General features: G+C 59.4%; 47 protein-coding genes, 2 tRNA genes, 3 rRNA genes and 2 pseudogenes (2 of these 54 cut by a window edge). 24 read left to right on the top strand and 30 right to left on the bottom strand.

The genetic code is table 11. The annotated features are described in order from the left end of the window. From ggt to ATI14_RS10780, 4 genes are all read left to right on the top strand, one after another. A protein-coding gene (gene ggt, locus ATI14_RS10795) for a gamma-glutamyltransferase (protein WP_080519806.1) crosses the window boundary here: on the top strand, positions 1 to 600 show its 3' portion. The gene continues 1,230 nt to the left of window position 1, outside the view; the window shows 600 of its 1,830 coding nt (coding positions 1,231-1,830); its start codon lies off the left edge, out of view; the stop codon is at positions 598 to 600. Between the two features lie 25 nt (positions 601 to 625). Beyond that, positions 626 to 1,330 (top strand): peptidoglycan editing factor PgeF, encoded by a 705-nt coding sequence (pgeF, locus tag ATI14_RS10790; protein ID WP_016971254.1) that lies wholly within the window; start codon positions 626 to 628, stop codon positions 1,328 to 1,330. Positions 1,331 to 1,571: 241 nt separating this feature from the next. Continuing rightward, positions 1,572 to 1,814 carry a hypothetical protein gene (locus ATI14_RS10785; RefSeq protein ID WP_016971255.1) on the top strand — a complete coding sequence of 81 codons (243 nt, stop codon included), beginning with the start codon at positions 1,572 to 1,574 and terminating at the stop codon, positions 1,812 to 1,814. After that, positions 1,801 to 2,115: a helix-turn-helix domain-containing protein gene (locus tag ATI14_RS10780; RefSeq protein WP_016971256.1), complete on the top strand. Its 315-nt coding sequence runs from the start codon at positions 1,801 to 1,803 to the stop codon at positions 2,113 to 2,115. The genes ATI14_RS10785 and ATI14_RS10780 overlap by 14 nt, the downstream gene beginning before the upstream one ends. 26 nt (positions 2,116 to 2,141) lie before the next feature. On the opposite strand, the gene ddlA is transcribed toward ATI14_RS10780, so the two are convergent. From ddlA to ATI14_RS10760, 4 genes are read right to left on the bottom strand one after another with little or no spacing between them, the layout of a single operon-like run. Next, a complete protein-coding gene (gene ddlA, locus ATI14_RS10775) occupies positions 2,142 to 3,236 on the bottom strand; it encodes a D-alanine--D-alanine ligase (protein WP_017253757.1) in 1,095 nt (364 codons plus the stop codon). A gap of 44 nt (positions 3,237 to 3,280) precedes the next feature. Continuing rightward, positions 3,281 to 3,919 (bottom strand): LysE family translocator, encoded by a 639-nt coding sequence (locus ATI14_RS10770; protein WP_016971257.1) that lies wholly within the window; start codon positions 3,917 to 3,919, stop codon positions 3,281 to 3,283. A 32-nt stretch (positions 3,920 to 3,951) separates the two neighbouring features. Beyond that, complete coding sequence (locus ATI14_RS10765) at positions 3,952 to 4,173, bottom strand: helix-turn-helix domain-containing protein (RefSeq protein WP_017253759.1); 222 nt, start codon at positions 4,171 to 4,173, stop codon at positions 3,952 to 3,954. A 7-nt stretch (positions 4,174 to 4,180) separates the two neighbouring features. Further along, complete coding sequence (locus ATI14_RS10760) at positions 4,181 to 4,744, bottom strand: DUF2975 domain-containing protein (protein WP_016971259.1); 564 nt, start codon at positions 4,742 to 4,744, stop codon at positions 4,181 to 4,183. A 200-nt stretch (positions 4,745 to 4,944) separates the two neighbouring features. Here ATI14_RS10760 and ATI14_RS10755 point away from each other — a divergent pair, with 200 nt between their 5' ends. After that, entirely contained in the window at positions 4,945 to 5,766 is an 822-nt protein-coding gene (locus ATI14_RS10755) for an AraC family transcriptional regulator (protein WP_016971260.1), read from the top strand. Between the two features lie 3 nt (positions 5,767 to 5,769). On the opposite strand, the gene ATI14_RS10750 is transcribed toward ATI14_RS10755, so the two are convergent. The 4 genes and pseudogenes from ATI14_RS10750 to ATI14_RS10740 form a co-directional block, all read right to left on the bottom strand. After that, positions 5,770 to 6,345, bottom strand: coding sequence for a flavin reductase family protein (locus ATI14_RS10750; protein ID WP_016971261.1), 576 nt, complete (start codon positions 6,343 to 6,345; stop codon positions 5,770 to 5,772). 60 nt (positions 6,346 to 6,405) lie between these two features. Next, positions 6,406 to 6,837, bottom strand: a pseudogene (locus tag ATI14_RS31980) (methyl-accepting chemotaxis protein); the annotation flags it as partial. Positions 6,838 to 6,945: 108 nt separating this feature from the next. Then, positions 6,946 to 7,632: pseudogene (locus ATI14_RS31975) on the bottom strand (PAS domain-containing protein); the annotation flags it as partial. Positions 7,633 to 7,827: 195 nt separating this feature from the next. Continuing rightward, positions 7,828 to 8,160 (bottom strand): DUF2790 domain-containing protein, encoded by a 333-nt coding sequence (locus ATI14_RS10740; protein ID WP_016971263.1) that lies wholly within the window; start codon positions 8,158 to 8,160, stop codon positions 7,828 to 7,830. Between the two features lie 225 nt (positions 8,161 to 8,385). On the opposite strand from ATI14_RS10740, the gene ATI14_RS10735 reads away from it, so the two are divergent. The 3 genes from ATI14_RS10735 (at position 8,386) to ATI14_RS10725 (ending at position 12,111) form a co-directional block, all read left to right on the top strand. Next, positions 8,386 to 9,705, top strand: coding sequence for an OprD family porin (locus tag ATI14_RS10735; RefSeq protein ID WP_016971264.1), 1,320 nt, complete (start codon positions 8,386 to 8,388; stop codon positions 9,703 to 9,705). Between the two features lie 340 nt (positions 9,706 to 10,045). Then, the gene (locus ATI14_RS10730) at positions 10,046 to 10,720 is read left to right on the top strand and encodes a heavy metal response regulator transcription factor (protein ID WP_016971265.1); all 675 of its coding nucleotides are present in this window, start codon (positions 10,046 to 10,048) and stop codon (positions 10,718 to 10,720) included. Continuing rightward, a complete protein-coding gene (locus tag ATI14_RS10725) occupies positions 10,717 to 12,111 on the top strand; it encodes a heavy metal sensor histidine kinase (protein ID WP_016971266.1) in 1,395 nt (464 codons plus the stop codon). Before ATI14_RS10730 ends, ATI14_RS10725 begins: the two co-directional genes overlap by 4 nt. A gap of 150 nt (positions 12,112 to 12,261) precedes the next feature. On the opposite strand, the gene ATI14_RS10720 is transcribed toward ATI14_RS10725, so the two are convergent. From ATI14_RS10720 to ATI14_RS10705, 4 genes are all read right to left on the bottom strand, one after another. Then, positions 12,262 to 15,396, bottom strand: coding sequence for a CusA/CzcA family heavy metal efflux RND transporter (locus ATI14_RS10720; RefSeq protein ID WP_016971267.1), 3,135 nt, complete (start codon positions 15,394 to 15,396; stop codon positions 12,262 to 12,264). A gap of 18 nt (positions 15,397 to 15,414) precedes the next feature. Beyond that, positions 15,415 to 16,521, bottom strand: coding sequence for an efflux RND transporter periplasmic adaptor subunit (locus ATI14_RS10715; protein ID WP_016971268.1), 1,107 nt, complete (start codon positions 16,519 to 16,521; stop codon positions 15,415 to 15,417). An 18-nt stretch (positions 16,522 to 16,539) separates the two neighbouring features. Further along, positions 16,540 to 17,760: a TolC family protein gene (locus ATI14_RS10710; protein ID WP_031319801.1), complete on the bottom strand. Its 1,221-nt coding sequence runs from the start codon at positions 17,758 to 17,760 to the stop codon at positions 16,540 to 16,542. Between the two features lie 99 nt (positions 17,761 to 17,859). After that, positions 17,860 to 18,765 (bottom strand): cation diffusion facilitator family transporter, encoded by a 906-nt coding sequence (locus ATI14_RS10705; protein ID WP_031319802.1) that lies wholly within the window; start codon positions 18,763 to 18,765, stop codon positions 17,860 to 17,862. 216 nt (positions 18,766 to 18,981) lie between these two features. Here ATI14_RS10705 and ATI14_RS10700 point away from each other — a divergent pair, with 216 nt between their 5' ends. Beyond that, the gene (locus ATI14_RS10700; RefSeq protein ID WP_080519807.1) at positions 18,982 to 20,352 is read left to right on the top strand and encodes a GntT/GntP/DsdX family permease; all 1,371 of its coding nucleotides are present in this window, start codon (positions 18,982 to 18,984) and stop codon (positions 20,350 to 20,352) included. A 3-nt stretch (positions 20,353 to 20,355) separates the two neighbouring features. On the opposite strand, the gene ATI14_RS10695 is transcribed toward ATI14_RS10700, so the two are convergent. Continuing rightward, positions 20,356 to 21,645, bottom strand: coding sequence for an MFS transporter (locus tag ATI14_RS10695; protein WP_016971271.1), 1,290 nt, complete (start codon positions 21,643 to 21,645; stop codon positions 20,356 to 20,358). A gap of 185 nt (positions 21,646 to 21,830) precedes the next feature. On the opposite strand from ATI14_RS10695, the gene ATI14_RS10690 reads away from it, so the two are divergent. Continuing rightward, entirely contained in the window at positions 21,831 to 23,249 is a 1,419-nt protein-coding gene (locus tag ATI14_RS10690; protein ID WP_016971273.1) for a short-chain fatty acid transporter, read from the top strand. A gap of 10 nt (positions 23,250 to 23,259) precedes the next feature. On the opposite strand, the gene ATI14_RS10685 is transcribed toward ATI14_RS10690, so the two are convergent. Beyond that, complete coding sequence (locus tag ATI14_RS10685) at positions 23,260 to 23,604, bottom strand: HepT-like ribonuclease domain-containing protein (protein ID WP_016971274.1); 345 nt, start codon at positions 23,602 to 23,604, stop codon at positions 23,260 to 23,262. After that, positions 23,601 to 23,891: a nucleotidyltransferase family protein gene (locus ATI14_RS10680; RefSeq protein WP_080519808.1), complete on the bottom strand. Its 291-nt coding sequence runs from the start codon at positions 23,889 to 23,891 to the stop codon at positions 23,601 to 23,603. The genes ATI14_RS10685 and ATI14_RS10680 overlap by 4 nt, the downstream gene beginning before the upstream one ends. A gap of 158 nt (positions 23,892 to 24,049) precedes the next feature. Here ATI14_RS10680 and ATI14_RS10675 point away from each other — a divergent pair, with 158 nt between their 5' ends. The 3 genes from ATI14_RS10675 (at position 24,050) to ATI14_RS10665 (ending at position 27,714) form a co-directional block, all read left to right on the top strand. Beyond that, entirely contained in the window at positions 24,050 to 25,750 is a 1,701-nt protein-coding gene (locus ATI14_RS10675; RefSeq protein WP_017253767.1) for an acid phosphatase, read from the top strand. 122 nt (positions 25,751 to 25,872) lie between these two features. Beyond that, positions 25,873 to 27,042, top strand: a complete 1,170-nt coding sequence (locus tag ATI14_RS10670; protein ID WP_080519809.1) for a hypothetical protein — start codon at positions 25,873 to 25,875, stop codon at positions 27,040 to 27,042. Between the two features lie 147 nt (positions 27,043 to 27,189). Beyond that, a complete protein-coding gene (locus ATI14_RS10665; protein WP_016968847.1) occupies positions 27,190 to 27,714 on the top strand; it encodes an SET domain-containing protein in 525 nt (174 codons plus the stop codon). On the opposite strand, the gene can is transcribed toward ATI14_RS10665, so the two are convergent. Continuing rightward, the gene (gene can / locus ATI14_RS10660) at positions 27,711 to 28,355 is read right to left on the bottom strand and encodes a carbonate dehydratase (RefSeq protein ID WP_003188288.1); all 645 of its coding nucleotides are present in this window, start codon (positions 28,353 to 28,355) and stop codon (positions 27,711 to 27,713) included. The genes ATI14_RS10665 and can overlap by 4 nt on opposite strands. 138 nt (positions 28,356 to 28,493) lie before the next feature. On the opposite strand from can, the gene ATI14_RS10655 reads away from it, so the two are divergent. Next, positions 28,494 to 28,898: a hypothetical protein gene (locus ATI14_RS10655; RefSeq protein WP_016968846.1), complete on the top strand. Its 405-nt coding sequence runs from the start codon at positions 28,494 to 28,496 to the stop codon at positions 28,896 to 28,898. A gap of 113 nt (positions 28,899 to 29,011) precedes the next feature. Here ATI14_RS10655 and rimI read toward each other — a convergent pair whose 3' ends face one another. Both rimI and ATI14_RS10645 read right to left on the bottom strand, forming a co-directional pair. Beyond that, the gene (gene rimI / locus ATI14_RS10650) at positions 29,012 to 29,464 is read right to left on the bottom strand and encodes a ribosomal protein S18-alanine N-acetyltransferase (protein WP_016968845.1); all 453 of its coding nucleotides are present in this window, start codon (positions 29,462 to 29,464) and stop codon (positions 29,012 to 29,014) included. Beyond that, positions 29,457 to 30,203 carry a hypothetical protein gene (locus ATI14_RS10645; protein WP_050555162.1) on the bottom strand — a complete coding sequence of 249 codons (747 nt, stop codon included), beginning with the start codon at positions 30,201 to 30,203 and terminating at the stop codon, positions 29,457 to 29,459. Before ATI14_RS10645 ends, rimI begins: the two co-directional genes overlap by 8 nt. Positions 30,204 to 30,390: 187 nt before the next feature. Here ATI14_RS10645 and mksB point away from each other — a divergent pair, with 187 nt between their 5' ends. The 3 genes from mksB to mksF are packed head-to-tail and all read left to right on the top strand — an operon-like array spanning position 30,391 to position 35,202. Continuing rightward, a complete protein-coding gene (gene mksB, locus ATI14_RS10640) occupies positions 30,391 to 31,668 on the top strand; it encodes an Mks condensin complex protein MksB (protein ID WP_016968843.1) in 1,278 nt (425 codons plus the stop codon). Continuing rightward, complete coding sequence (gene mksE, locus ATI14_RS10635) at positions 31,658 to 32,365, top strand: Mks condensin complex protein MksE (protein ID WP_016968842.1); 708 nt, start codon at positions 31,658 to 31,660, stop codon at positions 32,363 to 32,365. The genes mksB and mksE overlap by 11 nt, the downstream gene beginning before the upstream one ends. Further along, entirely contained in the window at positions 32,362 to 35,202 is a 2,841-nt protein-coding gene (mksF, locus tag ATI14_RS10630; protein ID WP_016968841.1) for an Mks condensin complex protein MksF, read from the top strand. The genes mksE and mksF overlap by 4 nt, the downstream gene beginning before the upstream one ends. Before the next feature lie 144 nt (positions 35,203 to 35,346). Here mksF and ATI14_RS10625 read toward each other — a convergent pair whose 3' ends face one another. From ATI14_RS10625 to aptA, 10 genes are all read right to left on the bottom strand, one after another. Further along, entirely contained in the window at positions 35,347 to 37,650 is a 2,304-nt protein-coding gene (locus tag ATI14_RS10625; RefSeq protein WP_016968840.1) for a PqiB family protein, read from the bottom strand. After that, positions 37,643 to 38,266 carry a paraquat-inducible protein A gene (locus ATI14_RS10620; protein WP_016968839.1) on the bottom strand — a complete coding sequence of 208 codons (624 nt, stop codon included), beginning with the start codon at positions 38,264 to 38,266 and terminating at the stop codon, positions 37,643 to 37,645. Before ATI14_RS10620 ends, ATI14_RS10625 begins: the two co-directional genes overlap by 8 nt. Further along, on the bottom strand, positions 38,253 to 38,912 hold the full coding sequence (locus ATI14_RS10615; protein WP_016968838.1) for a paraquat-inducible protein A: 660 nt from the start codon (positions 38,910 to 38,912) through the stop codon (positions 38,253 to 38,255). Before ATI14_RS10615 ends, ATI14_RS10620 begins: the two co-directional genes overlap by 14 nt. A gap of 154 nt (positions 38,913 to 39,066) precedes the next feature. Then, positions 39,067 to 39,182, bottom strand: a 5S ribosomal RNA gene (gene rrf, locus ATI14_RS10610). Between the two features lie 155 nt (positions 39,183 to 39,337). Then, a 23S ribosomal RNA gene (locus tag ATI14_RS10605) occupies positions 39,338 to 42,229 on the bottom strand. A 247-nt stretch (positions 42,230 to 42,476) separates the two neighbouring features. After that, positions 42,477 to 42,552 (bottom strand) — tRNA-Ala (locus tag ATI14_RS10600). Positions 42,553 to 42,582: 30 nt separating this feature from the next. After that, positions 42,583 to 42,659 (bottom strand) — tRNA-Ile (locus tag ATI14_RS10595). 82 nt (positions 42,660 to 42,741) lie between these two features. Continuing rightward, positions 42,742 to 44,278, bottom strand: a 16S ribosomal RNA gene (locus tag ATI14_RS10590). The 16S, 23S and 5S rRNA genes sit together here with 2 tRNA genes alongside, the layout of an rRNA operon. 625 nt (positions 44,279 to 44,903) lie before the next feature. Further along, positions 44,904 to 46,397, bottom strand: coding sequence for a CoA-acylating methylmalonate-semialdehyde dehydrogenase (locus ATI14_RS10580; RefSeq protein ID WP_016969367.1), 1,494 nt, complete (start codon positions 46,395 to 46,397; stop codon positions 44,904 to 44,906). 39 nt (positions 46,398 to 46,436) lie between these two features. After that, positions 46,437 to 47,786: an omega-aminotransferase AptA gene (gene aptA / locus ATI14_RS10575; RefSeq protein ID WP_016969366.1), complete on the bottom strand. Its 1,350-nt coding sequence runs from the start codon at positions 47,784 to 47,786 to the stop codon at positions 46,437 to 46,439. Positions 47,787 to 47,911: 125 nt separating this feature from the next. On the opposite strand from aptA, the gene ATI14_RS10570 reads away from it, so the two are divergent. The 6 genes from ATI14_RS10570 to ATI14_RS10545 all read left to right on the top strand — a co-directional run bounded on the left by ATI14_RS10570 (position 47,912) and on the right by ATI14_RS10545 (position 53,984). Continuing rightward, on the top strand, positions 47,912 to 48,832 hold the full coding sequence (locus tag ATI14_RS10570; RefSeq protein ID WP_016969365.1) for a LysR family transcriptional regulator: 921 nt from the start codon (positions 47,912 to 47,914) through the stop codon (positions 48,830 to 48,832). Between the two features lie 87 nt (positions 48,833 to 48,919). Further along, a complete protein-coding gene (locus ATI14_RS10565; protein ID WP_026083297.1) occupies positions 48,920 to 50,314 on the top strand; it encodes a uracil-xanthine permease family protein in 1,395 nt (464 codons plus the stop codon). A gap of 87 nt (positions 50,315 to 50,401) precedes the next feature. Then, positions 50,402 to 51,061, top strand: coding sequence for a TetR/AcrR family transcriptional regulator (locus ATI14_RS10560; protein WP_016969363.1), 660 nt, complete (start codon positions 50,402 to 50,404; stop codon positions 51,059 to 51,061). A gap of 12 nt (positions 51,062 to 51,073) precedes the next feature. Further along, positions 51,074 to 51,655, top strand: coding sequence for an IMPACT family protein (locus ATI14_RS10555; RefSeq protein WP_016969362.1), 582 nt, complete (start codon positions 51,074 to 51,076; stop codon positions 51,653 to 51,655). A gap of 34 nt (positions 51,656 to 51,689) precedes the next feature. Continuing rightward, positions 51,690 to 52,376, top strand: coding sequence for an SDR family oxidoreductase (locus ATI14_RS10550; protein ID WP_016969361.1), 687 nt, complete (start codon positions 51,690 to 51,692; stop codon positions 52,374 to 52,376). A gap of 249 nt (positions 52,377 to 52,625) precedes the next feature. Beyond that, on the top strand, positions 52,626 to 53,984 hold the full coding sequence (locus tag ATI14_RS10545) for an 8-oxoguanine deaminase (RefSeq protein ID WP_016969360.1): 1,359 nt from the start codon (positions 52,626 to 52,628) through the stop codon (positions 53,982 to 53,984). Positions 53,985 to 54,123: 139 nt separating this feature from the next. Here the strand turns inward: ATI14_RS10545 and ATI14_RS10540 are convergent, their stop codons facing one another. After that, a complete protein-coding gene (locus ATI14_RS10540) occupies positions 54,124 to 55,215 on the bottom strand; it encodes a calcium:cation antiporter (protein ID WP_016969359.1) in 1,092 nt (363 codons plus the stop codon). Between the two features lie 193 nt (positions 55,216 to 55,408). Between ATI14_RS10540 and ATI14_RS10535 the strand changes: the two genes are divergently transcribed. Beyond that, positions 55,409 to 56,362 carry an adenosine deaminase gene (locus tag ATI14_RS10535; RefSeq protein WP_016969358.1) on the top strand — a complete coding sequence of 318 codons (954 nt, stop codon included), beginning with the start codon at positions 55,409 to 55,411 and terminating at the stop codon, positions 56,360 to 56,362. Between the two features lie 130 nt (positions 56,363 to 56,492). Here ATI14_RS10535 and ATI14_RS10530 read toward each other — a convergent pair whose 3' ends face one another. Beyond that, positions 56,493 to 57,671, bottom strand: partial view of an MFS transporter gene (locus ATI14_RS10530; RefSeq protein ID WP_016969357.1) — the 3' portion only. The gene runs 192 nt beyond the window's last position; 1,179 of the gene's 1,371 nt are visible here — the last part of the coding sequence; the start codon falls outside the window, past its right edge — the gene reads right to left on this strand; the stop codon is at positions 56,493 to 56,495.

Below are 57,671 nucleotides of genomic sequence, written 5' to 3'. Positions count from 1 at the left end.
GCCTATGCGCCGGACCGCTCGCCGTTGCGTATCTCCACCTCGCAAGTGGTCGCGGTGGATGACCTGGGTGGCGCCGTGTCGATGACCACCACGGTCGAGGCAGCGTTTGGCTCCCACCTCATGGTTCAGGGTTTTTTGCTGAACAACCAGATGACCGACTTTTCGTTCATCCCCGAAGAAAACGGCCAGCCTGTGGCCAATCGCGTTGAGCCGGGCAAACGCCCGCGTTCGGCCATGGCGCCAACCCTGGTGTTCGACCGTAAAAGCGGCGAGCTGCTGGCGACCGTCGGTTCGCCAGGCGGCTCGCAGATTATCGAATACGTGAGCAAATCCCTGGTGGCGATGCTCGACTGGAAACTCGACCCGCAAGCCGCCATCAACCTGCCCAACTTCGGCAGCCGCAATGGCGCTACCGAACTGGAAGCGGGCTTGTTCAGCCCGGCGCTGAAGCAGGCGCTCAGGGACAAAGGCCACGCGCTGAGTGAAATCGATATGACCAGCGGCATCCAGGCCATCGTGCGCACGCGAGATGCCCAGGGCAAAGCGTCGCTCAGTGGCGGCGCTGACCCTCGGCGCGAAGGCGCGGCGGTAGGCGACTGAGCGTTTAATCAACGGAGAGTGCACCTTGCAACAGGCAGACAACCTCGGCGCCATCCCCGGCATCGACCATGGCTTTTGTACGATCAACGATCCGTCGCGACCAGCTGACGTGTTTTTCTGCAAGCAGGTGCACAGCGCGTCAGTGATTGACTGGCAGCCCGACCAAGTGGCCAATACCCTCGAAGCCGACGGTGTGTTCACCCATCGGCATCAGCCGGTTGCGGTGATTACCGCCGATTGCCTGCCCATTTTGATCGCCGCCAAAAACGCTCAGCGGGTAGCGGCCGTGCATGGCGGCTGGAAGGGGCTGCAAGGCGGGATTGTCGCCAACGCCATCCAGCGTTTTGCCGAGGACGGGATTCCTGCCGACCAGTTACAGGTGGCCATCGGGCCGTCGATCAAGGCGTGCTGTTATGAAGTCAGTGACAGCTTTATCGCGCAATTTCCGGCGACTCAGGAACACCTGTGGCAGCCCACTCAACCCGCGCCGTTATTACCGCCGCAAATCCCACCGCCCCATGCCCGGCAAGCCGGCAGCGCGTGGTTTGATTTGAGCGGGTATGGGGTGATGTTGTTGCTGGAGGCGGGGCTCAAGCGCGAGCAAATTGAAGTCAGCCAGGTGTGCACTTATTGCACGTCGCCCAGCTTTGCCAGCTACCGCAGGAGGACGCACAACCCTGAAGAGGCGAAGACGCTGATTTATTCGTGGGTTGCTCGTACGCTCGGGTGAGAACACGCCTACAGACTAACTTCCCGTTTCTTACCCGTTGCCCCGCGCATAAAAAATCCTGTCTTGTTTTGCGATAAAAAGCTCCTTGAGAAGAGCTTTTTCTCCTGAGATTTTCTGGCTTGCCCTTCTTGCCAGAGGCTACGTCAAAGACGTAGTATTTTGCGTGTTAACGATTATAGAATCTCCGCTGTTCAGCAGACTATGGCCCGATTACTGGACCGAGGAGGAAAGGGGTATTTTTATGGCTTTTCTGGCCAATCACCCTGAAGCCGGCACTGTGGTTCCCGGGTCGGGTGGCTGCCGCAAGGTACGCTGGAGCCTGGAAGGTCGTGGCAAGAGTGGAGCGGTGAGAGTCATCTACACCACACAGCTGACTTGCGGTGCCCTGGTGGCACTCCTGATTTACGGAAAGGGCGCAACCGAGAATATCCCGGCACATACCCTGTACAAAATAGCGAAGGAAATGAACCATGCCGCTCACTGAAAAACAGCTGAAGGAGCGCGACTCCAAACGCAATATCGGCGAAGAATTACTGGCCGCTGTCAAAGATGTCAAAGCAGGACGCTATGGCTCGACGAACCACATTGAAATGACCCCGGCGGCGCAAGCAAGAAGCAAGACAGGCTTGTCACAACCCAGGTTTGCCGAGCTCTTGGGGGTTTCGGTAAGAACCCTTCAAGAATGGGAACAAGGCCGCCGCTCGCCTTCCGGTGCGGCACGTTCTCTGCTGCACATTGCGACTATAAGACCCGATGTGTTTCGTGAAGTACTCAGTAACGCCTGATAGCGTTACTGATTGCTGACGATCAACTAACGGCTGATCTTCAACCCCTTGCGCCCCGCATGCCGTTCCTGTGCCAGCTCAATCAAGCGGCTTACCAACTCGCTGTAGCTCATGCCTGCCGCCTGCCACAGCTTGGGGTACATGCTGATGCGGGTGAAGCCGGGCAGTGAGTTGATTTCGTTGATCAGCACTTCACCGTCTTCGGTGAGGAACACATCCACCCGCGCCAGCCCGGCACAACCCAACACTTCGAAGGCGTCCACCGCCAGACGCCGGATGCGCTCGCTCGCCTCGTGGCTGATAGCCGCCGGCACCACCACTTGGGCGGCCTGGTCGTCGATGTATTTGCTGTCGTAGGAATAGAAGCCGTTGCTCACCACAATCTCGCCACAGCCACTGGCGATCGGGTTTTCATTGCCCAGCACCGCGCATTCGATTTCACGGCCTTTGACAGCGGATTCCACCAGCACTTTTTCATCAAAACCCAGGGCCAGTTCAACAGCAGCGTGATACCCGGCTTCATCGGCGACTTTGCTCACGCCCACTGAAGAGCCCTGGTTCGCCGGTTTCACAAACAGGGGCAACCCGAGCTTGTTCACTGCGGTTTCAAAGGAAGTGCGCGAGGCGTTGCGGCGGGTCAGGGTGATAAACGGAGTCACCGCAATGCCGGCATCGCGCAGCAGGCGCTTACTGATGTCCTTGTCCATGCACACGGCCGAACCCAGTACGTCGGAGCCGACGAAAGGCAAATCCGCCATGCGCAACAAACCTTGCAGGCAGCCGTCTTCGCCGAGGGTACCGTGCACGATAGGGAAGATCACGTCGATGTGTTGCAGCAGGCCCTGGCCGGAGGTTTCAACCACTTGCTGGCTGGCCTTGCCCGGCACCACCGCCAGTTCGCGGTTGGATTGGTTGAGCGCGATAAGGGCCGGGTTTTCCTGGTTGATCAGGAAGTTCGACGTATCGTTGAGGTGCCAGTGGCCGGCCTTGTCGATGCCGATCAGCACCGGCTCGAAGCGCGAGCGGTCCAGCGCATCGACGATATTGCGCGCCGATTGCAACGAGACTTCGTGCTCGGCCGAACGGCCACCAAAAATAATACCTACCCGCACCTTGCTCATGACCCGGCCTCACTGTTGAAAGTAAGGCTTCATACCATGGGCGATCAGCGATTCGCTACCAGATGTGCGCCGAACAACAAGTAGCAACCGCCGGCAAAGCGGTCGAGCCACTTGCGCGAACGGCTGTAGACACTCGCCATCCGCTCGCTGGAAAACACCAGCGCCACAGCGGTATACCAACTGAACGACAAAGTGGCCATCACGATCACCGCCAGGGTCAACAGCATGGGAGAAGGCGAAGGCGGCATGGTCGACGCGAAAATGGTGGCGACAAACAGCGCCGACTTGGGGTTGGACAGGTTACCAAGCAACCCCAGACGCCAGGCCGAGAACATCGAACGTCGGGGTTCATCCGGCAGCATCTGCTGCCCGGCAGCAGGCGTCGAACGCTTAAACAGCTTGAGCCCCAGGTAAATCAAATAGCAGCCGCCGATAATCTTGAATGCCACGTACAACATGGGTGCAGCCGTGAACAACGACTTGATACCCAGGCCTCCCGCCAGGCCCCACAAAATGGTCCCCGACGCGACACCCGCCGACGCCGCCACGCCATGACGGCGCGAACCGTTGGCAGCCAGTTGGGCAATGTTGAAGAAGTTAGGGCCGGGGGTCACCACGGCGACAATCCAGAGCAGCCCCAACGACACCAAAGGTGCTGCGTATGCCCAGTGTGGAAGCGTCATGGCGGGTGTCCTCTCGTAAGGCTGATAAGTCGTTATTGCTCAGTGTCTGGCTCAGGTTTGTGCACCAGCAAGTCACCCGGTTGGCATTCCAGGTAGGCACAAATGGCATCCAGCGTGCCGAGCCGTATCCCCTTCACCTTGCCTTGCTTGAGCAAAGACAGGTTCTGTTCGGTAATCCCGATAGCCGCAGCCAGGTCCTTGGATTTGACCTTGCGCCGGGCAAGCATAACGTCCAACTCAATCACAATGGGCATTTCAATCTCAAACAAAGGTGCGGTTTTCAGAATCCACTTCACTGGCCTGCCACAGGATACGCGCAATCACTGCGATGCAAGCCGCCAGGAAGAGCGCCACAAAACTGGGCGTAGTCACACTCAGCGTGATCAGCCGCTGACCGACCGGCTCATTCATTGTCACCCAGGCACTCAACAATGGCTCACATAAAAAATCCAGCAGCACCCAAACGGCGACAGCCTTGCCCACCTTGCCCAGATGAAACGCAGCCTTGCTGGAAAAGTACTCACCGCGAGCATAGCTCTGAAACAGTTTGCGCAGGTGGTTCAAGCCGGATGTAAGCGCCAGCAACGGCACGCTGGACAGCAGGATAGCTCCGAAGATTTGCCACATCGGGAACAAGGCCACTTTATCAATGCGCCCCTGAATCAAGCGATCGCTCAAGGCGAAGTTCAAACCAAGCCCCTGAGGTGAAGAACCGAACACCGGGAACAGCCACCCGGCAGCGTTAAGGGCGAGCATGCTGATAATCAGCACCAGCGTGACCACTGACATGCGTTGGCTGAGCAGGGCAAGACTTTGTGTATTCATGGAAGGCCTCGTGAGTTGAATGTGGAGGCAAAGTAGCTCACAAATTATCGTAAAACAATAATTTTTTATCGATAAATAATGTTTTCCTACAGACCAAAGAATTTATTCGGACGAAACGCTGCACAATCGTACAAGACCCCACCAGACAACCCGCGCAGACTGGGTTAACGTGTTTCCATCTCTACATGTGACAAGCCACCATGGGCAATCCGACTTCCACCCTCGACTGGCTGCACCGCGCCCCGCACGCCAGTGGCCTGGACCGTATCGAGGCGTACTTCGCCGGCTTCGCATTCGACCCGCACCGCCATGACACCTACGCCATCGGGCGCACGCTGTTCGGGGTGCAGAGTTTTCATTATCGCGGCTGCATGACCCACAGCCTGCCGGGCACGACCATGGTGATTCATCCCGACGAAACCCATGACGGTCGCGCCAGCAGCGTGGAGGGTTTCAAATACCGGATGATCTATGTGGAGCCGGCGCTGATCCAGCAGATTCTCGGCGGCAAGCCGTTACCGTTTATCCCCAAGGGTTTGTCCACGGACCCCAGGTTATTCCGTGCCAGCGAAGTGCTGCTGCAAAGCCTGGATTGCCCGATCGACCCCTTGCAAGAGCAAGACGCGATGTTCGACCTGGCCCAGGCACTGAGCACCACTTCCGGGGAAATCATCAGCCGCAAATCCTTCGATTACGTGGCCGCCGAGCGCGCCCGGGAATTTATCCACAGCGCGTTGGGCCGCAGCATTACGCTGGATGAAATGGCCGACCATTGCGGCCGCGACCGCTGGGCGCTATCGCGGGACTTTCGTTTGCTGTTCGGCACCAGCCCCTACCGCTACCTGACCATGCGCCGCCTGGATATGGTGCGCAGCCTGCTGGCCCAGGGCCAATCGCTGGTGGACGCCGCGATGACCGCAGGTTTCACCGACCAGAGCCACATGACCCGGCAATTTCGCAGCACCTATGGCATGCCGCCGTCGCGCTGGGTGAAGATGTCGGGCCGCGTCCAGCGCGGCTGAGGCTTACAGCTGACGACCGACGACCGGCTCACCAATGGTCAGGAAATTGCCGCCCGCCACATGGTGCAACGTGCGCAGTTCAGCATGGTTTTCGAAATGCCAGTGCCCTTCGCTGAAGACACGCTCGTCGGCGTAGGCCGCGACCACTTCGCCGAGAAACAGGTCATAGGTCTGCTGGTTGTGGGGTTCGGGCAACAGGCGGCACTCAAGCCACGCCACACAACCTTCCAGCAGGGGCGCTTCGGTGTGCTCGCCGGTAAAGGTTTGCAGGCCATACGCAGCGAATTTATCCGTTTCGGAGCCGGTGGTGTTGCCGACCGTCTGCACAAGATCAGCCTGGGCCACGCAGGGCACCTGGAGCACGAAGGTGCCGGCGCCCTCCAGCAGTTGGCGAGTCCAGGTGGACTTGTCCAGCACCACGGCGACTTTCGGCGGCTCAAAGTCCAGCGGCATGGCCCAGGCTGCAGCCATGATATTGCGCTGGCCATTGTGCGCCGCGCTGACCAATACGGTTGGCCCGTGGTTGAGCAAACGGTAGGCCTTGGACAGCGGAACGGGGCGACGATGGGTAGGGCTCATGGAGGGTAGGCTCTTCAAGCGAGAAAAAACCTACGATACCTCAAGCCTGAGCCCTGCGGGTCAGCTGGACAGCTGATTGGCGAATTGGCCGACAGCGCTGACCACCTTTTGCGCACCGTCCTGAATCTCGACGATCACCGCGCCCGCCTCGGCCGCCAGCGCCAGGCCCTGCTCGGCTTGCAGGCGGCCATCGGTCATCAGGGTCACCGCGTCGCGGGCCATGTCCTGGTTCTGCCGCACCACGCCGACAATCTCCTCGGTGGCCTTGCTGGTACGCGAGGCCAACTGGCGAACTTCATCGGCCACCACCGCAAAACCACGTCCCTGCTCACCGGCACGGGCCGCCTCGATGGCGGCGTTGAGCGCCAGCAGGTTGGTCTGTTCGGCGATGCCGCTGATGGTTTTGACGATGGTGCCGATCACTTGGGACTGTTCGTTCAGCGCCTCGATGCCTTCGCCGGCCTGCTGCATGTGCTTGGCCAGGTCACGCATCACGTCCACCGCCTGGGTCACCACCGTGGTGCCGCGCTGGGCACTGCTGTCGGTTTGCAGCGACGTGCTGTAAGCGATATTCGCCGCGTCGGCCACGGCCTGTTCCTGGTTGACCTGATCGGTAATCACCGTGGCGAACTTGACCACTTTGTACAGCCGGTCCGAAGCGTCGAGCACCGGGTTGTAAGTGGCCTCCAGCCACACCACGCGACCATGGCTGTCGACGCGCTTGAAGCGTGCGGCAACAAATTCCCCCGCGTTCAAGCGCTTCCAGAACTGTTGGTACTCGGCGCTGTTGGCCTCCACCGGCTCGCAGAACATGCGGTGATGTTTGCCCTGGATCTGCGCCAGGCTGTAGCCCATACCGCTGAGGAAACGATCATTCGCGGTCAGTACATGGCCGCCGAGGTCGAACTCGATGACCGCTGTGGAACGCACCAGCGCGGTGATCAGGTTTTCATGCTCACGCGAGGCCTCAATGGTGCGGGTGAGGTCACTTGCGTATATCGAAAAGTGTTTAATGCGCCCATCCGAGCCGCGCACTGGCTGCAGAATCGAACGCAACCACGCTTCCTTGCCATTGCTGCGCACCAAGCGCACGGTGCCGGCGAAATGTTCACCGCGCACCAAGGCATTTTTGAAGCGTAGCTGGAACTCATCCTGACGCAGATGAGACGGAACCAGCTCTTCAATGGGGCGCCCCACAATGTTTGAGGCCTGGTAGACCAACTCCTGCAGAAAGTTGGCATTGGCCCATTCCACCCGGCCATCGGCGTCCAGCGTCAGGCACAGCATTTCGCTTTCCAGGCTCTCCTTGACCTGCTGCAAGCTGGACAACTCTTCGCGAAGAGCCGACAGCTCCTGCTTCAAACGGGTGTTGAACATGGGGCACCGATGGTCATAAAGGGAGAAGGATCTGACCTGCATCGGCGCTGCCGGCATTTTCTTAAGAGCACTTTGAGGCTGGGCCCAATTCTTTTTTTGGATCCATTAGCCACCGTTGTTTCGGCACACGCCCATCACTTGATATTGAAGGGTGTTGAGCTTGCCGGTGGAGTCCTCGTAGGTCATGCGCGACGGCACGGCCTCGCACGAACGAATCGGCGGCGTCACGTTGACCACTTTGGCAATGTCCAGCTTCATGCCGTAGCGATACGCCTTTATTTCGGGGGCCGGCTTGCCCTTTTTCTCGGCATAGGCCGCCATGGCTTTCTCATTGCGCTCCATCATCAGGGCAAAGGTGCGATCCCCACCGCCTTCGGCCAGTGCGCCAAAGGACAACACCGCAATGAATACGCCCACCGCCATTTTGTAAAAGTTCATATCAAGTTCCTCGGTTGAAAAGTTCAGTGCCGAGACTAACGAGCGAACCCTGACGCAATGTTCACTAAAACATTACTTATCTGTTAGGTGGCCATGAGTTTCCAGAATTGTAATGTTGGCGCAACTTCACTGTTATTCGCCGTTTGCAACTATCAGCCCGGGCCAGAGCAATAACAACGCCCTCATCTATAAGAAGCTGAAACTGCCAGTATCCAGGAGCGAAACATTAATGTGCGCCATTACGCCCTCCCCCTTTCCCTGCTCGCGGTAATGCCCATGGCAGCCGGAGCGGCAGACGAAAAGCCGGAGGGGTTTATCGAAGGCAGCAGCGTCAACGTGCTTGCACGCAATTTTTACTTCAACCGTGATGACCGCAAGGGCCAGTCCAGCCCCACCGGCAACGGTTATTCCGAGGCCTGGGCACAAGGTTTGATCGGCAAGTTCGAATCCGGTTTTACCCAGGGCACCGTGGGGTTTGGCCTGGACGCGTTTGCCATGTACGGCCTGCGGCTCGACTCAGGCACGGGCCGCAGCGGCGGCAAAGGCTCATTCGGCGTGCTGCCGGTAGACAGTGAAAACCAGCCTGAAAGCGACTACAGCAAATTCGGCGGCGCGGCAAAACTGCGTTTCCTCGACACCGTGATCAAAGCCGGCGACGTGTTTCCCAACACACCCGTGGTTGCCGCCGGTGACTCGCGCCTGCTCCCCGAAAGCTTTCGTGGCGTGACCGCGCAAAATACCAGCCTTGAAGGCCTGACCCTGCAGGGCGGGCGCCTGAGCAGCATGAGCCAACCCACTCAAAGCGGTATGAACAAAGGCTTTGCCACCTTTTATGCAGGCAAGGTCGATTCGCCCTGGATCGGCTACGTCGGCGGCGATTACCAACTCAACAAACACCTGAGCGTGAGCCTGTACAGCAGCCGTTTGAAAGACGCCTGGGACCAGTACTATTTCGGCACTGCCGCCAAATACCCGCTGAGCAACGATGTGTCTTTGTTCGGCGACTTCAATTACTACAAAGCGGTGGACGAAGGCAAAAAGCTATTGGGTGAGTTCAATAACAACATCTGGAGCGCCAAGGTCGGGGTACAGGCCGGCGCCCACACCCTGGCACTGTCGCACCAGCGCAATAACGGCAATGACGATTTTGACTACCTGCGCCAATCGGATTCGATCTTCCTCAATAACTCCATCCAGTACAGCGACTTCAACTCGCCCAAGGAGCGGTCGTGGATGGTGCGCTACGACCTGGACATGCACACGTTCGGCATTCCCGGCCTGTCATTCATGACCCGCTACGGCAAAGGCACCGGCGCCGACTACAGCAATGCCAACGCGGTGTATATGCGCCGTGATGCAGCAGGTAATCCGTTGACCGATCAACGCCGTTGGGAGCGGGATATCGAAGCCAGGTACGTCGTACAGAGTGGCAACTTCAAGGATCTGTCGCTGCGTCTGCGTCAGGCCACCGTGCGCTCCAGTGCTTTCGAGTCTGACCTGGAAGAAGTTCGCGTGATTGTCGAATACCCACTGGCGGCATTGTGAGTGATTACATTCGTTCGCCGTTAACTAACATCTGTTCACAAATGATCAGTTATCAAAACTGTAACATTGGGACCAGCTTCCCGTTAAGTTGAACTTCTTATACTCGCATCAACTTGATTTGTACCGAGCAACATTCATCTCTGAAGCTTTTTTGTAGCTCCTTTGGAAAGAGATGATTTTTTAACGCCCCACTGGGGCGTTTTTTTTGCGCGTGTTCAGCAGCGACCGATGGTCGCAGTTGACCCTGAAGTAACTTCACGGTTCAGACTTTTCCTACTCACAAAGGACCTCATTCCATAGGGAAATGGACCCCTTCTCCTATCTGTAAAGGTAAATCCCCATGCGTATCCTTGTGGTTGAGGACGAGCAAAAAACCGCCGACTACCTGCAGCAAGGCCTGAGCGAAAGTGGTTACGTAGTCGACTGCGCATCCAATGGCGTCGATGGCTTGCACTTGGCTGGCCAACATGCGTACGAACTGGTGATTCTCGACGTCAACCTTCCAGGAAAAGACGGCTGGGAAGTGCTGGAGCAATTGCGCCGCAGCAGCACCCAGCGCGTGATGATGCTGACCGCACGTGGCCGGCTGGCCGACAAGATCAAGGGGCTGGACATGGGCGCCGACGACTACCTGGTCAAGCCCTTCGAATTTCCCGAGCTGCTGGCACGGGTGCGCACCCTGTTGCGGCGCAGCGAGCACATCCCGCAACCGGATGTATTCCGTGTGTGCGACCTGGAACTGGACCCCCGCCGCCATCGCGCCTATCGCGGCAACCGGCGTATCGACCTGACCACCAAGGAGTTCGCCCTCCTGCAAGTGCTGATGCGCCAGTCCGGCGAAGTGCTGACCCGCACGCAAATCATTTCATTGGTGTGGGACATGAACTTCGACTGCGACACCAACGTGGTGGAAGTCTCCATCAGCCGCCTGCGCGCCAAGGTGGATGACCAGAGCGAGGTCAAACTGATCCACACGATTCGCGGCGTGGGTTATGTGCTGGAGGCGCGACAATGAAAACCAGCAGTTTGTCGATGCGACTGGGCTTGACGGTCAGTCTGATGGGCGCCGGCCTGGTGCTGCTGCTGGCGACTCTGGCTTACCTTGCCCTCACCCATGAACTGGAAAAACTCGCGCGCAAAGGCCTGGAAAGCAAGATGGAGCAGATTCAGCACAGCCTGGCGCTGGGGCTGGACGCCAATCGCATCCGCTCCCGCCCACACTCGCTGATGGACCTGGTGATTGGCCATGACAATTTCTACCTGACCATCGTCGGCACCGCCCCGGATAACAGCGTGTTGCTCAGCGTCGGCGCCAAGACTCAGGAACCCCTGCTGACAGACTTCGCACCGCGGGAAACCCTCGGCTACCTCAACTGGACCGACAACTTTGGCAATCAAATTCTCAGCGCCTCCAGCCTGATGCGTCTGGGCAACGGTGAACGTGTGCGCGTGGTGCTGTCCCTGGACCGCATGGATGATCAGGCACTGCTCAGCGCCTATCTGCGCGCCACGGTTATCGCCCTTCCCTTGCTGTTGATCCTCATCGGCATGGGTGCCTGGTGGCTGGTGCAACGCGGGCTCGCGCCGTTGAAGCAGTTCAGCCAGGTCACGGCCAAAGTCACCACTCAAGACCTCACTCATCGTTTGTCCGTCGACAACCTGCCTAAGGAGCTGGGCGAGTTGGCCCAGGGCTTCAACGTGATGCTTGATCGCCTCGATGCGGGAGTGCAACAGTTGTCGCAATTCTCCGACGACCTGGCCCATGAGCTGCGCGCGCCTCTGACCAACTTGATGGGCAAGGTGCAGGTGACACTCTCGCGCCAGCGACCTGCGGAAGAATACAAAGCCGCGCTGGAATCCAACACCGAAGAGCTCGAGCGTCTGGGACGTATCGTGTCCGACATGCTGTTTCTCGCCCAGGTCAGCCACCCGGCGGCGCGGGCATCTTTTGCAACGATTTCACTGGCGGATGAAGCCCGGCGGGTGATGGAACTGTTTGCCCTGAGTGCCGAAGACAAGCAACTGACCCTGACGCTGAGCGGCGACGCCCAAGTCAAAGGTGATCGCCTGATGATTCAGCGCGCGCTCTCCAATTTGCTCTCCAACGCCATTCGCCACACCCCGGCCGGTTCCAATGTTTCGCTGCTGGTGGAAACGTACGGCAGCGAAGTGTCGGTGTCGGTGAGCAACCCCGGCCCCGGCATCGAAGCACAACACCTGTCCCACCTGTTCGAACGTTTCTACCGTGTTGACAGCAGCCGCGCTCGCACCGAAGGCGGCACCGGGCTGGGGCTGGCCATCGTGCGTTCGATCATGACGCTGCACCTGGGCCAGGCTGACGTGCGCAGCCTGCCTGGAGGGTTCACCGTGTTCCGCCTGGTGTTTCCCCTCATACCCCATGACTGAAAGTGCGCAGTGCAATGTGGAAGCTGGCTTGCCGGCGAAGACGGCGGCAAGGCCAAGAAACAGGCCGCCTGACCCACCGCCTTCGTAGCCTCGCTAAAGCTCGACAACTCCCACACTCGACTCAGCTGCTTTCAGCATGGTCGCCATGGGTCACTCTTCCCTGCGATGTGCCCATTGATACAACGCCGGCAGCACGAGCAGGGTCAGCAAGGTGGAAGAAATAATCCCGCCGATCACCACGGTCGCCAGCGGGCGTTGCACTTCGGCGCCGGTGCCGGTGGCCAGGGCCATGGGGATAAACCCGAGGGAGGCCACCAGCGCTGTCATCAGCACCGGCCGCAAGCGGGTCAGGGCGCCTTCATTGACCGCCGCCGACAGCAAGCGCCCTTCCTCACGCAGGTTGCGGATAAACGCGATCATCACCAGACCGTTCAGCACCGCCACGCCGGACAGCGCAATAAACCCCACCCCCGCCGAGATCGACAACGGAATATCCCGCAGCCACAGCGCCATGATCCCGCCGGTCAGCGCGAACGGAATCCCGGTAAACACCAGCAAGCCATCCTTGAGGTTGTTGAACATCATGAACAACAGCCCGAACACCAACAGCAACGCCACCGGCACCACGATCCGCAAACGGTCCGAGGCCTCCTTCAACTGTTCGAACTGGCCGCCCCACGTGGTCCAGTAACCCGCCGGCACCTTCACGCCGGTGGTGATCGCCGATTCAGCTTCCTCCACAAACGAGCCAATATCACGCCCACGCACGTTGGCGCTGACAATCACCAAACGCTTGCCGTTCTCCCGGCTGATCTGGTTCGGGCCCAGCACCAGGTCCAGACTGGCCACCTGTGACAACGCGATAAAGCCCAACTGCCCGGACGCACTGCTGGCCATCGCCGGCACCGGTATTAACAAGCGCGACAGTCCGTCGATGTCCGTGCGCAACGCGTCGGACAAACGCACCACCATGTCAAAACGCCGGTCGCCCTCGTAGAGCGTCCCGGCCTGACGCCCACCCACCGCGACAGCAATGGTGTCCTGCACATCGCCCACGTTCAGGCCAAAACGCGCGGCCTTGTCGCGGTCGATATTGATGGTCAACACCGGCAGGCCCGAGGTTTGCTCTACTTTCACCTCCGAGGCGCCATTAAGCGTCTGCAAGGTCTCGGCGATTTCTCCAGCGGTCTTGTTCAGCACCGCCATGTCATCACCAAACACCTTCACTGCTACATCGCTGCGCACCCCTGAAATCAATTCGTTGAAACGCAATTGAATCGGTTGCGACAGTTCATACGCACTGCCCGGCACAATCGCACTGGCGCGCTGGATATCGGCGATCAGTGTTTCGCGGGACTTCTTCGGGTCAGGCCATTGATCCTTCGGCTTGAGCATCACATAGCTGTCGGAAATATTCGGCGGCATCGGGTCGGAGGCGATTTCCGCAGTACCGGTACGCGCGAACACCCGTTCGATTTCCGGCACCTGGGCCATCAAGGTTTTTTCCAGGTGTTGCTGCATCTGCACTGACTGCGTGAGGCTGGTGCCCGGCACGCGCAGCGCCTGTTGGGCAAAGTCGCCCTCACTCAAGCTGGGGATAAATTCGCTGCCCATACGGCTGGCAACCAAGCCGGAGGCAACGATGGTCAGCACGGCCAAACCAAACACCAGCGCACGGCGCCCCATCACCCAATCCAGTACCGGCGCATAGGCCCGGCGCGCGGTACGCATCACCAGGTTTTCCTCTTCCTTGACCTTGCCGGTCACGAACAACGCAATCGCGGCGGGCACAAAGGTCACCGACAAAATCATTGCGCCCAACAGGGCGATGACCACAGTGAACGCCATCGGATGGAACATTTTGCCGGCCACCCCGGTCAGGGCGAAGATCGGCAGGTACACGACCATGATGATCAACTGCCCGAAGATCAGCGCGCGTCGCGCCTCCCTGGCTGCAGCGAATACCTCATGCAAGCGCTCGCTGCGGGTCAACAGCCGCCCGTGGCGATGCTGCGCATGAGCCAGCCGGCGGATCGCGTTCTCGACAATCACCACCGCGCCGTCGACGATGATGCCGAAATCCAGCGCGCCCAGGCTCATCAGGTTGGCGCTGACTTTGTTGGTGAACATGCCGGTAAAGGTGAACAACATGGCGAGCGGAATCACCATCGCCGTGATCAGCGCCGCACGGATATTGCCGAGAAACAGAAACAGCACCGCCACTACCAGCAGCGCACCTTCAAACAGGTTCTTCTTCACTGTGGCAATGGCTTTTTCGACGAGGTTGGTGCGGTCATAAACGGTAACGGCCACCACCCCCTCAGGCAGCGAGCGGTTGATCTCTTCAAGCTTTTTCGCCACGGCCTGGGACACCGTGCGGCTGTTTTCCCCGATCAGCATGAACACCGTGCCCAGCACCACTTCACGGCCATTTTCGGTGGCAGCGCCGGTGCGCAACTCACGGCCGATTTCGACCTGCGCCACATTGCGCACCCGAATCGGCGTGCCGTCCGAGGTGGTGATCACGATGTTGGCAATGTCATCAATCGACGCCACTTGGCCTGGCGCGCGGATCAACAACTGCTCGCCGCTGCGCTCGATATACCCGGCGCCGACGTTGGCGTTGTTGCGCTCCAGCGCCGTGACCAGATCACCCAACGTCAGGTTGTAGGCCGCCAGGCGCTTGGGGTCCGGCGCAATCTGATATTCCTTGGCGAAACCACCGATGGTGTTGATCTCGGCCACGCCCGGCACGTTGCGCAGTTGCGGCTTGATGATCCAGTCCTGGATCACGCGCAAATCCGTAGGCGTATAGGGCGTGCCGTCATCCTTGAGCGCGCCGTCTTCGGCTTCCACCGTCCACAGGAAAATTTCCCCCAACCCGGTAGAGATCGGCCCCATGGCCGTTTCGATACCCACGGGCAATTGCTCGCGGGCGGTTTGCAGACGCTCGTTGACCAACTGACGGGCGAAAAACAGGTCGGTGCCGTCCTTGAAGATCACCGTCACCTGCGACAAACCGGAGCGCGACAACGAGCGTGTCTGCTGCAAACCCGGCAGCCCGGCCATGGCAGTTTCGATGGGAAAAGTAATACGCTGCTCGGTTTCCAGCGGCGAAAACCCGGCCGCCGCCGAGTTGATCTGCACCTGCACGTTGGTGATGTCGGGCACCGCGTCGATGGGCAATTTCTGATAGCTGGCGATGCCGACACCGGCCATCAGCAGCACCGCCAGCAGCACAATGATGCGCTGCTCGATGGCGAATTGGATAAGGCGCTCAAACATGAGGAATCACTCGCAGGATCAATGGGCGTGTTCGGCCGAGCCTTTGCCCAGTTCGGACTTGAGGATGAAGCTGCCGTCGGTGGCCACCTGCACGCCAGCTTCGAGCCCTTTGCGTACCTCGACGTAGCCGTTTTCACTCACGCCGAGTTCGAGATGACGCGTCATGAAACCCTCCGGTGTGCGCACAAACACCGAAGGTTTGTCCTCGACGGTCTGGATCGCGGCCTGGGGAACGGTGACCTTGGCCTGATAGGTATCGGTGGCGACTTGCACCGTCACAAACAGGCCCGGGCGCCAGGCGTCTTCGGGGTTGGGTACGCTCACACGAACCGTTGCGGTGCGCGTCTGCTCGCCGAGCAAACTGCCGACATAAGCCACAGTGCCCTGCACATCGGTGCCCATTTCGGTGGAGCTGACATTCACCGGCTTGCCCACACGAACCTTATTCAAGTCCTTCGGGAAAACGCCGAACGTGACCCACACCTGGGACAAATCCGAGAGGGTAAAGGCGTTGGTGGTTTCGCTGACCACTTCGCCGACGCCAAGGTGTTTCTCCACCACGGTGCCGGCGAACGGCGCGCGTAATTCATAGCGGTTGCCACCGACCGCCACGGCCGTGCCGCTCAGGGCAGTCATCTTTTGCCGAGCGTTGTTCAGCGCGATTTCAGCCTCTTGCAAGGTTTGGCGCGCCAGCAGGTAATCCTGTTCGGCGGAGATTTCGTCCTTCCACAACTGGCGCTCGCGCTCAAAGGTGGTACGTGCCAGTTCAACCCGGCGCACGCTGGCAGCCAGTTCACTGCGTTGATCGGAAATCTGCTGGCTGGCGATCACCGCCAGCACGTCGCCTTTTTTCACCGACTGGCCAAGGTTGACCTTCACCGACTCCACCACGCCCGCCACACGCGGCAGAAGGTGCGAGGTGCGGTCTTCGTCGAAGCGCACTTCACCGGGCAACGTCAGCATCGTGCTGATCGCGCGAGGCTGGGCCTTGGCGAGTTGAATACCAGCGGCCTGGATCTGCTGCTCGGTGAGTTCGAGCACGCCCTCTTCCTCGTCCGCCTTTACAAAACCGGACAGCATCAGGCTCAGGGCGACGGCCAGCGCCACGCCATGTGTGTTGTTCATGGAAAACTCCTGGAAAAGTCAAAACCGGGCGAGGTCGCCGTAGATCCGTTCGATACGCACCCAGGCATCGGTGGCCTGGGCAGTTGCCGCGAGGTATTGGGTGCGCGCCGCGATCAAGGTGCGCTGGGCGTCGAGCACATCGAGGAAGTTGAACTTGCCCATTTCGAAGCCACGGGTGGCGCTGTCCACTGCGCTTTGCGCGGCGGGCAGGATTTGCTGATTGAAGGCTTGCACCTCAGTGTTCGCGGTTTGCCACAGGTCCAGGGCCTGGCGAGTTTCGGTGCGCAGGCGCAGTTCGGTGGCGTTGCGCAGGTCGCGGGCCTGATCGGCGCGGCGGCTGGCGGCCAGTACGTTGCCCTGGTTGCGGTTGAACAGCGGGATCGGCATCGACACCCCGACCAGGTTCACGCGCTCGCGCACGCCGGCGTCGTACTGACTGCCAATGGACACGTCGAGGTCGGGAATACGCTGGGCTTTTTCCAGGCCCACACTGGCTTCACTTTGCTGGATTTGCAGCTCGGCCAGGCGCAGCTCGGGGGTCTGTTCAAGGCGCGCCAATAGCTGCGCCGTGGCCAGCAAGGGCGGCGACGATTGGCGTTGTGCGGCCACGGATTGGAAGTCGGGTGCCGCGCTGCCGGTGCTCGCGGCCAGGCTGCGGTAGGCGTCGCTCAGGCCAATTTGCGCGCGATTGAACTCCAGGCGAATTTCCGACAACTGCACCTGCGCGCGCGTGGCTTCCACAGGCGAAGCCTTGCCGGCGGTGACGCGCCCCTTGGCGACCACCAACCCGCGCTCGGCCAGTGCCAGAGAGCGCTGCGCCAGCTCCAGGCGTTCCTGGGCACGCAGGGCACCGTAAAAGCCGGCAATCACATCGGCTCGCAACGCATTCCGGCGCTGTTCCAGCGTCAGTGCCGCGGCATCCTGGGCACGCTCGGCCACTTCAATCCGCGCACCCCGCTTGCCACCCAGCTCCAGCGCCTGGCTGAGCTTGATGCTGGTGGTGCGGCTGTCGCGGCGAGTGTCTTCGACATCTACGGAGGCCACCGGGTTGGGGATCAACCCCGCCTGTTGGCGCCCACCCTTGGCGATGTCGATGTCCCATTGCGCGGCCGCCAGGTCCGGGTTATTGGCGATGGCGGTTTGCAGGGCTGAATCGAGGGTGAGGTTTTGTGCCTGGGCGGCGCTTGCGACCGCCCACAAGGCCGTCGCCCCCAACAATGTTCTTACGGAAAGTGCCATAACGAGAGTTCCACGCCCATGAAGTCGCTGAGGTTTCCCAGCGGGGGCAATGTAACTTTCGGCACTTATCGCGGCGGTGGAGGGAAGATTACAAATCCGTCAGGCATGCACCTCATCATGCTCATCGTGTTGGAAACCTTCGCCCTCAACCTGCAACGTCGCGTGGGAAATATCGAATTGTTCGTGCAGCAATTCCGTCACTCGAGTAAGGATTTTAGGCTCGGTGCCTTGGGACGAATCTGCAATCAGATGCGCGCTCAGCACATTCTTGCCACTGGTCAGGGCCCAGATGTGCAGGTCATGCACGTCCTTGACCCCAGGTACGCCGCGAATCGCCTGCTCGACCTGGTCGATGTCTATGCCGTCCGGCACGCCTTGCAGCAGCACGTTCATGCTTTCCTTGAGCAGCGTCCAGGTGCGCGGCAGCACCCAGAAGCCGATGGCGGCCGCCACCACGGAGTCCACCCACCCCCACCCCGTAAACATGATCACCACCGCCGCGATAATCACGCCGATGGAGCCGAGCATGTCACTCCAGACTTCGAGGTAGGCGCCCTTCACGTTCAAGCTTTCGCCACTGGCGGCGCTGAGCAGGCGCATGGAGATCAGGTTGACGATCAGCCCCAGCACGGCAATCACCAACATGCCGGTGGACTGAATCTCGGCGGGCGCCTGCAACCGTTGCCAGGCCTCGTACAGGATGTAAAACGCTACGGCGAACAGCAGCAGCGCATTGAAGGCCGCTGCCAGAATCTCGAACCGCGCATAGCCGAAGGTGCGCTTGCGGTCGGCCGGGCGTTTGGCGACCTGGATGGCGACCAGGGAAATCGCCAGGGCCAATGCATCGGTCATCATGTGGGCCGCATCCGACAGCAGGGCCAGGCTGCCGGTGACAAAGGCGCCAATCACTTCGGCAATCATGAAACTGCCGGTCAATCCCAGGGCCATCCATAACTTGCGTTCGTGGCCGGCGCGTACTTGGGCGTGGCTGTGTCCTGCGCTCATGAAAAGTCCTCGTGGTGTGGAGTACGTGGATCATAGAGCTATAGGCCAAATACCCGGGCATGGGTTGCAGATTTGTCATCCGCCTGCCAGCAGACGGTTATTTTGAGCGCACCAAAATCGCACAAGGGCGCGCTGCACCGGTTCTATCAGGTATGCTTTTCGGGCAGGAAACAAAAAGAAACAAATTAGCCAACCTGTTCGATAAGGAGTCCCGTTTTGGAGTTATCGACTGCCGCGTGGATGGTTCACGACACCCGCCTCATGTTTTGCGTACTACTGGCCATCGCCAGCATCATCGTGCTGATCAGCGCGACCAAGCTGCCACCGTTCCTGTCGATCCTGATCGGCACCTTCATCGCCGGTGTGGGTGCCGGGTTGCCACCGGAAGAAGTCGCCAAGGCCTTCAGCAAAGGCGCCGGTGCGATTCTCGGCGAAGCCGGCATCATCATTGCCCTGGGCTCGATGCTCGGTGCGCTGATGGCTGAGTCCGGCGCGGCGGACCGCATCGCCACCACCCTGCTCGGGCTGGGCAAGGGCAAGTCATTGCCTTGGGTAATGGCGCTGGTGGCGATGGTGATCGGTTTGCCGCTGTTCTTCGAAGTGGGGCTGGTGATGATGGTGCCGATCATCTTCGTCATGGCCAAACGTTCGAACCAGCAGCTGCTGAAAATCGCCATCCCGGCGCTCGCGGGCATGACCACCCTGCACGCCCTGATGCCGCCGCATCCAGGGCCGCTGATCGCCGTGAGCGCCTTGCACGCCGACCTCGGCCTGACCATGTTACTGGGCTTCTGCCTAGCGGTGCCGGCGGTGATTCTCGCGGGCCCGATCTACGGCAACTGGCTGTCCAAGCGATTGCAGGTGGATGAGCCTGCCGACATCGGCGCACTGTTCAGCGCACCGCCCAAGGCGCCGCGCCAGCCGAGCTTTGGCGTGTCGTTGCTGATCATTCTGCTGCCGGTGATTCTGATGCTCGGCAGCACTCTGGCCAAAGTGGCGCTGCCTGCTGAAAGTACCGTCGGCCTGACCTTGAAGTTCCTCGGCGAACCGCTGATCGCCCTCGGCCTGGCCGTGATCTCCGCCGTGATCTGCCTGGGCTGGGCCGCCGGCATGCCGCGTGCCGAAGTCGGCAATACGCTGCGCAAAGCCCTCGCGCCAATCGCCGTGCTGCTGCTGACCATCGGCGCCGGTGGCGGCCTCAAGCAAACCCTGCTGGATGCCGGCGTGAGCCAAACCATCAGCAAGGTCGCCGAAGGTGCGCACATGCCGTACCTGCTGCTGGCCTGGTTGATCGCCGTGGCACTGCGCCAGGCCACCGGTTCGGCCACCGTGGCTACGACCACCACGGCCGGGATTCTCGCGCCGATGATGGCCGGGCTGGCGGCAACGCAAAGCTCGCTGGTGGCCCTGGCGATTGGTGCAGGCTCGGTGTTCTTCTGCCACGTTAACGACGCCGGCTTCTGGATGGTGCGCGAGTACTTCGGCTTGCAACTGAAGCAGACGATCTGGGTGTGGTCGGTGTTGCAGACCATCGTTTCAGTCGTCGGCTTGATCGGTACGTTGCTGCTTTGGCATTTTTTGACGTAACCCTCAGGCAGCCAAGGTGTGGCGCTTGCCAAACAGCGCCACACTCCCCACCCCCACCGCGCCCATCACCACGCTGTAGCCCACGCAAATCCACGGGCTGGTCGGCATCAGCGCGATCAGCAATAACGGCGTAGTACTCGCCCACAGCGCGTAGGCAATGTTGTAGGTGAAGGAAATCCCGGACACCCGCACCTGCGCCGGGAACAGGCCGACCATCACCGACGGCACCGCACCCACCACCCCGCAACTCAAGCCCGCCACGGCATACGCCGTGCCCAGCCATACGCCACCGGCGATCAGGCTGGCATACAACACTGCAATCCCCACCGGCAGCAACAGGCTATAGACCAGCACCGCGCGCCAGGCGCCGATGCGGTCCACCAGCAGGCCAGCCAGCACGCAGCCGATATTCAGAAAGACGATGCCCAACGCACTCAAGGCGAAGGTGTGGCTGGGGCTCATGCCGAAGGTTTTTTGCATCATGGTCGGGGTGATGACCACCAGCACCACCACGGCGGAGGTGAGCACACAGGTGAGAATCATCGCCGGCAGCAGCACGGCGCGATGGTCGCGCAGCACAGTGCGCAGCGGCAGTTCGGCGGCAGCCTGGCGGCGGGCCTGCATTTCGAGGAACACCGGGGTTTCGCTGAGCCAGCGGCGCAGCCACACACCGATCACGCCAAATACGCCACCGAGCAGAAAGGGAAAGCGCCAGGCGTAGTCGAGGATTTCAGCCGGCGTGAAGACTTGCGCGAGCAAAGTCGCGGTGAGTGCGCCGAGCAGGTAGCCGAAGGTCAGGCCGGCTTGCAGGAAGCCCAAAGCGTAGCCGCGATGGTTTCTCGGCGCGTGTTCGGCAACGAAGGTCCAGGCGCTGGGCACTTCACCGCCCACCGCCGCGCCTTGCAGCACACGCAACGCCAGCAGGATCAGCGGTGCGAAATAGCCGATTTGCGCGTAGGTCGGCATGACCCCGATCAGCAGGCAAGGCAGCGCCATCATCAGGATGCTCAGGCTGAACACGCGCTTGCGCCCCAGATGATCGGCAAAGTGCGCCATCAGGATGCCGCCCAGCGGGCGCGCCAGGTAGCCGGTGACAAAGATGCCAAAGCTTTGCAGCAGGCGCAGCCACTCGGGCATTTCCGGAGGGAAGAACAGTTGGCTCAAGGTCAGCGCGAAGAACACGAAGATGATGAAGTCGTAGATTTCCAGGGCACCGCCCAAGGCGGCCAGGCCCAGGGTTTTGTAGTCGGAGCGGGAAAAACGCTGCGCCTGTGGGGAAAAGGTGGCAGTCATGGGAGGGCTCGGCAGACAAACAAAATGGCGTGCAGGTTATGAGCTGAGCCAGATGATGGCAATCGCGGCAGATATATTTGTTTTCCTCATGGATCGATGAAGATAACTGCATTCCCATATCAATGGCCGTAGCGGAACATGCCGGAAAACTGCCAACCCCCTAATAAATACAAGAGGTAGAACCCGTGGCCGATGCTATCGAAGAAAGCCGCTATGCCCGCTTTGCCCTGCGCTGTTCCAATTTTGCCGAACGCTGGTTTCCCGACTCCTGGGTGTTCGCCGCCCTCGCCGTGATCATTGTCGCCGTGGCGACTCTGGGCATGGGCGCCGCGCCGTCTGAAGCCGCCAAGGCGTTCGGCGACGGCTTTTGGAGCCTGATCCCGTTCACCATGCAGATGGCCTTCGTGGTGATCGGCGGCTATGTAGTGGCCAGCTCGCCGCCCGCCGTAAAACTGATTGACCGACTGGCACGCATCCCGAAAAACGGCCGCTCGGCCGTGGCCTGGGTCGCGTTGATTTCCATGGTTGCGTCCCTGCTCAACTGGGGTTTGTCCCTGGTGTTTGGCGGTTTGCTGGTGCGCGCGCTGGCCCGCCGTACGGATTTGCGCATGGACTACCGCGCAGCCGGGGCTGCGGCCTACCTGGGGCTTGGCGCGGTGTGGGCGTTGGGGTTGTCGTCGTCGGCCGCGCAATTGCAGGCCAACCCGGCCAGCTTGCCGCCGTCGATTCTGTCGATCACCGGCATGATTCCGTTCACCGAAACCATTTTCCTGTGGCAATCCGGCGTGCTGTTGCTGGCGCTGATCGTGGTGTCGCTGATCATCGCCTACGCCACCGCGCCCGGCCCTAACAGCGCGCGGGACGCCAAGGCCTGTGGCGTGGACCCGGCGTTCAACCTGCCCAAAGTGCAAGCCCCCACACGCCCCGGCGAATGGCTGGAACACAGCCCGTTGCTGACGATTCTGCTGGCCCTGCTGGCCGCCGGTTGGTTATTCCATGAGTTCTCGACCAAGCCGGCGATCAGCGCCATTTCGGGGCTAAACACCTATAACTTCCTGTTTATCATGGTCGGCGCCCTGCTGCACTGGCGCCCGCGCAGCTTCCTCGACGCCGTGGCCCGCGCGGTGCCGACCACCACCGGCGTGCTGATCCAGTTCCCGCTGTATGGCTCGATCGCCGCGCTGATGACCGTGGTCAAGGGCGGCGACGGCCAGACCCTGGCGCACCACATCTCGCTGTTTTTTACCTCGATAGCCTCCCACGACACTTATGCACTGTTGATGGGCGTGTACTCGGCGGTGCTCGGCTTCTTTATTCCGTCGGGCGGCGGCAAATGGATCATCGAAGCGCCTTACGTGATGCAAGTGGCCAATGACCTGCAATATCACCTGGGCTGGGCGGTGCAGATCTACAACGCGGCCGAGGCGCTGCCGAATCTGATCAACCCGTTCTATATGCTGCCGTTGCTGGGGGTATTGGGGTTGAAGGCGCGGGATTTGATCGGATTTTCATTCGTGCAGTTGTTGGTGCATACGCCGCTGGTGTTGTTTCTGTTGTGGGCGTTGGGGACCACGTTGAAATATCTGCCGCCGGTAATGCCATAAGAGCAGATGCTCAGGCTGGAGGGCCAGGAAGGCGCTCCAGCAAATCAGGCAATGCGCTTCGGATCGTGTCCCATACGACGTCAAGGTTGATATCAAAGTAACCATGGGCAATCCGGTTACGCATGCCACGCATGCTGCGCCAAGGTATCTGCGCATGACGGGTAGCGAAATCCGGATACTGATCCATGATCTTGGTGGATGCCTCGCCGATGATGATCAAACTCATCACCACCGCTTGTTGGGTGCGCCTGTCTTCCAGAAACTCTTCTTTGCTCAAGCCTTCAACGAAGCTGACCGCGTCAGTGGTGGCTTTCCTGATGTGCTCCAGATAATCGCCAAGACGACTGATTGTCATACTGGCCGCGCCTCTGCCAGCACTTTTGCACGAAACTTCAAAGGCAGATCCGCAGGTGTCAGTAAATCCACATTAACCCCGAGCAGATGCTCAAGCTCCACCTGAAGGCCACCCAGATCAAACAGTGTGGTTCCCGGTGGGGCATCGACCAAAAGATCCAGGTCGCTGCCCTCCTGATCTGTGCCTGCCAGAACAGACCCAAACACTCTTGGATTTGAAATACGAAAACGGCCTACGACTTCTCTGACGGCAGCTCTTTGCAGATCAAGGGCGGTTGAAGGTTTCACGGCTCACCTCGGTGACATCCAGTATCGGGTGAGTCTAGCAGCGCCGGGCGGAGCTCGGCACGTGCGCGATGATCACGCCGCTGTCTTATTTGCGTCACATTCCATTGCTACCGTCCTGCGAAATATCTTGAAACAACCACCCCGCAGGGACTCACAGCATGAGTGATGAGCACGAAGACCGCCCTTCCGCCGATTCCGCAGCCCAAGCGCCGGTCGACACCAGCCGCCGACGCTTCCTGGGGGGCGCGGCCGTGCTGGGGGTGGGTGCCACGCTGAGTGCCTGCGGCAATACTACCGAGGCGCCGGGCAAACCGGTGACGCGGCCTCTGACCCCGCAGGAGCTCGACAAGGCGCTGCACGACCAGGTGAAAACCGTGGTGGTGATCTACGCCGAGAACCGCAGCTTCAACAACCTGTTTGCCGACTTCCCGGGCGTGGAAAAACCGCTGTCGGCACTCACGGCGGCTGACGTCCAGCAACGTGACCGCGATGGCAGCGTGCTGACCACCCTGCCCCCGGCCTGGGGCGGCGTGCTGCAAGTCGGCCCGCAAAGCGTGGACGGGGTGACCTACCCCAGCGAAGTGCAATATCAGGAAAACCTGCCCAACGCGCCGTTCGCCCTCAAGGGGCCGAACGCTGAAGACCTGCCGCTGAGCCTGGTCACCCGCGATTTGTGGCACGTGTTTTATCAGAACCAGATGCAGATCAACGGCGGCAAGAACGACAACTTTGTCGCCTGGGCCGACTCCGGCGGTCTGGTGATGGGTTATTACGCCCAGAGCCGTTACGCCCTGCGCTTGTGGGACGTGGCCAAGGAATTTGTGCTCTGCGACAACTTCTTCCAGGGCGCCTTTGGCGGTTCGTTCCTCAACCACCAATACCTGATCAGCGCCACCGCGCCGTTTTATCCGAATGCTGCGCAATCGGTGGCCAAGGCGCAGATCGCCACGCTGCAAAGCGATGACCCGACCGACCCGCGTCTCAAACCCCTGGATAAATCCCCGGCCAGCGCCATGACCGGCCCGCCACAATTCGGCCCGAGCGCCTTGACGCCAGACGGCTACGGCGTAAACACCCTGGCCCCGCCTTACTGGCCGACCTGGATTCGCGACCCGGAAAACCCGGACTACTCCAAGCCCGACCTGCCCAACGTGCTCGTGCCGCAAACCCACGAGCACATTGGCGATAAGCTGTCGAAAAAGAACATCGATTGGGCCTGGTACGCCGGGGCCTGGCAAGCGACGCTGGATCAGTTCAAGGACTCGGGCGGCATTCCGAAGATCCCGAACTTCCAGTACCACCATCAGCCATTCAACTACTTCAAGCAGCAAGGTCCGGAAAACCGCGCCGAGCGTGACAAGCGCCTGCGTGACGGTGGTTTGGGCGATGAGTCGAGCACCAACAAATTCTTCGCCGATGCCCAGGCTGGCAAGTTGCCTGCTGTGACCTTCTACAAACCCCAGGGCAACCTGAACATGCACGCCGGTTACGCCGATGTGGCCTCGGGCGACCGCCATATCGCCCGCGCCTTGAAAGTGTTGCAGGAAAGTCCGCAGTGGAAAAACATGGTGGTCGTCGTCACAGTCGATGAAAACGGCGGCTGGTGGGACCATGTCGCACCGCCAAAAGGCGACCGCTGGGGCCCCGGCACACGTATTCCGGCGCTGGTGGTCTCGCCCTTCGCGCGCAAAGGCACGGTGGACCATACGGTTTACGACACCGCGTCTATCCTGCGCCTGATCACCCGCGTGTTCCAACTGGAGACACTCGATGGCCTCAAGCAGCGCGATGACGCGATGACGGCTCGCGGCCAGAAGCCTATGGGCGACTTGAGTAACGCGTTGCAGTTCAGCCTGTAGGTTTTCTTATCCAATAGCGACATGCCCACCGATTTAGCACGCGGTTTTCCTGGTCAGCCGCTACTGTGTGCAGGTGGGCTTTCACCCCGCGCAGACGGGCTTTCGCTGACAAGGAACCGACAATGTTTAAACCGACCAGGTTGTCCTTCACCCTGGCCGCACTGCTGGCCAGTGCGGTCGTACAGGCCGACGTCGAAGTGCCGCTGGGCAGCACGCAACGTGTTACCCAGTTGTTCGCGTTTCCCAATAACTGCAACGTGATCTGCTTCCGGCCCTGGACGCTGGAACAGACCGCCGAGCATTATTTGAACCAGAGTCTGCAGCGCGACGGTTACAGCCGCGCCAAGGTGAGCGTGAAAACCCATGACGGGCAGGTTTCAGCGACGTTTACCGGTGTACCGGATGGCTACGGCCAGCCCCTGACCGCGTTGCTCAATACCGCAGACCTCGCCTACCAGGGCGCCAGCAAGCTCAACAGCGACGGCAAATGGGCTTACAACTGGTACCTGTTCCTGCCGCTGGGCATGGCGCTGGAAAACCGTAAAAGCGTCGAGTTGCTGCACTTTCCGCCGGATTACTCGCTGACCCAGGCCCAGGATTACCTGGAATCGGCCACCACCGACCGCTGGGCCGCCTTGCTCACTGACAATGGCATTCCCGCCACCGAAACCGCCGCGTACCAGACCATCATCGATATCGCGCCGATTGCCGCGCCGTCCAATGCGGGCAAGGACCTGGAGAGCGTCTACAGCTACTTCACCGACTACCAGACGCGCATGGTCAAGGAATTGAGCCTGCACGCCGGGGGTTCATTGCCGATGGTCGCATTCGGCGCCCCCGTGCGCAGCTGGATCAAGCAACAGTATGGCCAGACGGTGAACGTGTTGAGCCTGGCGCAAATCAGCCCGGCGGCCGGTAAAACCGTATCGGTGCTGGGCGCCAACCACCCGAGTTACATCTGGTACGCGGCAGACCCGGCCACCTACGACGGTAACGAGCAGAAAGCCGACGAAGCCGGGTTGAAGGTGATGGGCCAGGATTTGAGCGCAGCGTGCTGGCAAGCCGGGATGGGGCAAAAACCGGCCAGCGACCCGAATGTTTTGCTCAAGGCCTGCATGAACACCTGGCAGGTCACGCGCAAGGAACAGACCTGCGAGCTGTTCTACACCTCCGTGCGCAACCTCACGCCGGACCAGGCTAACGCCAAATGCGCCACCCCCGTCACCAAGGCGCAGCTCAAGCAGCTGAAGGACGCTGCCCCGACGCCTGCCCTGACCGCACCGGCACTGTAAGCCGCACAAAAAAAAGCCGATGGCTACTGTCAATAATGACAGTAGCCATCGGCTTTTCGTTCGGCGAGTCTTGAACGGTGCCCATTCGCTGCAAGACTGGAAGTCAGCCATCACTCGCAAGTCCATGCAGCCCAGACAGGGAGAGTTATGAACACTCAAGCCATGGATAAGGCTACCGACGGTGACAATGACAGTTTGTATCCCTTTGCGACCGCGCTGGCCGAGTCCGGTTACCCCTCGACCCGTCAGTTTGAAGTGGTGCGTGATCAAAACGGTGAAATCGTCGGTATCAAATCCCGCGTTGATTTCGACAGCCGCACCCTGATCGCCAAAGTGTTCGGCTACGCCTTGAATGACTGCCGTCCGCACACGTTCCAGATCTCCACACGCATACGGTTGTATGACCCGTGGTTCTGCGGCCAGCTGCACCATTCCTGTGAGCCGAACCTGTATTTCGACACGGCGTATCTGGAGTTGTGGTCAGTCGTGGCCATTGCCGCCAACACCTGGCTGACCATCGATTACGCCAAGACCGGCGACGTGCTGCCCCATCAGTTCGCCTGCCAATGTGGCGGGCCGAACTGTCGGGGCTGGATCAAGGGCCGGGAGGAACAACTCAGCCCGGAAGGCTATTTGTTCCTCCAGCAGCTGGACCTCGCCTGCCGGCCTTAAGCTTCGCCCAGCGGGCGCAGGCGATATTGCGGCGGTAACTGTTCGAAACCGCTGATGGTGGTGTTCAGGCTTTTCCAGCGGCCATCCTTGATGCCGTAGATGCAACCGTGAATCGACAGGCTCTGCCCGCGGTGCCAGGCGTTTTGCACAATGCTGGTGTGGCCGACGTTGGCCACTTGCTGAATCACATTCAGCTCGCACATGCGGTCCACGCGTTCTTCTTCGGTCGGCAACTGGGCCAACACATCGCGGTTTTCGTAGTAGAGGTCTCGAATGGTGCGCAGCCAGCCGTCGATCAGGCCGAACTGGCGGTCCTGCATCGAGGCGCGTACGCCGCCGCAGCCGTAGTGGCCGGTCACGAGAATGTGTTTGACCTTCAGCACATCCACCGCGTACTGGATGACCGACAGGCAATTGAGGTCGGTGTGCAGCACCACATTGGCCACGTTGCGGTGCACGAACAGATCACCCGGCAGCATGCCGACGATCTCGTTGGCCGGTACGCGGGCGTCGGAGCAGCCGATCCACAGGTATTCCGGGGTTTGCTGGCGGGCCAGCTTGGCGAAGAATTCGGGATCTTCCTGTTTGATCGCGTCCGCCCAGCGTTCGTTGTTATCAAGCAGGTCTTGTAGTTCGTTCATCAGGAAAGCCTCAGGAATGATGCGCAGTTGTGTGACAGACAACCGCCCGTCCGGGTCACGCCGGGCGCGAATTAGCTTGAATCTTTGGAACGTCGTGCCTGTCCACACACTATAAGCCCCACAGTATGAGGAATGGCCATGACTGATTCACGACGCCCTTTCGGCGCTACCCAGCCCGAACCGATTGACGATAACGAGGACCGCATGGGCTCCATGCGCGAGCTGGATTTCGATGAGGAAGAGCCCACGGCGGAAATCGGCGACGAAATCCCGAGGCGCGAGCGTGAGCACCTGATGCCCGACGAACGGGTACGCGAGGCGGGCTTGACCGGCGCATCGACGGATGATCATGAGCCGACCGACGACGATATGAGCCCGGAAACGCTGATCCATGAGGATGGCGCGCGGGATGCAAGAGAGGAAGGCGAGGATAATCCGGCGGATTATGACCTCAGCATTGTGGATGAAGATGAAATTGGCGGCGGGAACGGCCTGGACGAAGCCGAGCTGGCGGATGTTGATCCGGTTGACGGTAATCGCTGAGATTCATTGCAAACCCGCGCCCCTGTGGGAGCTGGCTTGCCTGCGATAGCGGTGGTGAATAACACACCGCCATCGCGGGCAAGCCCGGCTCCCACAGGGGCCGGTGTTTGTGTTTAATCGACGAGGGTACAGGCCATCACGACCGCATCTTCACGGCCCCCCACGGCGGGGTAGTAGTCCCGGCGCCGCCCGATTTCGTTGAAGCCGTAGCGCTCATAAAGGCGGAAAGCCCCGGTGTTGCTGTCGCGCACTTCCAGAAAACACTCCCGCGCACTGGCTTCATACGCGCGGGACATCAAATGCTCCAGCAGCGCCAGGCCCAAGCCACGGCCCTGGTTCTCCGGTTTGACGGTGATATTCAGCAAATGCGCCTCATCGAGGATGATTTGCACCACGCCATGCCCCACCTGCTGCTCGCCTTCAAACATCAGCCAGATTTGATATTTGCCCAGCCCGTCGAGAAAAATCCCGCGGGTCCAGGGGTGGCTGAACGCCGCGTATTCGATTTTCAGCACGGCGTCGAGGTCGGCCTCGGTCATCGGGCGGAAGGATAAAGCCTCACTCATCGGTTGTTTTCCAGCGCGCCATCAGCCGGCGCATGGCTTGCCAGACATCAGCCTTACGCTGTGGCTCTTCCATTAATAATTCCAGGCCCGGCAGGGCCCATACCGAGCCCAGGCCTTCGACCTGCAGCTCGCGGTACCAGGCTTCGGCGTTGGCTTCGCCGGCAAACCGCACGGCGGGCAGGCCGATCAGCCACAGGCACACGCAGGGTTCGTCTTCCAGGCGTGCCGATACAAAACCTTGCACAAAATCCCGTGCAGCTTCCGGGCCCTGGTCCATGTTGCCGCGCACCAGCAGCGGCCAGCGCACCGGGTCGCCAACGATCTGTGGGCTGTCGGGCAGGCCGGCGGCACGCAGCATGTCTTTGAGCAGCATGTAGGCCGGGTCGCGGGTTTGAAAACGCTCGCCCGTGGGCAGCTCCACCAGCAACAGGCACCGCCCGGCGCGCAGCAATTGCAGGGCGAAGCGCGGCGGCGGCACGACCGGCGCCTTGACCACCGGCGCCGCCTCTTCCGCCACCACGGCAGCCTTGGCCACCGGCGACGGGCGCGGCACTTCAATCTTGGCGCGCTCGACAACCGGGCGCGTTTGCGGCGCTGGCTTGACCACCGCCACCGGCGCCGCAGCCTCCTCGCCCGACGGCTCGAACGCCTCATAGGGCTCAAGCGCCTGCAACAACTCGGGCCGCGACGGCGCGGCAAACGGCAGTTCGGTGCGGGGCAGCCAGTTGACCACCTGCATGGCGGTCAAGTAAGCGCGACGTCGGGACTCGATAAGCACAGCTCGGCCACTTGTGGATAACTAAAGAGCGGGGATTCTACCGCTGTTCGGTAACAATCGCCCACTGCGCACTGACCGGCTGTGGATAAATCCCGCGCCTGATGCAGTACAATCGCGACTTTTAATCGCCAACCAGCCGGCCATTCCGATGATCGAACCCAAGCGCGTCTTGCGCGCCCTCGCCGAACACTGGGCCCTGCTTGAGCCACTGTGCGAACACTTCGACCAAGGCACTCTGAGCCTGGGCGAGTTGCGCGCGCAACTGGCGGCCCAACAACTGGACAGCACGCCGCAGGACATCACCAGCCTGCTGGACGTGTGGATTCGCCTGGATATCCTGGTGCCTGTCGCCAAAAGCCCGAACCGTTTCGAGCTCAACGCGCAGATCCATGACTTCCTGGCCTATCTTCGCAAGGAGCACCGGCTTGGCCTGTGCCTGGAAATCGAAGCCTACCTGCGCCACCTTGAGCGCCTGGCGGGTTATATCCAGGACGCCTTTGACATCCGTGATGGCCACGACCTCGCCCGCCAACTGCGCTTGCTCGACATGCGCGTGCGGGACGTGCTGAAAAAACTCGCCAACGACGAACAGGCCCTCGCCGCCGTGGCCGACCGCGCCAAGACCAGCGACCGGCAGATTCCGCTGCGCCAGCGTTATGCCGAAGTTCTGGCGACGTGGGACGAATACGTCGAACCGATGATCCAACTGGTAAACGCCGACGGTGCTTTCGAGCAAGGCGTGCGCAAAGTGGAGAACGTGCTGCTGCGCATGCTCACCGAGCAACAACGCCTCGGCCACCTGGTGGACGACGACATGTTGCTGCGCACCCATGCGCGCATCCTCGAAATGCAGACCAGCGCCCAACTGACGTTGCGTCATGCCCGCGAACTGCTGCTGCCGCTGCGTGAAGAAGCACGCCGCCATAACGCCGTGACCCGTGGCGCGGCGCTGGCCCTGTCGGCCATCCGCCGTAAAGGCCTGGACGCGGTGCCACAAGCGGCGATGCCGATGTTCACACGCCCGCAAAGTACTTTCCTTGGCAGCGCCAGCCAGGTCGAAGCTTATGTGTACGCCCTGGCGAACTTCGAGCCGAAACCGGCGAAGTTTCCAAAAGCCCACAAGTCCTACAAGGGCGAGGCCCAGCGTGCTCCGCGCACGGTCAAGGAAATGCTCGAGCGCTGCGAAGACGCGCTGCCGATGCCGGACCTGATGACCTGGCTGCTGGAGCAGGAACCGGACGGCGCCACCGACGAATTGCTGTACTGGTTCTCACGCCTGTCCCGCGAAAAACGCTTCAAGCGCGAACGCCTGGAACGCCGCGACTACCACACACACGAGCACCAGGTCAGCCTGCGCTCATTCGCCCTGCTCCCGGCCACGCCTGACGCGGCCGAGCACTCTGCGAGTACACCTCATGCATCTTGATCTATCCGAACTGTCCCAGCTGGCGCCGATCTTTCGCGAGCTGTTCAAGGGTTACCACGTCAGCCGCCGCGACCCGGAGCTGTACGCTCAACTGTCGAACTTCCAGGACCAGTACCGCACGCTGTTCAAGGCCCTGGGTTTTGAGCTGGTGTGCGACACCCGCGGCTTCTACTACTTCGTGCCGGACACTGCCGTGGCCGCCGCGCAGGTGAACAAGACCGCCCAGCGTTTGGCGCTGTTTACCTTCATCCTCGTCGAGCATTTGGCCGACCAGGGCCGTGACCCGATCGCCGTGCTCGACGGTGGCAGCCTGGGTCGCGACGAATTGCCGTCGCTGCTGGAAAAATACCGCGACCTGTTTATCCAGGCCGAAGTGCAGACCCAGGAAGAACTCGAAGAAAAAATCATGCGCCGCATGACCCAACTGGGTTTTGCCAGTGAAGACAACGGCGTGTACCGCTTCCTGCCGCCGATGCACCGCTTCCTCGACGTGTGCCTGTCGGTGCAGCAGGACCGCGACCTCGCCGCCAGCGTGCACAGCGTGCTGCCATTGCCGGCGCCGGTGATCATCGACGAAGACAGCGACGAAAAACTGCTGAAAACCGATGACCCGCTGGACCTGAGTGACTTTGAAGAAGAAAGCGAAGAAGACGCTCTGGCCCGTGCCATCGCCGAAGAACAGGAGACCGACGCATGAGTAAGGAACGCTACGGCATCCGCCGCTTCGCCCTATTGAACACCGCCGGTTACAGCCTGGGTTTGTTCCCGCTGGAAGAGCCGTTGTCGGTGTATGGCGCAAACAACCTGGGTAAATCCGCGTCGATCAACGCGTTGCAGTTCCCGATTCTGGCGCGCATGTCGGACATGAGTTTCGGCAAGTACACGCTGGAGCAGTCGCGCCGCTTCTACTTTGCCACCGACACCAGCTACATCCTCGTGGAAGTCTCCCTGCCCCACGGCCCGCACGTCATCGGCGTGGTCGGGCGCGGCCCGGGCGGCGGTTTCGGTCACCAGTTCTTTGCCTATGCGGGCAAGCTGGACCTCGCGCATTACCAGAAAAACGACACCTGCCTGCGCCAGAAAGAGCTGTTCACCAACCTTGAGCGCGAGGGCCTGAAAGCCTACGAACTCAAGCCTGATGAACTGCGCCGGTTGTTGGTGGGCGGCCACACGTCGGTTCCGCTCGACCTGACCTTGATTCCGCTGCGTTCCACCAGCGAACAGAGCCTCAAGACCTTCCGCGCGCTGTTTATCAACCTGCTGCACATGCGCGAAATTACTGCCGCCAAACTCAAGCAGCTGTTCCTCGACGCCTTTGAACACAGCTTGCGTTCCGGCAGCGTGGATTACATCGCCGCGTGCGAAGAAGCCTTCCGTGACGTACGACGCATGGAACAGGACTACAACTCGCTGGTGGCCGCCGGGCCGCTGGTTGAGGCCTTGTCCAATGGCGTTCGTCAGCGCGACGTGTTGCGCGGCAAGTTGCATCGTTTGTCACCGCTGCTGGATTCGTTGCTGGGCACCTGGTCTGACTACGCCAGTGCGCGCAAGGAAGAGCTGACCATCCAGGCCGAGCACTACCGCAACGAGCAGGACGCGCTGCAAAACGACCAGCGCGGCGGCACCCAGGAGCTGATGCGCCTGGAGCGGGAGATCAGTGGCATCCAGCGTTGGCTGGGCGAGCTGTCGGTGCTCAAGCATCGCTTTGCGCTGGTCGATGATGTGAAGGTGCTGGAGCAGCAGTTGCTGGCGGCCAAGGATGCGCACGATGAACTGGCGGGCGCCCTGGCGCAGTCACGGCAGTTCAGCGCCGAGGACCTGGACGAGCGTTTGCGCGACCTGGAAAAACGCCTGAAGTCGGTCAAGCAGCAGCTCGATCACGCCGACAACAACAGCTACGCCAAGCTGCGGGAAGAATTCTCACAGCAGGATGTCGAGCGTCTGATGCGCCTGTTCAACAGTTCGTTGTTCAGCCTGCCATTGGGCGAGCACGGCATCACGCTGGATGAGGATGGCCAGTGGGTCAAATCCCTGGAACAGATCCTCGATGGCTTCAAGGGCGAGCGTTTTGAAGTACCAGGGTTGTCCATCGACATCTCGCACATCGAGCCGCCAGCCTTGCAGGCCCTGGCTGACCGCGCAGCGTTGCGTGACCAGAAGGAGCGCCTGGAAAAAGAACTCAAGCAGCTGAAAACCCAACAAGCGGTGGCGGCGGACCGCGCGGCGAGCAAAACCCAGACCGAGGCGCTCTACCAGCAGGTGCTGGACGCGCAGAAGGCGCTGGAAGATTTCCGCCGCGCGCAAACCCTGAGCGCCGAAGAAGGCGAGAAGCTGGAAAACCTGGCGCAGATGGAAGCCGCGCAGGATGAGTTGAAGCGCTCCAGTGATGCGTTTACCGAACGCGTCCAGCAGCTGTCGGCCAAGCTGCAACTGGTGGGCCGCCAGATCGGCGATATGGAAGCCAAGCAACGCACGCTGGATGACGCCTTGCGCCGTCGTCAATTGCTGCCGGCGGACTTGCCGTTCGGCACGCCGTTCATGGACCCGGTCGACGACTCCATGGACAACCTGCTGCCGCTGCTCAATGACTATCAGGACAGCTGGCAGGGTTTGCTGCGCGCTGATGGCCAGATTGAAGCGCTGTATGCCCAGGTACGCCTGAAGGGCGTGGCCAAGTTCGACAGTGAGGATGACGTCGAGCGTCGTCTGCAACTGCTGATCAACGCATACGCACACCGCACCGACGAGGCGCTGACCCTCGGCAAGGCGCGTCGTGCAGCCGTTACCGATATTGCACGCACCCTGCGCAACATCCGTAGCGACTACGACAGCCTTGAGCATCAACTGGCGCTGTTCAACCGCGAGATCAACAAGCGTCAGGTGTCCAACCTGCAAAGCTTCCGGATCGTGCTGGCACCGAACAAGGAAGCCCTCAAGCATATCGACCAGATCATCCACAGCGCCGGTCAATATGAAGAAGGCGAAACCCTCTCGGTGTTCGACCTCAGCCAGAGCGCCGAGCAAGACAACAAGAACGAAGAGGCCAAGGAATACCTGGCGCGCCTCGTGGCAGCCAACCATAACCAGTTGGGCCTAAAAGACTTGTTCGAACTAGCGTTCGAGATCACCAAGGTGCATGGCCAGCCGGTGATCCACACCGACATCGATGGCGCGGCGTCCAACGGCACCACCATGACTATCAAGGCGCTGACCAACATGTATTTGTTGCTGCACTTGATGGACCGCGACCAGGCCGGGCGCGTGCGCTTGCCGTACTACCTCGACGAGGCCGCGGACATCGACGAGAAGAACCAGGCCGCGTTGCTGGAAACCAGCTTGCAATTGGGCTTCGTGCCGATTTTGGCGAGTGTGAAGCCGCAGGTGTCGGCCCAGGTGGCAATCGACCTGGAAGGCGGCAGCGGGCCGAACGGGATTTACATCGATGAGGCGGACTGGAAGTACATCCGTCGCCACGATGTGGTGAAGGCGACGATGAATGTGCAGGCGGACGAACCGGAGCTGGATGAGGTCTGATTTGTTTCGCTGAAATGCAAAAGGCCCCTGGATTTTCGTCCAGGGGCCTTTTTTGTATTACCTCTTCGCGGGCAAGCCCGCTCCCACATGTTGATCGCATTCCAATGTGGGAGCCGGGCTTGCCCGCGATGGCCGCACCTCAGGTTATTTGCCGAGCGAGATTTTAGGCGCCCAGGTCAGCCACTCATCTTCAAACTTGTCGAACAGCGGGAAGGTTTGCTGCGGCCGCGCCGCGTTACCCATGCGCTCGCCGTCCGGGGTAGCGAAGGCGATTCCGCCGGCGACCAGGGTTTCCAGAGATTCGGTGCGCACCGTCGCGCCTTTGAACAATCCGAAGTCGAGGCCAAAACCGCTGGTGTTCCAGAAGCGGCTGCCACTGCGCACCAGTGGCGCATATTTGGGCTCGATCAGAATGTGGATCAGCACGCGATCGGCGGTCTGGCCCAGCTCGTAGCCGGTCACTTTGCCGACGGTCACCTCGCGGTAGGTCACCGGTACGCCTTCTTTCAACGAACCACGACGGGCGGCGCTGAGTACCAGGCTCAAACCTTCTTCCTGGCGAACGGCCGATGGCGGCTCGCTGAGGGCAACGAAGCTCTTTTGTGGCCCCATATTTTTCGCGGCGGGCTGTACCTCGACATATTGGCCGGTGACCAAGGTTTCCAGGTTCGAGGTTTTCATCAGGCCCAGCTCAGGCTTGACCACCCAGAACTGGCTGCCGGTGCGAGCGATCCGATCGGCAACCTGGGTAATGCGCGCACTGAGCAGAACCGATTGCATGTCGGCACTGAGGTCGACGCTTTCGATCTTGCCCACGTCCAGGCCTTTGAAACGCACCGGCGTACCGGGACGCAAGCCGTCAGCGCGGTCGACCTTGATGGTCACCAGGGTGCCGTGCTGGTTGGCGGCTTCTCGATCAGCGAACAGGCGGAAACGCGGGATGCGTTTTTTCAACGGTACATTCGGTTCCGGCGTTTCGAAAGCGATGCCACCGGCCATCAGACTGGCCAGGGACTCACTTTTCACCTGAATACCGCCGGTGAGGCCGCCGGTCAGGGTGACGCCGCTGGCATTCCAGAAGCGGGTCGAACCGTTGACCAGGTTTTCGTATTCTTTCTCGATGTGGACGCCGATCACCAGTTGCTTGTTTTTGCGCGAGAACTGGTAGCTCTGCACCGAGCCGACTTTGACCTGTTTGTAGAGGATCGGGCTGCCGACATCCAGAGAGCCCAGGTTGTCGGTGAACAACACCATGTGCAGGCCTGGGGAGCGCAGGTCCAGCGGTGGCGCCTTGGCACGCGCGACGAACTCGCGCTGCGGCGCGGTGCCTTTGTCGCCGGGGCGGATGGCGATGTAGTTGCCTTTGACCAAGGCTTCCAGGCCGGTGATGCCAGCCAGTGAGATCGACGGTTTGACTACCCAGAATTGAGTGTCTTGTACCAGGTAGTCTTCAGCCAGTGGGTCGAGGGTCAGCTCGGCGTTGGCACTGGAGAGGTCGGGATCGATTTTCAGGGTTTTCAGGCTGCCGACCTGAATGCCCTTGTACATGACCGGCGTGCGACCAGCCTGCAGACCTTCGAAATCGGTGAGCTTGACCTTGACCTTGATGCCGGCTGCGGCGGCGTCGAAGTCTTCGTAAAGACGGAAAGGCAGGCTCGGGTCGGTCGGCGGGCTGTCTTTGCGGTTCTCCGGCGTGGCGAATGCGATGCCGCCGGCGACGATGCTGGAGAGGGATTCGCTGCGCACCTTAACGCCGGAGAGGTTGGCGTCGATACTGATGCCGCTGGCGTTCCAGAAACGTGTGTGTTTACGCACAAGATTGGCGTAAGTCGGCTCGATATAGACCTTGATCTCGACGGTGCTCTGATCTTCGGACAACAGGTAGCTTTTGACCTGACCAACTTGAATCTGCTTATAGAACACCGGGCTGCCGCGGTTCAGTGAACCAAGACGGTCAGCCTTGAGCGTCAGGTGCAGGCCGGGCTTGGCGTCAGACAAGGGAGGCTCTTCGGAGAGCGCCTTGAATTTGCGCGAGGGCTCGCCGTCGCCTGGGCTTGCGGCAATGTAGTTACCGGAAACCAGCGTTTCCAGGCCGGTGATGCCGGCAAGACTGACGCTGGGCTTGACCAGCCAGAAGCGCGTGTTGGTCTTGAGGTACTGTTCGACGTCCTTGTTCATCTCGATGGTGGCAATCACCCCGCGATTGTTGCCCTCGTCATCCAGAGCCAAGGCTTTGACCTTACCCACGGGCATGCCTTTATAGACCACCTCAGTCTTGTTGACCTGAATGCCCTCGCCACTTTCAAAGCGCACCTGAATCTCGATGCCTTGCTGGGAATAGGCACGCCACCCCAGCCAACCACCGATAATCAGGGCAATCAGGGGCAATACCCAAATGGCCGACCAGTTGGAGGCTGGGCGGGTTTTAGCTTTAGGCAAATCACTCATGGTCGTCGTCCGACTCCGTGTTATCCCAAATCAGTCGGGGATCAAAAGTTACTGCGGCAAGCATCGTCAAGATCACCACACTGGCGAACGCTGCAGCGCCGAGATTGGCCTCGACGCTGGCAAGCCGCCCGAAATTTACAACCGCCACGAGAATGGCGATTACGAAGATGTCCAACATGGACCAGCGACCAATAAACTCAATGAAGCGGTACATCACAATGCGTTGTTGCGCGGACAACGGTTGGTGACGTTGCACCGAAAACAGTAGCAGGCCGATGCCAACCAGCTTGAAGGTCGGCACCAGGATACTGGCAATGAACACCACTGCCGCGATGGGGATCATTCCGTGCTGCACCAACTGGATAACGCCGGCCATGATGGTACTGGGGTCACCCTGGCCCAGGGAATTAATGGTCATAATTGGTAATAGGTTGGCCGGGATATACAGAATGGCGGCCGTGATCAGCAAAGCCCAGGTGCGCGTAAGGCTGTTGGGGCGGCGAGCATGGATCAATGCACCACAGCGAGTGCAGAGTTGCTCCTCGGTGCCTGGCTCCTGCTTGTTGAGTTCATGACATTCGGTACATATCAGAATGCCCGCATCAATCGCCCGCATGATCATTCTCTCCTGATAATGCCTGCCAGATCTGGTGGGGCGACATCACCACCTCCAGCAGCACCTGCACCATTAATAAACTGACGAAACAGACCAGGCCCAGACCGACTGTGATGGAAGCCATGTCCGCGAGCTTTACGATCGCGACAAGCACGCCCATCAGGTAGACCTCCAGCATCCCCCAATCTTTGAGGTGATGGTAAATGCGATAGAACAGCAAGCCGTAGCTACGCCCGATTTTCCAGCGGATGCTGAGCAGCACGGCCAACTGGCAAAGCAACTTGAGCAGAGGAATGCCCATGCTGCACAGGAACACAACGGCAGCGACGCCTTGCATGCCCGTGTCGAACAGACCGACGACGCCACTCCATACGGTGTCTTCTGAAGACTGCCCGAGTAGATTGAGCTGCATGATGGGTAAAAAGTTCGCCGGGATATAGAGCAACAGCGCTGCAATGACCAACGCGAGGCTGCGCTCCACGACATTATGGCGGTGAGCATAAAGCTCATAACCGCAGCGCGGGCATTGGGCCTTTTCGCCTAAACCGAGCGAGGGCTTGCGCATCAGCAAGTCGCACTCATGACAGGCTACCAGGTCGTCCAGTGGTAAATCAGACACCTCAAGGGTATCAACCGGATCGGGCATAGATAGGGCTCGGACTCTAAAAAAGGTTAGGTGCCTATTCTAGTGGTCTGGTTCAGAAATAACTGTGCAAATTTGTCGGCGAACCTTGGCGATATTTTCCGACCGCCCAAAACAAAACCCCAACTGCTCTCGCAATTGGGGTTTTGGAATTTAATCTTGACGATGACCTACTCTCACATGGGGAAACCCCACACTACCATCGGCGATGCATCGTTTCACTACTGAGTTCGGGATGGGATCAGGTGGTTCCAATGCTCTATGGTCGTCAAGAAATTCGGGTACTGAATCGTGGCGTATGCCTCGCTTCAGCAAATTGGGTATGTGACAGCTTTCGGTGCTTTGTGAGCGTCGAACTTTCGGTTCATTTCGTCTTCACACACCGCAATCTGATGCTCCTTAGAGTAGTCAAATTGCTTGGGTGTTATATGGTCAAGCCTCACGGGCAATTAGTATTGGTTAGCTCAACGCCTCACAGCGCTTACACACCCAACCTATCAACGTCGTAGTCTTCGACGGCCCTTCAGGGAACTCAAGGTTCCAGTGAGATCTCATCTTGAGGCTAGTTTCCCGCTTAGATGCTTTCAGCGGTTATCTATTCCGAACATAGCTACCCGGCAATGCCACTGGCGTGACAACCGGAACACCAGAGGTTCGTCCACTCCGGTCCTCTCGTACTAGGAGCAGCCCCTCTCAAATCTCAAACGTCCACGGCAGATAGGGACCGAACTGTCTCACGACGTTCTAAACCCAGCTCGCGTACCACTTTAAATGGCGAACAGCCATACCCTTGGGACCGGCTTCAGCCCCAGGATGTGATGAGCCGACATCGAGGTGCCAAACACCGCCGTCGATATGAACTCTTGGGCGGTATCAGCCTGTTATCCCCGGAGTACCTTTTATCCGTTGAGCGATGGCCCTTCCATACAGAACCACCGGATCACTAAGACCTACTTTCGTACCTGCTCGACGTGTCTGTCTCGCAGTCAAGCGCGCTTTTGCCTTTATACTCTACGACCGATTTCCGACCGGTCTGAGCGCACCTTCGTACTCCTCCGTTACTCTTTAGGAGGAGACCGCCCCAGTCAAACTACCCACCATACACTGTCCTCGATCCGGATAACGGACCTGAGTTAGAACCTCAAAGTTGCCAGGGTGGTATTTCAAGGATGGCTCCACGCAGACTGGCGTCCACGCTTCAAAGCCTCCCACCTATCCTACACAAGCAAATTCAAAGTCCAGTGCAAAGCTATAGTAAAGGTTCACGGGGTCTTTCCGTCTAGCCGCGGATACACTGCATCTTCACAGCGATTTCAATTTCACTGAGTCTCGGGTGGAGACAGCGCCGCCATCGTTACGCCATTCGTGCAGGTCGGAACTTACCCGACAAGGAATTTCGCTACCTTAGGACCGTTATAGTTACGGCCGCCGTTTACCGGGGCTTCGATCAAGAGCTTCGCGTTAGCTAACCCCATCAATTAACCTTCCGGCACCGGGCAGGCGTCACACCCTATACGTCCACTTTCGTGTTTGCAGAGTGCTGTGTTTTTAATAAACAGTCGCAGCGGCCTGGTATCTTCGACCGGCATGAGCTTACGGAGCAAGTCCTTCACCCTCACCGGCGCACCTTCTCCCGAAGTTACGGTGCCATTTTGCCTAGTTCCTTCACCCGAGTTCTCTCAAGCGCCTTGGTATTCTCTACCCAACCACCTGTGTCGGTTTGGGGTACGGTTCCTGGTTACCTGAAGCTTAGAAGCTTTTCTTGGAAGCATGGCATCAACCACTTCGCTAACTAAAAGTTAGCTCGTCATCAGCTCTCGGCCTTAAGATCCCGGATTTACCTAAGATCTCAGCCTACCACCTTAAACTTGGACAACCAACGCCAAGCTGGCCTAGCCTTCTCCGTCCCTCCATCGCAATAACCAGAAGTACAGGAATATTAACCTGTTTTCCATCGACTACGCTTTTCAGCCTCGCCTTAGGGACCGACTAACCCTGCGTCGATTAACGTTGCGCAGGAAACCTTGGTCTTTCGGCGTGGGTGTTTTTCACACCCATTGTCGTTACTCATGTCAGCATTCGCACTTCTGATACCTCCAGCAAGCTTCTCAACTCACCTTCACAGGCTTACAGAACGCTCCTCTACCGCATCACTTACGTGATACCCGTAGCTTCGGTGTATGGTTTGAGCCCCGTTACATCTTCCGCGCAGGCCGACTCGACTAGTGAGCTATTACGCTTTCTTTAAAGGGTGGCTGCTTCTAAGCCAACCTCCTAGCTGTCTAAGCCTTCCCACATCGTTTCCCACTTAACCATAACTTTGGGACCTTAGCTGACGGTCTGGGTTGTTTCCCTTTTCACGACGGACGTTAGCACCCGCCGTGTGTCTCCCATGCTCGGCACTTGTAGGTATTCGGAGTTTGCATCGGTTTGGTAAGTCGGGATGACCCCCTAGCCGAAACAGTGCTCTACCCCCTACAGTGATACATGAGGCGCTACCTAAATAGCTTTCGAGGAGAACCAGCTATCTCCGAGCTTGATTAGCCTTTCACTCCGATCCACAGGTCATCCGCTAACTTTTCAACGGTAGTCGGTTCGGTCCTCCAGTTAGTGTTACCCAACCTTCAACCTGCCCATGGATAGATCGCCCGGTTTCGGGTCTATTCCCAGCGACTAGACGCCCTATTAAGACTCGCTTTCGCTACGCCTCCCCTATTCGGTTAAGCTCGCCACTGAAAATAAGTCGCTGACCCATTATACAAAAGGTACGCAGTCACAGAACAAAGTCTGCTCCCACTGCTTGTACGCATACGGTTTCAGGATCTATTTCACTCCCCTCTCCGGGGTTCTTTTCGCCTTTCCCTCACGGTACTAGTTCACTATCGGTCAGTCAGTAGTATTTAGCCTTGGAGGATGGTCCCCCCATATTCAGACAAAGTTTCTCGTGCTCCGTCCTACTCGATTTCATGACTAAGAGATTTTCGCGTACAGGGCTATCACCCACTATGGCCGCACTTTCCAGAGCGTTCCGCTAATCTCAAAGCCACTTAAGGGCTAGTCCCCGTTCGCTCGCCACTACTAAGGGAATCTCGGTTGATTTCTTTTCCTCAGGGTACTTAGATGTTTCAGTTCCCCTGGTTCGCTTCTTGCACCTATGTATTCAGTACAAGATAACCATCTTATGATGGTTGGGTTCCCCCATTCAGACATCTCCGGATCAAAGTCTGTTTGCCGACTCCCCGAAGCTTTTCGCAGGCTACCACGTCTTTCATCGCCTCTGACTGCCAAGGCATCCACCGTATGCGCTTCTTCACTTGACCATATAACCCCAAGCAATCTGGTTATACTGTGAAGACGACATTCGCCGAAAATTCGAATTTCTCAACTAAGAGAACTCACAAATTTTACCTTAGCCTGATCCGTTACCAGTGAAAGTAACGTTCAGTCTATCTTTCTATCACATACCCAAATTTTTAAAGAACGATCTAATCAAAGACTAGAAATCAACATTCACCATCACACTGATGGAATGCTCATTTCTAAGCTTTAAAACTTCAGAAGCAGTAGTGGTGGAGCCAAGCGGGATCGAACCGCTGACCTCCTGCGTGCAAGGCAGGCGCTCTCCCAGCTGAGCTATGGCCCCGTATTTCTACAGGCGTTTCCCACACAAAATTGGTGGGTCTGGGCAGATTCGAACTGCCGACCTCACCCTTATCAGGGGTGCGCTCTAACCAACTGAGCTACAGACCCAATTTCGGGCTGCTTCTTATCGTCTTCTTCAATGAATCAAGCAATTCGTGTGGGAACTTATGGAGCAGCTGATGTCGTCGATTAAGGAGGTGATCCAGCCGCAGGTTCCCCTACGGCTACCTTGTTACGACTTCACCCCAGTCATGAATCACACCGTGGTAACCGTCCTCCCGAAGGTTAGACTAGCTACTTCTGGTGCAACCCACTCCCATGGTGTGACGGGCGGTGTGTACAAGGCCCGGGAACGTATTCACCGCGACATTCTGATTCGCGATTACTAGCGATTCCGACTTCACGCAGTCGAGTTGCAGACTGCGATCCGGACTACGATCGGTTTTATGGGATTAGCTCCACCTCGCGGCTTGGCAACCCTCTGTACCGACCATTGTAGCACGTGTGTAGCCCAGGCCGTAAGGGCCATGATGACTTGACGTCATCCCCACCTTCCTCCGGTTTGTCACCGGCAGTCTCCTTAGAGTGCCCACCATAACGTGCTGGTAACTAAGGACAAGGGTTGCGCTCGTTACGGGACTTAACCCAACATCTCACGACACGAGCTGACGACAGCCATGCAGCACCTGTCTCAATGTTCCCGAAGGCACCAATCCATCTCTGGAAAGTTCATTGGATGTCAAGGCCTGGTAAGGTTCTTCGCGTTGCTTCGAATTAAACCACATGCTCCACCGCTTGTGCGGGCCCCCGTCAATTCATTTGAGTTTTAACCTTGCGGCCGTACTCCCCAGGCGGTCAACTTAATGCGTTAGCTGCGCCACTAAAAGCTCAAGGCTTCCAACGGCTAGTTGACATCGTTTACGGCGTGGACTACCAGGGTATCTAATCCTGTTTGCTCCCCACGCTTTCGCACCTCAGTGTCAGTATTAGTCCAGGTGGTCGCCTTCGCCACTGGTGTTCCTTCCTATATCTACGCATTTCACCGCTACACAGGAAATTCCACCACCCTCTACCATACTCTAGTCAGTCAGTTTTGAATGCAGTTCCCAGGTTGAGCCCGGGGATTTCACATCCAACTTAACAAACCACCTACGCGCGCTTTACGCCCAGTAATTCCGATTAACGCTTGCACCCTCTGTATTACCGCGGCTGCTGGCACAGAGTTAGCCGGTGCTTATTCTGTCGGTAACGTCAAAACAGTTACGTATTAGGCAACTGCCCTTCCTCCCAACTTAAAGTGCTTTACAATCCGAAGACCTTCTTCACACACGCGGCATGGCTGGATCAGGCTTTCGCCCATTGTCCAATATTCCCCACTGCTGCCTCCCGTAGGAGTCTGGACCGTGTCTCAGTTCCAGTGTGACTGATCATCCTCTCAGACCAGTTACGGATCGTCGCCTTGGTGAGCCATTACCTCACCAACTAGCTAATCCGACCTAGGCTCATCTGATAGCGCAAGGCCCGAAGGTCCCCTGCTTTCTCCCGTAGGACGTATGCGGTATTAGCGTCCGTTTCCGGACGTTATCCCCCACTACCAGGCAGATTCCTAGGCATTACTCACCCGTCCGCCGCTCTCAAGAGAAGCAAGCTTCTCTCTACCGCTCGACTTGCATGTGTTAGGCCTGCCGCCAGCGTTCAATCTGAGCCATGATCAAACTCTTCAGTTCAAACATCTTTGGGTTTTTAAGAAACCCTAAACTTGGCTCAGCAATCGTTGGTTACATCTTTGATTTCTCGCGGAGTAACTTGTGATGCTGATAATCTTGTTGACTATCAGTCTGACTCCACAAGCACCCACACGAATTGCTTGATTCAGTTGTTAAAGAGCGGTTGGTTAAGATCTTTCGTCTCAACCGAGGCGCGCATTCTACAGCAGCCTCATTTGCTGTCAAGTGATTATTTTCAGAAGTTTTCGAAGATTTCTTCAACAACTTCAACCACTTGCGCTTCCGATCTCTCGTTAGCGGGAGGCGAATTCTACAGCGTTACACGCTGCTGTCAACACCTCTTTTTCTCCGCTTTCGACCGAGAGGATCGAAACGTTAACAGAGCCAAACAACGCCGCTCTATCAACTCCTTCTGGGCTTCGGTGAACTGAAGCAACTCGCTATCGAAACCTACTTAACTCATTGAAACTCAAGGAGTTTTCCGTTTCGACTGCGCCGGAAGTGGGGCGAATTATAGACTTCCAAAATCTGCCGTCAACACCTTTTTTCATATTTCTGTCATATCGGTCAAAAAGCCCCCAAAAACGCGAAAGCCGGCCCAACGAGGCCGGCTTTCCGTTCCATCTTACAAGCTAGGGAAGGCGAACTGCGATGCCTCATGGCTGGCCCGTTGCGGCCAACGCTGGGTAATCGCCTTGCGACGGGTATAGAAACGCACCCCGTCCGGCCCATAGGCATGCAAGTCACCAAACAGCGAACGCTTCCAGCCGCCAAAGCTGTGATACGCCACCGGCACCGGCAGAGGCACGTTCACACCGACCATGCCCACTTCAATCTCGTCACAGAACAGACGCGCCGCCTCACCATCACGGGTAAAGATGCAGGTACCGTTGCCATACTCGTGATCGTTGATCAGTTGCATCGCCGCTTCCAGGCTATTTACCCGAACCACGCACAACACCGGCCCGAAGATTTCTTCTTTATAGATACGCATTTCAGGCGTCACATGATCAAACAGGCTGCCACCCAGGAAGAAGCCCTCTTCATGGCCCGCCACACTCAGCCCGCGACCATCCACCACCAGCTTCGCGCCCGAAGAAACACCGTCTTCTATATAGCCGCTGACCTTGTCACGCGCCTGCCCGGTCACCAACGGCCCCATATCCAGGCCACACGATGTGCCCGCACCAATCTTTAACGCCTTGACCTGCGGTACCAGCTTGGCGATCAACGCATCCGCCACCTGATCCCCCACGCACACCGCGACCGAAATCGCCATGCAACGCTCACCGCACGAACCATACGCCGCGCCCATCAAGGCACTGACCGCATTGTCCAGGTCGGCATCCGGCATCAGCACTGCATGGTTCTTCGCGCCGCCCAGCGCCTGCACGCGCTTCCCGCGTTTGGTCGCTTCGGAATAGATGTACTCGGCAATCGGCGTCGAGCCTACAAAGCTCAGCGCTTTCACTTCCGGCGCTTCGATCAACGCATCTACGGCGCCCTTGTCGCCATGCACCACGCTCAACACGCCTTTAGGCAGACCCGCCTCCTGCAACAATTGCGCAATCAGCAACGTCGAGCTCGGGTCACGTTCGGAAGGCTTGAGGATGAAACAGTTACCGCAGACGATCGCCAGCGGGTACATCCACAAAGGCACCATCGCCGGGAAGTTGAACGGTGTAATACCAGCCACCACGCCCAGCGGTTGAAAGTCCGACCAGGCATCAATGTTCGGCCCCACGTTACGGCTGTACTCGCCCTTCAGAATCTCCGGCGCCGAGCACGCGTACTCCACGTTTTCGATCCCGCGCTTCAACTCACCGGCCGCGTCTTCCAGCGTCTTGCCATGTTCCTCGCTGATCAACTGCGAGATGCGTGCTTCGTTCTGCTCCAGCAATTGCTTGAAACGAAACATTACCTGGGCACGCTTGGCCGCCGGCGTATTACGCCAGGCGGGGAATGCCGCCTTGGCCGAGTCGATCGCCTGTTGAATGGTTTCACGGCTGGCCAACGGCACCTGGTGAATCACCTGGCCGGTAGACGGGTTGTACACGTCGGCGCTACGGCCGCTGTCATTGACCAACTCACCGTTGATCAAATGCTGGATAAGGCTCATGCGGGGCTCCTGAAAAGTTGTTCTATATAGAAGGAGAAATCAGTCGATCTTGTTCAGCACTTCGCCGACCGCGTCGAACAGGCGATCCAGGTCTTGCGGCTTGCTGTTGAAGGTTGGCCCAAACTGCAGGGTGTCACCGCCAAAGCGCACGTAGAACCCGGCCTTCCACAAGGCCATGCCGGCCTCGAACGGACGCACGATCGCATCGCCGTCGCGCGGGGCAATCTGGATCGCACCGGCGAGGCCGTAGTTACGGATGTCGATCACGTTCTTGCTGCCCTTCAAACCGTGCAGCGCATTCTCAAAGTGCGGCGCGACTTCGGCCACGCTCTGCACCAGGTTTTCCTTCTGCAAAAGGTCCAGTGCCGCCAGGCCAGCCGCGCAGGCCACCGGGTGCGCCGAATAGGTGTAGCCATGAGGGAATTCCACGGCGTACTCAGGCGTGGCCTGGTTCATGAACGTTTGATAGATCTCGCTGCTGGCAATCACCGCGCCCATCGGGATCGCGCCGTTGGTGACCTGTTTGGCGATGCACATCAAGTCCGGGGTCACACCAAAGCTGTCGGCACCGAACATGGAACCGGTACGGCCAAACCCGGTAATCACTTCATCGAATACCAGCAGGATGTTGTGCTGGTCGCAGATTTCACGCAGACGCTTGAGGTAACCCTGCGGCGGCACCAGCACACCCGCGGAGCCAGCCATCGGCTCAACGAAGACCGCCGCGATGTTTGACGCATCGTGCAGTTCGATCAGCTTGAGCAACTCATCGGCCAACGCGATACCGCCCTGCTCCGGCATGCCGCGGGAAAACGCATTGCTCGCCAGCAAGGTGTGCGGCAGATGGTCAACATCCATCAAACCCTGACCGAAAATCTTGCGGTTGCCATTAACGCCGCCGAGGCTGGTGCCGGCAATGTTAACGCCGTGGTAACCACGGGCACGGCCAATCATCTTGGTCTTGGTCGCCTGGCCTTTCAGGCGCCAGTAGGCACGTACCATTTTCACGGCGGTGTCGGCGCACTCGGAGCCGGAGTCGGTGAAGAACACGTGGTTCAGGTTGCCAGGGGTCAGGTCGGTGATCTTTTCCGCCAGTTGGAAGGACAGGGGATGACCGTATTGGAAGCCTGGGGAGTAGTCCAAAGTACCCAGTTGCTTGGCGACGGCTTCCTGGATTTCCTTACGCGTGTGCCCGGCGCCGCAGGTCCACAGGCCCGACAACGAATCGTAAACCTTGCGCCCCTTGTCATCGATCAACCAACTGCCTTCGGCACCCACGATCAGGCGCGGGTCACGCTGGAAGTTACGGTTGGCGGTGTAGGGCATCCAGTGCGCGTCCAGCTTCAGTTGGCTGGCCAGGGACGATGGGGCGTTTTCAGGCATGTTCATCAGCAAAACCTCGCAGGGCTTAACGCAGCGTCGGGATTGAAAAGCGTTGTTGCAGCTAAATTGCCACGGCGATAAAGTCGGTGAAATTCAACTCTTCTAACCTTCAGTCAGGCCTTTACTAAACTATGAGCAGCCGCCGACCCGACCCGCTGGCCCAAGTCAGCGACTTTGATATTCGCCTGCTGCGCATCTTTCGCAGCGTGGTGGAATGCGGTGGCTTTTCGGCAGCGGAAACCGTGCTGGGCATTGGCCGCTCGGCCATCAGTCAGCAGATGAGCGACCTGGAACAGCGCCTGGGGTTGCGCCTCTGCCAACGCGGGCGCGCCGGGTTCTCGTTGACCGAAGAAGGCCGCGAGGTTTACCAGTCGGCGCTGCAACTATTAAGTGCACTGGAAAGCTTTCGCACCGAGGTCAACGGCCTGCATCAGCATTTGCGCGGCGAATTGATCATAGGCCTCACGGATAACCTGGTCACCCTGCCCCACATGCGTATCACCCACGCCCTGGCCCAATTGAAGGAACGCGGGCCGGACGTACAGATCCAGATCCGCATGATCGCGCCCAACGAAGTCGAACAGGGCGTGCTCGACGGCCGCCTGCACGTCGGTGTAGTGCCGCAAGCCAGCGCCTTGTCAGGGCTGGAATACCAACCGCTCTACAGCGAACGCTCACTGCTTTATTGCGCCGTCGGCCACCCGCTGTTTTACGCCGACGACAAGCAACTCGATGACACCCGCGTCGACAGCCAGGATGCCATCGCCCCCACCTTCCGCCTGCCCGCCGAGATCCAGGCCCATTACCAGGCGCTCAACTGCACCGCCAGCGCCTCGGACCGTGAAGGCATGGCCTTCCTGATTCTCACCGGCCGCTACATCGGCTATTTGCCCGACCACTACGCCAGCCTGTGGGTGCAACAAGGCCGACTGCGCGCGCTAAAACCGGCTACACGTTTTTACGATTTGAGCCTCGCTTCGGTCACGCGAAAGGGCCGTCGCCCTCATTTGGTGCTGGAGAGTTTCCTGGAAAGTCTGGCCGCAACGCGCTAACTCGGGCCTCACACAAAACTTGAGCAGGTGGACAGCTTTTTGCAAGGAAACACCCACCTTGAACTGTCCGCCCCGAGTTTGCCCACCATGCCACCAGAATCGACTCGCTCCAGTGACCTGATTTACGGCCTCAACGATCGCCCAAAACCCATTCCCGCCTTGTTGGCCGCCCTGCAACATGTGCTGGCAGCCTTCGTCGGCATCATCACGCCGCCCCTGATCATCGGCTCCACCCTGGGCCTGACCGCCCACCTGCCCTACCTGATCAGCATGGCGTTGATGGTTTCCGGCGTGGGCACTTTCATCCAGGCGCGCAGGCCGTTTGGCATCGGCGCCGGAATGATCTGCCTGCAAGGCACCAGCTTTGCGTTCCTCGGCGCGGTTTTGTCGGCGGGCTTTCTGGTGAAACAACGCGGCGGCAACCCGGAAGACATCATGGCGATGATCTTCGGCGTGTGCTTTTTCGGCGCGGCGGTGCAGATTGTGCTGAGCCGGTTTATCGGGCAACTGCGCCGAGTGATCACGCCGCTAGTCACCGGCATCGTGATCACCCTGATCGGCATCAGCCTGATCAAGGTCGGCATCACTGACCTGGGCGGTGGTTTCAATGCCCCGGACTTCGGCGCGCCGATCAACCTGGCGTTGGGCGTGTTCGTGGTGCTGACCATCATCCTGCTCAACCGCTCTAACACTCCGTGGGTGCGCCTCTCGGCGATCATCATCGGCCTGGCCGTCGGCAGCCTCGCGGCATGGTTCAGCGGCAAGCTGGTGCCCCAAGCCTTGCCCGACTTGCCGCTGATCAGCGTGCCGATACCGTTTCGCTTCGGTTTCAACTTTGACTGGAGCGCTTTCCTGCCGATCGCGCTGATTTATCTGATCAGCAGCATCGAAACCGTAGGCGACCTCACCGCCAACTGCATGATCGCCCGCCAGCCCATCAGCGGCCCTTCTTATATAAGCCGGCTCAAGGGCGGCGTGCTGGGCGATGGCGTGAGCTGCATGGTCGCCGCCACCTTCAGTGCCTTTCCCAACACCACCTTTGCGCAGAACAACGGCGTGATCCAGCTCACCGGCGTGGCCAGCCGTTACGTCGGCTTATACATTGGCGTGCTGCTGTTTTGCCTCGGCTTGTTTCCGCTGATTGGCGCCGTGCTGCAGCAAATCCCCAAGCCGGTGCTGGGCGGTGCAACCCTGGTGATGTTCGGCAGCGTGGCCGCCGCCGGCGTGCGCATTCTTGCCCAGGCGCCACTGGACCGACGCAGCATGTTGATCATCGCCACCTCGTTCGGCGTGGGCCTCGGGATTGCTGCTCAACCCGACTTGCTGCACCTGATGCCGAGCCTGGTGCAAAACCTGTTCGACTCGGCCATCACCAGCGGCGGGCTGACCGCCATCGTGTTGTGCCTGCTATTGCCTGAAGCCAGAACGACGCACGATGCCGCAAACCACGCGCCAAAAAGCGACACACTGGAACCGCTTTGACGGTTTTATTGCATCAGGACTTGTCTGAGGCTTGAGGGTGGGTTATCTGTGCACACGTCGTCTTAATCGATCAGCACGGAAACCTCCATGAGCCTCGAAGTTCCTGCCCACAGCAACCACGCCGGTAAACCCGCCAGCCGCATTCGGCAAAAGAACGAACAAGCGATTCTGCAGGCTGCTGAAGATGAGTTCGCACGCCACGGCTACAAAGGCACCAGCATGAACACCATTGCGTCGAGTGCCGGGCTGCCCAAGGCCAATTTGCATTACTACTTCACCAATAAGCTGGGCCTGTACATCGCGGTGCTCAGCAACATCCTCGAACTGTGGGACAGCACCTTCAACGCGCTGACCGCCGAGGACGACCCGGCGGTTGCCCTCACCCGCTACATCCGTACCAAGATGGAATTCTCGCGGCGCCACCCGCAGGCCTCGCGGATCTTCGCCATGGAGATCATCAGCGGCGGCGAATGCCTGACCGAATATTTCAGCCAGGACTACCGCGCGTGGTTCAGTGGCCGGGCGGCGGTGTTCCAGGCCTGGATCGAAGCCGGCAAGATGGACCCGGTCGACCCGGTACACCTGATCTTCCTGCTGTGGGGCAGCACCCAGCACTACGCCGACTTCGCTACCCAGATCTGCCGCGTCACCGGCCGCACCAAGCTGACCAAGCAGGACATGGAAGACGCCGGCAACAACCTGATTCACATCATTCTCAAGGGCTGCGGCATCAAGCCGGCCCTCTAACCGAAGCGACTTATGCCTTTCACGCTTACCGGCCTTTGCGAATTTCGTGAAGAAATACGCAAAAGCCGCTTCATCACCCTCGCCGCACCGATCACCAGCCCGCAAGACGCCCAGGCGTTTTTCGAGCAACACAGCGACCTGAATGCCACGCACAACTGCTGGGCCTGGAAGCTCGCCGACCAGTACCGCAGCAATGACGATGGCGAACCCGGCGGCACCGCCGGGCGGCCGATTCTTGCGGCGATTGAAGCCCAAGGCTTTGATCAGGTCGCGGTGCTGGTGATTCGCTGGTACGGCGGCATTCAATTGGGGACCGGCGGTCTGGCCCGAGCCTACGGCGGCGGCGCAAATAAATGCCTGCAAACCGCCGACCGCATCGAACTGATCAGCCGCGTGCCCTTGAGTTGTGCCTGCAGTTTTGCCGAGCTGAACCTGGTGAAACTGCGTGTGGCCGAGCTGGGCGGGCTGGTGGTGGAGGAAACCTTCACCGCCAACGGCGTCGAGTTGCAGCTGGCCCTGGGCGAAGCGCACATCGACACCTTGCAAATTCAACTCGCCGACCTCAGCCGTGGGCGTATCCTGCTACAACGTTGAACTCCCTGAACCGCGACGCTAAAGGAAGCTTTTCATGTCTACGCCAAAAACCGCACTGATCATCGGCGCCTCGCGCGGGCTGGGCCTTGGCCTGGTCAAGCAATTGCTCCAGGACGGCTGGGACGTGACCGCCACCGTGCGTGACCCGAACAACGCCGACGCCCTGAAAGCCGTGGGCCCGGTGCAGATCGAAAAGCTGGACATGGACGATCAGCAAGCCGTGATCGCCCTGAGCCAGCGCCTCAAGGAACGCACCTTCGATCTGTTGTTCGTCAACGCCGGCGTCAAGGGCCCGGCCAACCAGGAACCCGGCCACGCCACCCTGGCGGAAGTCGGCCAGCTGTTTTTCACCAACGCCGTGGCGCCGATCAACTTGGCCCAGCGCTTCGTCGGGCAAATCCGCAAAGACAGCGGCGTGCTGGCGTTCATGAGTTCGGTGTTGGGCAGCGTGACCCTGCCCGACGGTTCCGACCTGGCGCTGTACAAGGCGAGCAAGGCGGCGCTCAACTCCATGACCAACAGCTTCATCACCCAGCTCGGCGACCACAAGCCAACCGTGTTGTCGCTGCACCCGGGCTGGGTGAAGACCGACATGGGCGGGGAAAACGCGCAAATTGACGTCGAGACCAGCGTGCGCGGCCTGGTCGATCAGGTGAATGCCTACACCGGCAGGGGCGGCCACCACTTCATTGATTACAAAGGCGAGACCATCGCCTGGTAAATCCAGAGATAAAAATGTGGGAGGGGGCTTGCCCCCGATGGCGGGGGCTCAGTCAATAAATGTATGGCTGACACACTGCTATCGGGGGCAAGCCCCCTCCCACATTGACCGCCCCCACTTTCCTGCAGATGGACGAGGCCCCGAACTCCACGTAATCTACCCCCCTCGCCTTCACCGGCGACCCTGGATCAGCAGACAGGGCAACACTGAGCTGGCAAACCTGAACCCATCATTCAGAGGAGCCGGCCAATGCCTGCGACCCGTATCTGGTTAAAAAACCCCCTCGCGATTTTCACTGCCAATGGCCTCGATGCCCGTGGCGGCCTGGTGCTGCAAGACGGTGTGATCACCGAAGTGCTGGCGCTGGGCAAAGAGCCCGCACTGCCCTGTACACAGGTGTTTGACGCACACGAGCACGTGATCCTGCCCGGCCTGATCAACACCCATCATCACTTCTACCAAACCCTGACCCGCGCCTGGGCGCCGGTGGTCAACCAGCCGCTGTTTCCATGGTTGAAAACCCTGTACCCGGTCTGGGCACGGCTGACCCCGGAAAAACTCGCGCTGGCATCCAAAGTTGCCCTCGCCGAATTGCTGCTCTCGGGCTGCACCACGGCGGCTGATCATCACTACTTGTTCCCTGATGGTCTGGAAAACGCCATCGACGTACAGGTGCAAAGCGTGCGCGAGCTGGGCATGCGCGCCATGTTGACCCGTGGTTCGATGAGCCTGGGTGAAGCCGACGGCGGCCTGCCACCGCAGCAAACCGTGCAACAGGGCCAGGTGATTCTGGAGGACAGCCAGCGCTTGATCCGCGAGTACCACGAACGTGACGACGGCGCGCAAATCCAGATAGCCCTGGCGCCCTGCTCGCCGTTTTCGGTGACCCCGGAAATCATGGAAGCCAGCGCCGAACTGGCCAACCGTCTCGACGTGCGCCTGCACACGCACCTGGCGGAAACCCTCGATGAAGAAGACTTCTGCCTGCAACGTTTTGGCCTGCGCACTGTGGATTATCTGGACAGCGTGGGCTGGCTGGGCCCGCGCACCTGGCTGGCCCATGGCATTCACTTCAACCCGGACGAAATTGCACGCCTCGGCGCGGCGGGCACGGGTATTTGCCATTGCCCAAGTTCCAATATGCGGCTGGCATCCGGCATTTGCCCGACCCTCGACCTGCTCGCCGCCGGTGCGCCAATCGGTCTGGGCGTGGACGGCTCCGCCTCCAACGATGCCTCGAACATGATTCTGGAAGCTCGCCAGGCGTTGTACATCCAGCGTCTGCGGTACGGTGCGGAAAAAATCACCCCCGAAGGTGTGCTGGGCTGGGCGACCAAAGGCTCGGCGCAGTTGCTGGGACGTACGGATATTGGTGAACTGGCCGTAGGCAAACAGGCTGACCTGGCACTTTTCAAACTTGATGAACTGCGCTTCTCCGGCAGCCACGATCCGATTTCGGCGTTACTGCTGTGTGGCGCCGACCGGGCCGACCGGGTGATGGTGGGCGGTAAATGGCGAGTGATTGATGGCCAGGTCGAAGGGCTGGATCTCAAAGGCTTGATTGCCGATCACAGCCAGGCGGCGCGCCAGCTGATCGCCGGAACCTGATCAAATTGTGAGTGCGGGCCCCTGTGGGAGCTGGCTTGCCTGCGATGGCATCACTTCGGTGCAACTGAAAAACCGAGGTGATGCCATCGCAGGCAAGCCAGCTCCCACATTGGGCTCTGTGTTGATTGGAGAAACCGGGTTACAGGCCCAACAGCGACAACATAATAAACGTCGCAAACAACACAAAATGCGTCATCCCCTCAATGGCATTGGTTTCGCCATCATTGAGGTTGATCGCGCTCACAATCAGCGTGATAAACACCATCACGGTTTGCACCGGCGTCATCGCCATCTGGAACGGCTGGCCGGTGTAGAGGGCCATGGCTTCCATCACCGGCACCGTCAGAATCACCGTCGACAACGAAGCACCCAACGCGATGTTGACCACCGACTGCATGCGGTTGGCCAAGGCGGCGCGCAACGCGGTCAAAATCTCCGGCGCTGCCGAAATGGCTGCCACCACGATCGCCGTGATCACCGGCGGCGCACCTGTGCCCTCCAGGCCCAGGTCCAGGGTTTTGGACATCACCTCGGCCAATGCGCCAATCACAATCACCCCAAACACCAGGGTGGCGATGGAGAACGCCAGGTTGATCGGCGGCGCCTCCTCTTCTTCCGGCTGTTTCTTGCGGCGTTTTTCCGGGTAGCTGTAGCTGAAGAAATAACTGTGCGGCCCCACCTGCATGCGCAGGAACAAGGTGTAGAGCAACACCATCGCGCCGATAGTGAAGGCTGAGTAAATTTTCCAGTCGGCCTCGGGGATAAATTCCGGCACCACCATGGACACGCCCATGGCAGTCAGGATCATCACGCTGTAGCTGCGTGCGGAGTCATCGTTGTAGGACTGTTCGCCATGCTTGATGCCGCCCATCAGCGCGGCCAGGCCGAGGATGCCGTTGATATCGAGCATAACCGCCGAGTAAATCGTGTCGCGCACCAGCGTCGGCGAGGGCTCGTTGCTCATCATGATCGCCAGGATCACCACCTCCACCAGCACCGCGGCGAGGGTCAGGATCATGGTGCCGTAGGGGTCGCCGACTTTTTCGGCAAGCTGCTCGGCGTGGTGCGCCACGCGCATCGAGGCCACCACAATAAAAGCGATCAGCACCACGCCGCCGAGCAGCGCCACCAACTGCCCGCTGTTGAGCATCCAATGCTCCAATGAGTAGGCGGCGATGGCGGCAATCAGCGCCAACAGCATGAATTTTTCTTGCTTGAGGGATGTGAGCATTCCGGGCCTTTTGGTGCAGCAAATCAGTCATTGATGGGGTACAGACTGCACCGCGTCGCTAACGTTTCGTTACACCTTAGTTCACGCAGCCCTTGCGCGAATAAAACCAATCCTCTCCTGCTGGTCAGGTTTTGCCGATTATTTCAGCCATGGCCTGTAGAATGCCGCCATTGCACCTGATGAGAATTTAGAAATGTACGATTGGCTCAACGCCCTGCCCAAGGCCGAATTGCACCTGCACCTGGAAGGCTCGCTGGAGCCTGAGCTGCTGTTCGCCCTGGCCGAACGCAACAAAATCGCACTGCCGTGGAACGACGTCGACACCCTGCGCAAGGCCTACGCCTTCAACAACCTGCAAGAGTTTCTCGACCTGTACTACAAGGGCGCCGACGTGCTGCGCACCTCCCAGGATTTCTACGACCTGACCTGGGCCTACCTGCTGCGCTGCAAAGAACAGAACGTAATTCACACCGAACCCTTCTTCGACCCGCAAACCCACACCGACCGCGGCATTCCATTCGAAGTGGTGCTCAACGGCATCGCCGCCGCACTGAAAGACGGCGAACAGCAACTGGGTATCACCAGCGGTTTGATCCTGAGCTTCCTGCGCCATTTGAGCGAAGACGAAGCGCAGAAAACCCTCGACCAGGCGCTGCCGTTCCGCGACGCGTTTGTGGCCGTAGGCCTGGACAGCTCGGAAATGGGTCACCCGCCGAGCAAGTTCCAGCGTGTGTTCGACCGTGCCCGCCACGAGGGTTTCCTCACCGTGGCTCACGCCGGCGAAGAAGGCCCGCCGGAGTACATCTGGGAAGCCATCGACCTGCTGAAAATCCAGCGCATCGACCATGGCGTGCGCGCCATTGAAGACGAACGCTTGATGCAACGCATCATCGACGAACAAATCCCGCTGACCGTATGCCCGCTGTCCAACACCAAGCTGTGCGTGTTCGACGACATGGCCCAGCACAACATCCTCGACATGCTGGAGCGTGGCGTGAAGGTGACGGTGAACTCGGATGACCCGGCCTACTTCGGCGGTTATGTGACCGAGAACTTCCACGCGTTGCACACGTCGCTGGGCATGACTCAGGACCAGGCCAAACGTCTGGCGCAGAACAGCCTGGATGCGCGGCTGGTAAAGCCATAACTGGCTGAATGAATACGGTCTAAATGTGGGAGCTGGCTTGCCTGCGATAGCGATCTGACAGTCAACACTTAAGGTGGCTGACACACCGCCATCGCGGGCAAGCCCGGCTCCCACACTGACCTCATTGAATTCAAGCCTGTGTGAGCTCTTCCAGGGTTTTGCCCTTTGTCTCCATCCCGAACACCCACACCACCAGCGCCGCCACGGCAAAACACAGCGCCCCCAGGGCAAATACCCCGCCCTGCCCCGTCACCGGGAACACCAACCCGGTCACCAATGGCCCGAGCAGCGAACCGACCCGGCCAATCGCCGAGGCAAACCCGGACCCTGTCGCCCGCGCCGAAGTGGGATACAGCTCCGGCGTGTAGGTGTACAGCACCGCCCACATGCCAAACAGAAAAAACTGCATCAGCAAGCCCGAAGTAATCAGCAGCCCCACGTTGCCGCCAAACACCGCGCTTTGCCCGTACAGAAACGCCATCACCCCGCCTCCGAGCAAGGTCACCACGCACACCGGCTTGCGGCCCCAGCGCTCCACCAGCCATGCCGCCATCAGGAAACCGGGAATCCCGCCCAGAGAAATGATCACCGTGTAATACACCGACTGGGTCACGGCAAAACCCGACTGCTGCAACAGCGCGCTCAGCCACGAGGTCAGCCCGTAGAAGCCGAGCAGCGCAAAGAACCATACGCTCCAGATCATCATCGTGCGCTGGCGGTACTGCGCCGACCACAACTGCCGGAACGCCGAGAAAAACGTCCCCGGCGCGCTTTCAAGCCGTGGCAGCGCAATCGGCTCCGGCAAATCGGCACGCCCCAGCGAGGCGCGGACTTTCTGTTCAATCCCCTGCAATATCTTGTCTGCCGCTTCATGCCGCCCGGCCTGTTCCAGCCAGCGCGGTGACTCGGGGATAAAAAACCGAATCGCCAGCACAAACACCGCCGGCACCGCCAACACCAGGAAGATGTCGCGCCAGCCGATCACCGGCAGCAGGAAGTACGACAGCACTCCCGCCGCCACAAACCCCAGCGGCCAGAAGCCATCCATCAAAGCGATGTAGCGCCCGCGCCCCTTGGCCGGGATCAGTTCCGAGAGCATCGACTGTGCAATGGGAAACTCCATGCCCATGCCAATGCCCAGCAGGATGCGAAACAGCGTCAGCGTCTCCACGGTCTGCGCCGTGGAACACAGGTAGCTGGCGAGGCCCCACAACACGATGCTCCACTGAAATACCGGCTTGCGGCCAAAGCGATCGGCCAACATCCCCGACAACGAAGCCCCCACCACCATGCCGAAAAAACTCGAACT

This window comes from Pseudomonas tolaasii NCPPB 2192 (assembly GCF_002813445.1).
Taxonomy (GTDB): domain Bacteria; phylum Pseudomonadota; class Gammaproteobacteria; order Pseudomonadales; family Pseudomonadaceae; genus Aquipseudomonas; species Aquipseudomonas tolaasii.
Note: the sequence above shows the minus strand (reverse complement) of the source record. Positions and strands in the feature narration are given on the sequence as shown.

Coding starts and splice junctions, on each gene's coding strand:
- rimI (WP_016968845.1), bottom strand. CDS start 29,464: ATGAGTGAGGCTTTATCCTTCCGCCCGATGACCGAGGCCGACCTCGAC.
- ATI14_RS10770 (WP_016971257.1), bottom strand. CDS start 3,919: ATGACGCTTCCACACTGGGCATACGCAGCACCTTTGGTGTCGTTGGGG.
- ATI14_RS10685 (WP_016971274.1), bottom strand. CDS start 23,604: ATGACAATCAGTCGTCTTGGCGATTATCTGGAGCACATCAGGAAAGCC.
- ATI14_RS10625 (WP_016968840.1), bottom strand. CDS start 37,650: ATGAGTGATTTGCCTAAAGCTAAAACCCGCCCAGCCTCCAACTGGTCG.
- ATI14_RS10705 (WP_031319802.1), bottom strand. CDS start 18,765: ATGAGCGCAGGACACAGCCACGCCCAAGTACGCGCCGGCCACGAACGC.
- ATI14_RS10665 (WP_016968847.1), top strand. CDS start 27,190: ATGAACACTCAAGCCATGGATAAGGCTACCGACGGTGACAATGACAGT.
- ATI14_RS10750 (WP_016971261.1), bottom strand. CDS start 6,345: ATGAGCCCTACCCATCGTCGCCCCGTTCCGCTGTCCAAGGCCTACCGT.
- ATI14_RS10725 (WP_016971266.1), top strand. CDS start 10,717: ATGAAAACCAGCAGTTTGTCGATGCGACTGGGCTTGACGGTCAGTCTG.
- ATI14_RS10780 (WP_016971256.1), top strand. CDS start 1,801: ATGCCGCTCACTGAAAAACAGCTGAAGGAGCGCGACTCCAAACGCAAT.
- ATI14_RS10670 (WP_080519809.1), top strand. CDS start 25,873: ATGTTTAAACCGACCAGGTTGTCCTTCACCCTGGCCGCACTGCTGGCC.
- ATI14_RS10760 (WP_016971259.1), bottom strand. CDS start 4,744: ATGAATACACAAAGTCTTGCCCTGCTCAGCCAACGCATGTCAGTGGTC.
- ATI14_RS10710 (WP_031319801.1), bottom strand. CDS start 17,760: ATGGCACTTTCCGTAAGAACATTGTTGGGGGCGACGGCCTTGTGGGCG.
- ATI14_RS10550 (WP_016969361.1), top strand. CDS start 51,690: ATGTCTACGCCAAAAACCGCACTGATCATCGGCGCCTCGCGCGGGCTG.
- ATI14_RS10785 (WP_016971255.1), top strand. CDS start 1,572: ATGGCTTTTCTGGCCAATCACCCTGAAGCCGGCACTGTGGTTCCCGGG.
- ATI14_RS10540 (WP_016969359.1), bottom strand. CDS start 55,215: ATGCTCACATCCCTCAAGCAAGAAAAATTCATGCTGTTGGCGCTGATT.
- ATI14_RS10535 (WP_016969358.1), top strand. CDS start 55,409: ATGTACGATTGGCTCAACGCCCTGCCCAAGGCCGAATTGCACCTGCAC.
- ATI14_RS10545 (WP_016969360.1), top strand. CDS start 52,626: ATGCCTGCGACCCGTATCTGGTTAAAAAACCCCCTCGCGATTTTCACT.
- ATI14_RS10620 (WP_016968839.1), bottom strand. CDS start 38,266: ATGCGGGCGATTGATGCGGGCATTCTGATATGTACCGAATGTCATGAA.
- ATI14_RS10580 (WP_016969367.1), bottom strand. CDS start 46,397: ATGAGCCTTATCCAGCATTTGATCAACGGTGAGTTGGTCAATGACAGC.
- ATI14_RS10730 (WP_016971265.1), top strand. CDS start 10,046: ATGCGTATCCTTGTGGTTGAGGACGAGCAAAAAACCGCCGACTACCTG.
- ATI14_RS10645 (WP_050555162.1), bottom strand. CDS start 30,203: ATGCAGGTGGTCAACTGGCTGCCCCGCACCGAACTGCCGTTTGCCGCG.
- ATI14_RS10565 (WP_026083297.1), top strand. CDS start 48,920: ATGCCACCAGAATCGACTCGCTCCAGTGACCTGATTTACGGCCTCAAC.
- ATI14_RS10615 (WP_016968838.1), bottom strand. CDS start 38,912: ATGCCCGATCCGGTTGATACCCTTGAGGTGTCTGATTTACCACTGGAC.
- ATI14_RS10655 (WP_016968846.1), top strand. CDS start 28,494: ATGACTGATTCACGACGCCCTTTCGGCGCTACCCAGCCCGAACCGATT.
- ddlA (WP_017253757.1), bottom strand. CDS start 3,236: ATGAGCAAGGTGCGGGTAGGTATTATTTTTGGTGGCCGTTCGGCCGAG.
- ATI14_RS10555 (WP_016969362.1), top strand. CDS start 51,074: ATGCCTTTCACGCTTACCGGCCTTTGCGAATTTCGTGAAGAAATACGC.
- ATI14_RS10695 (WP_016971271.1), bottom strand. CDS start 21,645: ATGACTGCCACCTTTTCCCCACAGGCGCAGCGTTTTTCCCGCTCCGAC.
- ATI14_RS10715 (WP_016971268.1), bottom strand. CDS start 16,521: ATGAACAACACACATGGCGTGGCGCTGGCCGTCGCCCTGAGCCTGATG.
- ATI14_RS10765 (WP_017253759.1), bottom strand. CDS start 4,173: ATGCCCATTGTGATTGAGTTGGACGTTATGCTTGCCCGGCGCAAGGTC.
- ATI14_RS10755 (WP_016971260.1), top strand. CDS start 4,945: ATGGGCAATCCGACTTCCACCCTCGACTGGCTGCACCGCGCCCCGCAC.
- aptA (WP_016969366.1), bottom strand. CDS start 47,786: ATGAACATGCCTGAAAACGCCCCATCGTCCCTGGCCAGCCAACTGAAG.
- mksB (WP_016968843.1), top strand. CDS start 30,391: ATGATCGAACCCAAGCGCGTCTTGCGCGCCCTCGCCGAACACTGGGCC.
- can (WP_003188288.1), bottom strand. CDS start 28,355: ATGAACGAACTACAAGACCTGCTTGATAACAACGAACGCTGGGCGGAC.
- ATI14_RS10570 (WP_016969365.1), top strand. CDS start 47,912: ATGAGCAGCCGCCGACCCGACCCGCTGGCCCAAGTCAGCGACTTTGAT.
- mksE (WP_016968842.1), top strand. CDS start 31,658: ATGCATCTTGATCTATCCGAACTGTCCCAGCTGGCGCCGATCTTTCGC.
- mksF (WP_016968841.1), top strand. CDS start 32,362: ATGAGTAAGGAACGCTACGGCATCCGCCGCTTCGCCCTATTGAACACC.
- ATI14_RS10675 (WP_017253767.1), top strand. CDS start 24,050: ATGAGTGATGAGCACGAAGACCGCCCTTCCGCCGATTCCGCAGCCCAA.
- ATI14_RS10740 (WP_016971263.1), bottom strand. CDS start 8,160: ATGAACTTTTACAAAATGGCGGTGGGCGTATTCATTGCGGTGTTGTCC.
- ATI14_RS10720 (WP_016971267.1), bottom strand. CDS start 15,396: ATGTTTGAGCGCCTTATCCAATTCGCCATCGAGCAGCGCATCATTGTG.
- ATI14_RS10560 (WP_016969363.1), top strand. CDS start 50,402: ATGAGCCTCGAAGTTCCTGCCCACAGCAACCACGCCGGTAAACCCGCC.